Raw genomic sequence first — 57,671 nt, 5'->3', positions numbered from 1 at the left:
TTATTCGGTGCGGCCATTATGATTGTTAGTAATGTTTTAGTCAATGATAGCCCATCTAATAAAGAACTCCCCGTTTTCAACGAGAATAACGGAAATCAAGGAGATGAAGAGGTTCCGGCTTTTGGGCAAAAGAATTCGAAACAAAATGATATTATCACACAATATGAACAAGCTTATGAAAATCAGCTGAAGGAAGCATTGGAAGGGATTCAAGGTGTTGGTGATGTGACGGTAGTGGTGAATGTGGATGCGACTGAGAAACAGGTTTTAGAGAAAAACTCCAAATCACAAACACAGACTACTGATGAAACCGACCGCGAAGGCGGGAAAAGAAAGGTTGAGGATTCACAAACCGAAAATCAACTCGTTATTATCCGTGATGGAGAAAAAGAGGTTCCAATTGTTGTTGAAACGAAGAAACCTGAAATACGCGGTGTACTGGTAGTAGCAAAAGGCGCTGATAATATTCAAGTGAAAAAATGGATTATAGAAGCAGTAACTCGAGCTTTAGATGTTCCAAGTCATCGGGTTGCTGTCATGCCTAAAAAAGGTTAAGGGGGATTGTTAAGATGTTATTGAAAAAGCAAACGGTTTGGCTTCTAACCATGTTGAGTTTAGTAGTAGTGTTATCGGTTTACTATATCACTTCACCCGAACAAAAAGTAACGAATATGGCAAATGTTGAGGAGCAATCAAAAGGAATCGATAAAAAGGCAACAGGCACAACGGCGAAATCTGATGATGGCAAAACTGTTGTATCGGGAGTGGCAAGTGACGAAGTATTTGAAGCGCTACGTCTGGAATTAGAAGACCAGCGAAATGCGATGAAGGAACAATTAAATGAGATCATTGCCTCAACCGATCTTCCAGCTGAAAAGCGAAGTGAAGCCTATGATCAAATGAAACAGCTCGACGATTTGGCAACGAAGGAAAATGTATTAGAAACGTTAATTAAAACAATGGGATATGAAGATGCACTTGTTCGGGCCGATGGTGAGAAGGTAAGGATTACTGTAAAATCGAAGGATCATTCCCCTTCGGCAGCAAATGACATCATTCAACTAGTTCGGACAGAAATCGGGGAATTGGAGAATGTTGCCGTAAAATTTCAGCCAACTAAGTAGATTAAAAAATTTTTTAACACATATATAACATTTTTATTAGCTTGAATAAGGAAAATATAGTGGTTAATACTATTTGAGAGAGGGAAAGCCAGAGTCGGCTTTCCCTTTCTTATGGGGTTTTGAGAAAAAAATAAAAGATTTTTATAAATTTGAAATAAAATAAATTCACTTTCTTTTCAGAAAAGTTTATTATATTATTGTAATTTGATTAGCGACGAAAATTCAGAAGGTATTCCAATATTGAACTTTCATGTGGTATTATCGTATGATGTTAGTAGCTAGTCATAATAAAAATAATATAATTAGTGGGACAAGGAGTGTCAAAAAATGTTGAAAGTACAAGAAATTCGCGAGTTAATCAAGTTGGTAGACCAGTCAAGCATCAATGAGTTTGTTTACGAGCATGATGACTACAAAATCAAAATGAAAAAGAATGCTGAGAAAATCGTTGTTGCAGAACAAGTTGCACCAGTAGCTGCGGTTGCACCGGTAGCTGCACCAGCTGCTCCTGTTGCTGCAGTAGCGCCTGTACAACCAAAGCCTGTTGAAACTGCTGCTGTTCAAGAAGAAGTAAAAGCTCCAGTGGTAACTGCTGATGTAGAAAATCTACATAAGATTACTTCACCAATGGTTGGAACATTCTACCAAGCTCCATCACCAGATGCAGATGTGTATGTAAAAGTTGGACAAAAGGTTTCTAAAGACTCTATCGTTTGTATCGTTGAAGCTATGAAACTATTCAACGAAATCGAAGCAGAAGTGAACGGAGAAATCGTTGAAATATTAGTAAAAGACGGACAACTTGTTGAATATGGCCAACCTTTATTCTTGGTTAAGCCTGAATAAGGAGAGGTACTAACATGATAAAAAAATTATTAATCGCAAACCGTGGGGAAATTGCTGTGCGTGTCATTCGAGCTTGTCGTGAGCTTGGAATTGAATCAGTAGCAGTTTATTCTGAAGCGGATAAAGATGCCCTTCACGTGCAAATTGCTGATGAAGCATATTGCATCGGGCCTACCGCTTCAAAGGATAGTTATTTGAATGTTACCAATATTATTAGTGTAGCAAAGAAAGCTGGTTGTGACGCCATCCACCCTGGTTATGGTTTCTTAGCCGAGAATGCAAACTTTGCTGAGTTATGCCGTGACGTAAACATCATTTGGGTTGGTCCTTCTCCGGAAGCAATCAATAAAATGGGAACAAAAGACGTTGCGCGTCAAACGATGGAGCAAGCTGGAGTCCCAATCGTTCCTGGTTCAAAAGGCATTATTAAAGATGTCGAGGAAGCGCTTGAATTAGCTAATGAAATGGGATATCCGGTAATCATTAAAGCAACAGCTGGCGGAGGCGGTAAAGGTATCCGTGTCGCTCGCGATAAAGAGGAATTAGTGAAGGGTATTAATATGACCCAACAAGAAGCTGCTGCAGCTTTCGGTAATCCAGGTGTATATATTGAAAAGTATATTGAAGATTTCCGTCACGTTGAAATTCAAGTACTTGGAGATCAACACGGTAAAGTTCTTCACCTTGGAGAGCGCGATTGTACAATCCAAAGAAGATTACAAAAGCTTCTTGAGGAGTCTCCATCACCAGCTCTTGATGGTGAACTTCGTAAAGAAATGGGTGAAGCAGCAGTAAAAGCTGCGAAAGCAGTTGATTATACTGGTGCAGGCACGATAGAATTTATATATGATTATCGCAATCGTAAATTCTATTTCATGGAAATGAATACTCGGATTCAAGTTGAGCATCCTGTTACTGAAATGGTAACTGGAATTGACCTTATTAAAGAACAAATCAAAGTTGCCAATGGAGAGCCTCTCCAATACGAGCAAGAAGATATTACCTTTAATGGCTGGTCAATTGAGTGCCGAATCAACGCAGAGAACCCTGCGAAAAACTTTATGCCATCACCTGGTAAAATCAATATGTATTTAGCACCAGGCGGCTACGGAGTACGAATGGATTCAGCGGCTTATCCTGGATATTCAATTCCGCCATTTTATGATTCCATGATTGCGAAAGTCATCGTACACGGAAATACTCGTGAAGAAGCGATTGCAAAAATGAAGCGTGCATTAAGTGAATTCGTTATTGAAGGGATTCACACCACGATTCCGTTCCATTTAAAGCTTCTTAACAACGAAACATTTGTGGAAGGGCAATTCAATACAAAGTTTTTAGAATTGCATGATGTGATGAAGGAAGATTAATTTGGAGGTGCTTTATTGATGAGTGAAAATATCTTGGAGATGAATCAAGAAAACAATGGGCATGGGAAGGTTGAAATTGCTCCTGAAGTGATTGAAGTAATTGCTGGGATCGCTGCAAGCGAAGTGGAAGGCGTATCACAAATGCGCGGCAATTTTGCCACCGGCGTAGTGGAACGATTAGGTAAGAAAAATCATGGCAAAGGAGTAAAGGTCGAACTTTCGGATGAAGGCATCAAAGTAGATGTTTATTGCATTCTTAAATTTGGCATTTCGATTCCGACTGTTGCCCAAAAAATCCAAGACAATATTCGCCAAGCACTTCTTAATATGACGGCTCTTGAACCAGTAGAAGTCAACATTCATATTGTCGGAATTCAATTTGAAAACCAAAAGCATGAAAACGATTTCGAACAAGAGATTTAATAAAGAAACCAAAGGCACAATAAAGTGTCTTTGGTTTTTTTCTCTTTTTCCTTTCATTGTGCTATTATCTTAATAGGAAAATGGATAATTAAGCCGTAAAGGAGTATTTTTTTATGAAAAGAAGAACAGCGAGAGAAAAGGCTTTGCAGGCATTATTTCAGATTGACATAAGTCAATCCGAACCAAATGATGCAATTGAACATGTTTTAGAAGACCTTCCACATGACGATTACTTAACGAGTTTAGTAACTGGCGTTGTCTTACATAAACAAGAAATTGACGAATTGATTAAAAAACACTTGGAAAAGTGGACAATCGAGCGATTAGCACCGGTTGACCGCAACCTGTTAAGAATGTCCATCTTTGAATTGTTGTATTGTAAAGATAGTGTACCAGCCAATGTTGTCCTTGATGAAGCAATTGAAATTGCTAAATTGTACGGAGATGATCAATCTAGTCGTTTTATCAATGGTGTATTATCAAAGGTTAAAGAACAAACGTTATAGTAAGGCTATCATGGCTGAACAAAGGGGGAATTGGAATGAGCGCAAAACTCATTAGTGGAAAAGAAATTGCCTTGAAAAAAAAGAATGAGATTGCTAAAGAAGTTGAAGCATTAAAACAAGCCGGCGTGACTCCCGGACTTGCTGTAATTTTAGTTGGAAATAATCCTGCGTCAAGATCGTATGTCACCAGTAAAGAAAAGACTTGCAAAGAACTTGGAATGCATTCCTTATTAATCGAGCTTCCTGAAACGATTACAGAGCAGGAATTGTTAAATAAAATTGATGAATTAAATCATGATGATAAGATTCACGGTATCCTTGTTCAGCTGCCAGTGCCAGACCATATAAACGAAACAAGTATTATCGAAGCGATTTATCCTGACAAGGATGTCGATGGATTCCATCCGATTAACGTGGGTCGAATGATGACAGGGCAGGATGCATTTTTACCTTGTACGCCATACGGTGTAATGATCATGCTTAAAGAAACGGGCATTGAAATTGAAGGAAAGCATGTTGTTGTTGTGGGCAGAAGCAATATTGTTGGAAAACCACAAGGACAGTTGTTCCTAAATGAAAATGCTACCGTAACCTATTGTCATTCAAGAACGGTAGATATTAAATCGATTACGAAGCAAGCGGACATCCTAGTTGCCGCAGTAGGTAAGCCATATTTTATTACAGAAGATTTCGTCAAGCCGGGTGCCGTAGTAATTGACGTCGGAATTAATCGCAATAGCGAAGGAAAGCTTTGTGGAGATGTTGATTTCGAGAATGTTAAAGAGAAAGCGGGTTACATTACTCCAGTTCCTGGAGGAGTAGGACCAATGACGATTACGATGCTGATGTTTAATACATTAAAGTCAGCGAAAAAAGTTCTTCAAAAGCTGCAAAGCACTGGTCAAATTCGCTAAAGATAAAAAGCCTGTTCCATCCTTATAAATTGGAAAGTAGATTAATTCGCCCTATTCAGGTGACGGATTGGATTTCTAAATTTATAATAAATGGGATAGGTTTTTGTTTTTTACAGTTCCCTTAAAAAAGGAGTTCAAAATGAATGAACAACGTTATTTAACGGTGATTGCATTAACAAGATACATAAAAAGAAAATTTGATGCGGACCCCCATTTGCAAGATTGTTATGTAAAGGGGGAAATCTCCAACTTTAAACAACATTCAAGCGGTCATATGTATTTTACGCTTAAGGATGATAAAGCAAGAGTTTTAGCGGTTATGTTTGCAAGAGAGAATCGCTCCATGAAATTTCAGCCTGAAAATGGGATGCAGGTACTAATACGCGGTGACCTCACGGTTTATGAGAGTAGTGGCCAATATCAAATCTATATTAAAGAAATGAAACCAGATGGAATTGGGGAATTGTTTCTTGCTTATGAACAGTTAAAAGAAAAATTAACTAAAGAAGGTCTATTTTCTAAACAATACAAGAAAACTCTTCCTAAATACCCAAAAACAGTCGGGGTCATCACATCCCCAACAGGAGCGGCGATTCGTGATATCGTTTCCACAATCAAAAGGCGTTATCCGATTGCGAACATCTTATTACTTCCAGCACTTGTTCAGGGGGATCAAGCTGCGCCATCGATTGCAAAGGCTATTTCAACTGCAAATACGATTGGAAATATTGATGTATTGATTGTTGGACGAGGAGGTGGCTCCATTGAGGAACTGTGGGCCTTTAACGAAGAGATCGTTGTTCGTGCAATCTTTGCATCGGAAATTCCGATTATTTCAGCTGTAGGTCATGAAACTGATTTTACGATTGCTGATTTTGTTGCAGATTTAAGAGCGCCAACTCCCACTGCTGCAGCTGAACTTGCCGTGCCCCATATTGATGACTTGATTGAACGAATTCTTATTCGGAAAACTCGAATGCTTCGCGCCATGAAGGAAAAAATCAACTCACAAACGGTTCGGCTAAACAGGTTATCGAAATCTTATGCATTCCGCTATCCACAAAAGCTCTATGAACAAAAGCTTGAGCAACTCGATAAGAAAACGGAACAGCTTGTTCGAAATTCTAAAAAAGTGCTGGAGTCAAAGACAATCGAACACCAAAATCTGCATAATCGGTTAAAACGAAATGCACCTGATAAAAAAATTCTTGAAGCGAGTGTGAACCAGCAGCGCTTAACGAAAGCATTAACTCGTTCAATGCAAATTATTTTAGCCAATAAACAAACGGACTTTGCTCATCAAATAGCCAAACTTGAAGCGTTAAGTCCATTAAAAGTTATGGAACGGGGCTACAGCCTTGTTTTTTCTGAGGAACAAAAATTGATCAGTAAAATCTCTCAGGTAAAGAGGGAAGAAGATTTAACGATAAGACTTACAGATGGTAGCATTCAATGTAGAGTAACCGATATTAAAGGAGAGTAAATGATGACGAAACAACAATCTCAATCATTCGAAGATGCAATGGAAAAATTGGAGTATCTTGTTGAGAAACTTGAAGAAGGAGATGTTCCACTTGAGGAAGCCATTTCGATCTATAAAGAAGGAATGGAGCTTTCAAAGTTTTGTCATGATAAGCTTAAATTAGTTGAAGAGCAGCTTACACAGATTTTAACGGACGATGGTCAAATGGCAAGCTTTGCGGTTCAGGAGGAGGAATAATGGTGTCCAATCAATCCTTGGCCTCTTTTTCAAAAGAACATAATAATCTGCTTGAGAGCCAATTAGAGGTCTTTATTCAACAATTACAGGCTCCGAACAACCTAAAAGAATCGATGCTGTACTCATTAAAGGCAGGCGGGAAGAGAATTCGTCCTTTACTGTTATTTGCCACTCTAAGGGCCTTCGGGATCGATACAAAAGTAGGGGCGTATCCCGCAGCCGCGATTGAAATGATCCATACTTATTCATTAATTCATGATGATCTTCCGAGTATGGATGATGATGATTTGCGACGTGGTAAGCCAACCAATCACAAAGTATTTGGTGAGGCAATGGCTATATTAGCTGGCGATGGACTATTAACTTATAGCTTTGAAGTATTATCGCAAATGCCAGATCATGACGCTGATAGTCGGATGAAAATTGCTTTAATTAACCTCCTGGCAAAGTCAGCAGGTGCTGAAGGTATGGTTGGAGGACAAGTAGCCGATATTGAAGGTGAAGGAAAACAGCTGAACCTTGAGGATTTGGAGTACATCCATTTACATAAAACTGGGAAGTTGTTGGTTTGCAGCGTGATGTCAGGTGCAATACTGGCTAAGGCGAATGAAGACCAAGCCAAAAATCTTGAAGCGTTTGCTAGGCACTTAGGAATGGCTTTTCAAATTCGTGATGATATCCTTGATGTAGAAGGAAATCAGGAATTAATCGGAAAGCCGCTTGGGAGCGATACAGAAAATCTAAAAAGCACATATCCAGCCCTTTTGACAATGGAAGGGGCGAAAGCTGCCATGAATCAGCACTATGAGGCTGCAAAACAGCATCTGCGGTTAGCGGATTTAGATTCAGCACTATTAGGGGAAATTGCCGATCTAGTAGTCGCAAGAGAATATTAATATTTCGTGAATTTCGAAGAACGTTTGAGCGGTTATTCTATTTATGATATAATACAGCCGGAGTATATATAGTTAATTGTGTTAATACGAACAAATATACTGTTGGCGATAGTAAAAAAAAAGTCACGTTTTTTTTAGTAAGTGGACAATACCGATGCCGTTATCACATCTGTGTTAGCGGCTCTTTTTACAATTGCAAAAAAGTTTATCCCATTTTGTATTTTTAAATAGAGTCCCTTTCGTAAAATTTCTTAAATCTATCGTCAGAACTTCGAAACGAAAGTGAGTGATCCGTTAAATGGATCTATTATCGATTAAAAACCCTTCATTTCTTAAACAGCTTTCCAATCAAGAATTGGAAGGTCTCAGTCAAGATATCCGTAAATTTTTGATCGAAAAACTATCAAAAACAGGCGGTCATATTGGACCAAACCTTGGTGTAGTGGAATTAACGATTGCGTTACATAAATGCTTTGATAGCCCAAAAGATAAAATCATCTGGGATGTTGGTCATCAAGCATATGTGCACAAGATTCTTACCGGACGTGCTGCAGAATTTGACACATTGCGTCAATTCCATGGATTAAGCGGTTTTCCAAAGATGATGGAAAGTGAGCACGATGTGTGGGAAACAGGTCATAGCTCAACTTCACTATCTGCTGCAATGGGAATGGCGATTGCTAGGGATCTTAAAGGAGAGAGCTCCTATATTCTTCCTGTCATCGGTGATGGTGCGCTTACAGGTGGCATGGCTCTTGAGGCTCTTAACCACATTGGTCATGAAAAGAAAAATATGATTGTTATTTTAAATGACAATGAAATGTCGATCGCTCCAAATGTTGGGGCACTGCATAATGTCCTTGGCAGAATTCGGACTGCCGGCAAGTATAATCGCGTTAAAGATGAATTGGAATTGCTTCTCAATAAAATTCCAGCAGTGGGTGGAAAGCTTGCCGCAACAGCTGAAAGGGTTAAAGATAGTCTTAAGTATTTATTTGTATCAGGTGTGTTTTTTGAAGAGCTAGGTTTTACCTACTTTGGTCCGGTCGATGGCCATAATTTTGATGATTTATTTGAAAACTTTACCTACGCTAAAAAAGCGGAAGGCCCAGTTCTCTTACACGTTATAACGAAAAAAGGAAAAGGCTATCAACCTGCTGAGACGGATAAAACAGGAACATGGCATGGGACAGGGCCTTATAAAATCGAAACTGGAGATTTTGTAAAGCCGGAGAATGCTCCTCCTGCATGGAGCTCACTTGTAAGTGAGACCGTTAGAAAATTAGCGAGGACGGATTCTCGTATTGTGGCAATCACTCCGGCTATGCCTGTCGGATCTAAGCTCGAAGGCTTTGCTAGCGAGTTTCCCGACCGCATGTATGATGTTGGAATTGCCGAGCAGCATGCAGCCACCGTTGCTGCAGGACTTGCGACTCAGGATATGAAACCATTTTTAGCGATATACTCTACTTTCTTACAAAGAGCGTATGACCAAGTCGTTCATGATATTTGTCGCCAGAATTTAAATGTGTTTATTGGTATTGACCGGGCAGGATTAGTTGGAGCAGATGGTGAAACCCATCAAGGTGTATTTGACATTGCTTTCTTACGCCATGTTCCAAATCTTGTTTTGATGATGCCAAAGGACGAAAATGAAGGGCAGCACATGGTTTATACGGCGATCCAATATAATGATGGACCAATAGCATTACGTTATCCTCGTGGAAATGGCCTTGGTGTTCCGATGGATAAAGAATTAAAACCAATCGAAATTGGAACGTGGGAAGTTCTGCAAGAGGGGAAAGACGCTGCTATCTTGACTTTCGGCACGACCATTCCAATGGCATTCGAGGCAGCTTCTATTTTAGAAAAGATGGGTTATTCTGTTAAAGTGGTCAATGCGAGATTCATTAAACCGCTTGATGAAAAAATGTTAACCGAGTTATTAACAGACAATATTCCAATTTTAACAATTGAAGAAGCAATGCTGCAGGGAGGATTCGGTAGTTCTGTATTGGAATTTGCTCATGATATTGGGGCAAGCCAAGCCATCATTGACCGTTTAGGGATTCCTGACAAATTTATTGAGCATGGAGATGTTGATAAATTATTACAGGAAATCGAGTTGACCGCAGAAAGTGCTGCGAAAAGGCTGCAAATCCTCCTTGAAAAAAAGCAACAAAGGGTACTTGTTGATGAAAATTAAGAAGGAACGAATCGATGTTTTATTAGTTGAAAGAGGGCTTTTTGAAACGAGGGAAAAAGCAAAACGGGCCATTATGGCCGGTCTTGTCTATAGTAATGAAATGAGATTGGATAAACCGGGTGAAAAGGTTAGCGAGGATATTCAGTTGTCTGTTAAAGGAAATGTTCTTCCTTATGTAAGTAGAGGCGGTTTAAAGCTTGAAAAGGCCTTGAAAGAGTTCAAAATAGATGTCAAGGATAAGATTCTTCTTGATATTGGTTCTTCTACAGGAGGCTTTACAGACTGTGCTTTACAAAATGGGGCGAAAATGTCTTATGCCGTGGATGTCGGTTATAATCAATTGGCATGGAAGCTTAGACAGGATGAACGTGTCATTGTAAAGGAAAGAACGAATTTTCGTTATATGACACCAGCAGATCTTGAAAAAGGAATGCCAAATGTTGCTTCAATTGATGTTTCGTTTATTTCCTTAAAGCTAATTTTGCCAGTGCTGAAAACACTTCTCGTCCCGGAAAGTGACGTTGTTGCATTAGTTAAGCCGCAATTTGAAGCAGGGCGAGAACAAGTTGGTAAAAAAGGAATTGTCCGTGACCCAGCGGTTCACAGAAATGTCCTGGAAACCATCATAGATTTTTCGACGGAAATCGGCTTTAACGTTGTCGATCTATCCTTTTCTCCGATCACTGGAGGAGACGGAAATATTGAGTTTTTACTCCATTTACGGTGGGAAGGCGAACAGGAGAAGCCTAGCGGTGAAGTGTTATTATCACAATCCCCGGCACAAACTGTTGAAGAGGCTCATCGGGAGTTAAAAAGTAAAAAAATCAGTGAGGAATAAGCCAATGCTTATTCCTTTCTTTTTAAGAAAGGTGTGTTAAAGAGCAATGTTGATTTTGAACACTCTGTTGATTGGAGCGGAAGATGCGAGACTCCTGCGGGAGAAGGTGTCACGGGAGACCCCACAGGCGCAATGGCGCCGAGGAGAAGGAAAAGCGGAAGCGGCTTGCCCAGGGGCGACAGGCATAAGACGAGCCGGCATGAAGGTCGTTCTTTGACCTTCTTGACGGATTGGCTTATGACCCCGAGCCCCTAGCCGCTGCAGCTAGACAGGCTCCCGGACTCCCCCGCGGAAAGGGAGCACCTCTCGCTGCAATCAACAGACAAATTTAACAGAGCCTTTAAGAAAGGTGTACATAGTAAGAAAAATCGGCTACCATATTAATATAAAATATTACAAAAAACGCGTTATTTTTTAGAAAGAGACTTTTTCGGGGTGATAAATGAATGAACAAAGGCCAACGACATATTAAAATACGCGATATTATTGCCAACAATGATATCGAAACACAGGATGAACTTGTTGACCGTTTAAAAAGTGCAGGTTATAACGTAACACAAGCAACTGTATCAAGAGATATAAAAGAGCTTCATTTAGTAAAGGTTCCATTATTGGACGGTCGTTATAAATATAGCTTGCCTGCAGATCAGCGCTTTAATCCATTACAAAAATTAAAAAGGGCATTATTAGATGCATTTGTTAAGATCGATTCAGCCAGTCATTTAATCGTAATGAAAACTTTACCAGGGAACGCAATGGCAATTGGAGCATTAATCGATAACCTAGATTGGGATGAAATTATGGGGACCATTTGCGGGGATGATACGATTTTAATTATTTGCAGATCACCGGAAAACACAGAAATTATATCGAAACGATTTCTAGAAATGCTTTAAGTCGAGGTGAAAGTCATTTGCTAAATGAGTTATCAATTCGAAACTTCGCCATAATCGAGTCACTGTCGATTTCTTTTGAAAAGGGGCTGACAGTATTAACAGGTGAAACAGGGGCCGGGAAATCCATTATTATTGATGCGATCCATATGCTGGTCGGTGGAAGAGGGTCCTCCGAGTTTATTCGCCACGGGGCAGATAAAGCCGAAATTGAGGGCTTATTTCTCGTGGATGATACTCACCAGCGCCTATATGAAAAAGCAAAAGAGTATGGAATTGAAATTGAAGAGGGTATGGTCGTTTTACGCAGAGATATGACGAGAAGTGGAAAAAGTGTTTGTCGTGTCAATGGGAAACTCGTCACGATTGCGGTTTTACGGGAATTTGGCGGAACATTGATGGATATCCATGGGCAGCATGAGCACCAAGAACTAATGAATGAGACAAAGCATTTGTCATTATTAGACCAATTTGGTGGGGACAATCTGGTAACTGCTCTTGGCGACTACCAGGGCGTGTACAAGCGTTACGATGAAACATTAACTCGCTTAAAGTCATTAAGTGAAAATGAGCAGAAAATGGCGCACCGTCTTGATTTAATTCAATTTCAGCTTGAGGAAATTCATAATGCGAAATTAAAAATAAATGAGGATGAGGACCTATTTCTCGAAAAGAGTAAATTAGCGAATTACGAAAGAATATTTGCTTCTCTCAATGCTGCCTATTCCGCTCTTTCTGGTGAACAATCAGGCTTAGATTGGGTTGGAATGGCGATGGGGCATCTTGAAAATGCCGCCGAGCTCGATCAGGAAAACAAAGAAATTTTTGAACTTGTTTCCAATAGCTTTTATCAATTAGAGGATACAGTCAGTACCTTACGGAATAAACTTGAAGAAATGGAATATGATCCGCAACGCCTTAATGAAATTGAAGAAAGATTAACTGAAATACACCAATTAAAGCGTAAATACGGTAAATCAATTCCAGATATTCTCGAGTATGCTGCAAAAATAGAAGAAGAAATTGAAACAATCCAAAATAAAGAAACTCATATTCACCAATTGGAACAAGAGCTGTCCTCTTTAACCAAGGATTTAAGTCTGGAGGCAAAACAGCTTAGTGATTTGCGAAAGAAATCCGCGAAGCTCCTGACAAAGCTAATCCAACGTGAACTGAAAGAACTTTATATGGAAAAGACCGTTTTTGAAGTAAACTTTAAGGAATATAATCATTTTAATAAAAATGGAACCGATTCAGTAGAATTTTTTATTTCAACCAATCCCGGCGAACCGTTAAAACCATTAGCAAAAATTGCTTCCGGGGGAGAAATGTCCCGTATAATGCTTGCTTTAAAAAGTATTTTCTCGATTCATCAAGGTGTTACATCCATCATTTTTGATGAAGTGGATACGGGCGTAAGTGGAAGAGTGGCTCAAGCCATTGGTGAAAAAATCTATAAAATCTCCAACAATTCCCAAGTTTTATGTATTTCTCATTTGCCTCAGGTAGCGGCAATGGCAGACCATCATCTCTTTATTGCCAAGAAAATAAAGGATGGCAGAACGACCACTTCTGTTACGGCGTTATCGGAAAAAGAAAAGGTAAAAGAAATTGGCAGAATGATTTCAGGAGCAGAAATTACCGACTTAACTACACAACATGCAGAGGAATTATTGCAGCTTGCTGGGAAAATTAAGCCAGTAACTTGAAAAGCTATCCAATCCGGGTAGCTTTTTTATATTGTTGGCAGTTATAAATGGTTCTATTGCAGGCAAAATTAAAGATGTAGCCAATTAATGTGTGTGGACTAGAAGCGAGGAGAGTGGATGTTTTGAATTTTGAACAACTTAGAAAGATAATTGGTGGAATTCTCCTTGTTTCATTAATTGCTCTAGGGTTTTATAAACCCTTTCAACAATATATTACGATCCCCAATAAGATCACTCTTTTTGAGGGACAACATTATAAACTTCCAAAAGCTGTTTCAGTATCGGCATCCTTAACCGGGAATGACGAGGCAATCAACTTGAATCAAGATCAACAAACGGTAACCCTTCGTGCAAATGAACAGGGAAATGAAGAAATGGTTTTACATCTGGCTGGTATCCCAATTAAAAAAGTTGATGTAGATGTATTAAAAAATTTCAGAGTGATTCCAGGTGGTCAATCAATTGGCGTAAAACTTAATACCATTGGCGTTCTAGTCGTAGGACATCATCAAGTGCTAGCCCAGGCAGGAAAGGTGTCGCCTGGAGAATTAGCAGGAATTAAAGTTGGCGATATTATTACCGAAATTAACGGTAAGCGCATTGAAAAAATGACGGATGTTGCCCCATTTGTGCAAGACTCGGGAAAATCTGGAGTACCTTTAAACATTGTCGTTAATCGAGAAAATGAAAAAATTAACACTAAGCTAAGCCCGATGATGGATAAAGATGAGCAAACGTATAAATTGGGTTTATATATACGCGATTCGGCCGCTGGTATAGGTACGATGACTTTTTTCCATCCTGCAACCAATAAGTATGGTGCATTAGGCCATGTGATTTCTGACATGGATACAAAAAAACCAATTGTTGTTGAGGATGGTCAAATTGTAAGATCTACTGTAACCTCAATAGAAAAAGGGAGTAATGGCGACCCCGGGGAGAAATTAGCTCGATTTTCCTCTGATCGAGAGGTCATTGGCAACATACAGCGAAATAGTCCGTTTGGAATATTTGGCGAATTAAATAAGGACATTAAAAATGGTGTGATGGACAAACCGCTTCCGATTGCTTTATCCCATCAAGTAAAAGAAGGTCCGGCACAAATCCTAACGGTGGTAGATGATGATAAGGTTGATCTGTTTAATATAGAAATTGTGAGTACAATCCCGCAAAAGTTCCCAGCGACAAAAGGGATGGTAATCAAAATTACCGATCCAAAACTGCTGGAAAAAACGGGTGGTATCGTTCAAGGGATGAGTGGAAGTCCAATTATCCAGGATGGAAAAGTAGTTGGCGCGGTCACCCATGTCTTTGTTAATGATCCTACCTCAGGATATGGAGTTCATATTGAATGGATGTTAAATGAGGCAGGAATTGATATATACCAAAAGGTAAAAGAAAAAGCATCATAAAAAACCTTTCATAAAATAGGCGAAGCTTTCGCCTATTTTTAATGCCATAATTGTGCTACCATATAGGTATATATTTTTCGACAAACGCTTATTTTTATGATTTGTCAACTGCCGAAAACAGTCGAAACAATAAGAATAAAAGAGAAAATCTTGGAGATGGCAGATTTTTTTGAAAATTTTAAAAAAATCAAAAGGATTTTTAGTTGCATTGTCGAATTTCTCCATTAGAATATAAATAGGTGGGAAATGAAACAAAGGGACTGAGGAGGAAACTATTAGTGAACAAAATTAAAGTGTGCGTTGTTGATGACAATAGAGAATTAGTCGGACTGTTAGAGGAGTACATATCTTCTCAGGATGATATGGAAGTTGTTGGGGTGGCACATAATGGTCAAGAATGTCTAGATATTTTAGAGGAAACAACTCCTGACGTTCTTGTTTTGGATATAATTATGCCGCATCTTGATGGTCTAGCTGTGCTTGAGAAGCTTCGCGATTCAAAAAGAAGTTCAGTGCCAAATGTCATTATGCTTACGGCCTTTGGGCAAGAAGATGTTACAAAGAAAGCTGTTGATCTTGGGGCATCCTACTTTATTTTGAAGCCTTTTGATATGGAGAATTTAGCAAACCATATTCGTCAGGTAAGTGGTAAAACGAGCTCGGTTCTTAGAAAGTCTTCAACATCAAGCTATCGTCCATCTCAGCAAGAGCAAAAACCCAAAAATTTAGATGCCAGCATCACAAGTATCATTCATGAAATCGGCGTTCCTGCACATATAAAGGGGTATATGTATTTACGGGAAGCTATTTCGATGGTTTATAATGACATTGAACTTCTTGGTTCGATTACAAAGGTTCTTTATCCAGATATTGCAAAAAAATACAACACTACCGCTAGCCGGGTTGAACGGGCAATTCGCCATGCGATCGAGGTGGCTTGGAGCCGGGGCAATATCGATTCCATTTCTTCATTGTTCGGCTACACTGTCAGCATGACAAAAGCAAAACCAACAAATTCGGAATTTATTGCTATGGTCGCTGATAAACTAAGATTAGAACATAAAGCATCGTAATAATTTAAGGGGTCCAACTCCGTGCACATCAATATAGATACCATAACTTGTTTTTGGTTTCAAATATTGTGGTTCGGAGGGTGGGCCCTTTACTTGTTAACTTCTAATAAAGGAGCGGTGAGTTAATGACATTAATTTTTGCACACCGTGGTTATTCTGTGTTAAACCCAGAAAATACGATGAGAGCCTTTATGGAAGCGGAAAGGGCAGGAGCAGATGGGTTAGAATTAGACGTCCAAATGACCAAGGACGGACAACTAGTGGTTATTCATGATGAAAAAATAAACCGGACCACAGATGGGATAGGATTTGTTAAGGATCATACATACAAGGATTTGAAAAAATATAATGCTGGCTACAAATTCAAAAAATGGTTCCAAAAAACCCCTATTCCATCCCTGGAAGAAGTATTTGAATGGATGAATTCTAATCGGCTAATCTGCAATATTGAATTAAAGAATGGAATTATTCCGTATGCTGGAATGGAAGAAAAGGTGATTTCGTTAATTAGAAGATATAAGCTAGAAAAACGGATCATTATCTCCTCGTTTAACCATTACAGCATTGTTTACTCTTACCGTATTGCACCAGAGATTGAAACAGCACCATTACTGTCTGAATCGTTATACATGCCTTGGATTTATGCAAAGTCAATCCATGCTCGGGGGATTCATCCGAAATATTATCGCGGACTTGAGGACGTTTTTAAACTATCGATTGAAAACGGAGTGGCCGTTAGGCCCTATACAGTAAACAAGGACGCCTCCCTGAAACGCCTTTATGAAATGGGCTGCACGGCAGTGATTACCGATGACCCGTTCAAGGCCATTGCCATTCGAAATTTATATGCTTAGTGATGATGTAAAGTGTTCTGTTTCCTATCGCAGCGCAGGGTGAATTTGCATAAAAAATGTCAACTAGGTAATTGAACGGACATAGAGGCCCTTATTTTGATAAAATCACCTTTTTTTGGACTTATGAGGACACAGGATCCCTTATTTACATAAAAACCACTGAAAAAAGCCAATTTATGATCAAATAGCGAACCTGATGTCCGCGTAGCCTATCAAAACACCCTTTTTTGTGAAAATAACGGATCTGATGTCCGCCACCAAAATTGATTGGATACCTGCGAATTAATGGATCGGTTTCATGCACTAATTAAGGCATAAATTGACTCAACCCATTGCAATATCAATAAAAAATGACTAACAAATTACCAGCTCAATTTGTTAGTCATTTTTTATTGGCATTTTTATCGTTGCGTTTAGGCAACAAAACCCGTTAAACTTATGGCCTTTCTTTTTTTTGAAATCTTACTTGAACTTTGTTGCGTTTGCGATCTCGATGAAGGATGAAGCCAGCAATAAAACCTAACCCGAGTAAAAAAGCCAAAAATCCAATTAAAAATTGTAACCATAATGATGGAATGGGCTCCATTAATTTTCCAAATACCATATCCCGCATAAGCTTAACTCCAAATGCAGAAATGACCCCGGGAATTACCATAATGATAAGTGCAACAATTCGATCCATAACCTGTATCCCTTCACAAGTTTTACCTTCACCCAAATCATAATTCAAATTGTTTATTTGTCAAGGCATCTGCATCCTTTATAATGAAATATATACCATGAAAAAAACTGCGCGATTCGATCGTATAACCATGAAAAACATTTCTATGAAGAATAGGAGGAGGAATAATGCAATCTGAATTAGAGACGATGCTGGAAGCAATCATTCAATGTAGTGAAGAAGCTATTTCAGTTGTTGATGAATATGGTCGTGGATTAATGATTAATCCTGCCTATACGAGAATTACCGGATTATCGGAAGATCAAGTAATTGGTCAGCCTGCAACTGCCGATATTTCTGAAGGTGACAGTATGCATATGCAAGTTTTGAAAACAAGAAGACCTGTTCGAGGAGTAAGGATGCGTGTTGGACCGAAAAAAAGAGAAGTTATTGTCAATGTAGCACCAATTATTGTTAACGGGATCCTTAAGGGGAGTGTTGGTGTTATCCATGACGTATCCGAAATTCAAAATTTAACCCAAGAGCTTCATCGGGCCCGTCAAATCATCAGAACGTTAGAAGCAAAATATTCCTTTGTTGATATTATTGGGCATTCCGATGAAATGAGAATTGCGATTGAGCAAGCAAAACTAGCTGCTAAAACTCCGGTAACGGTTTTATTACGAGGCGAATCCGGGACTGGGAAAGAACTTTTTGCCCATGCCATTCATAATGCAAGTGACCGTAAATACAACAAATTCCTCCGTGTAAACTGTGCTGCTTTGACAGAATCCTTATTAGAAAGTGAACTGTTCGGCTATGATGAAGGAGCGTTCTCGGGAGCAAAGCGTGGAGGGAAAAGGGGTTTATTTGAAGAAGCCAATAATGGAAGCATCTTTCTTGATGAAATAGGGGAATTATCGGCCAATACTCAGGCAAAGCTTTTAAGAGTATTACAAGAGCGTGAAATCGTTAGAGTAGGAGGCACTAAGCCAATTACAATCAATGTCCGAATCATTGCAGCGACTAATGTTAATTTGGAAAAAGGCATTGCTCACGGAACTTTTAGGGAAGACTTATACTACCGGCTCAACCGAATGCCGATTCAAATTCCTCCTTTGCGGAAAAGGAAAGAGGATATTCCAGGGCTATGTAATTTTTTGATTCAAAAAATTAATCAAGAGTACGGTCGTAATATAGAAGGAGTCTCAAATCTTGCTTTAAAACGGTTACTGAATTATGAATGGCCCGGAAACGTTAGGGAACTCGAAAACATCCTTGAACGGGCGATTATTTTTATGAAGAATAATGAAACCCTTATTGATCTGAATCATTTGCCAGAATTGAAAAGCCCAACTGATTCTCAAATAGCAACTAGGGAAATGAATATTTCCCATGAAATAAAGCCGTTGGCAACGATGATTGATCAGTTTGAAGAAAGTATTATTAAACACACACTGGAAAAATTCAGTGGAAACAAAACCCAAACAGCTAAGGCGTTAGCCTTGTCGGTTAGGAATTTGTATTATAAGTTAAAAAAATATCAGATTGAATAATTTTGCAGGCAATATTTTGCGCGTTTTGCAATAATTTGCAGGTGAAAGGCTTGAAATCGTTTTATTTATTAATGTTTTATTTGGCACATTTCTTGCAACGTATTATATAAAGTTTAGCTTTTATTTGAAGGGATTGTGATCTAAGTGATGTTGCAGTCATATATAGAGCAAGCTGCTGAGGATGGCAACAGGACTGTAGCTGTTGCAGCGGCTGAGGATGTTGAAGTAATTGAAGCTGTTGTTGAAGCAATCAAGCTAAATTTTGCGAAGTTTCTTCTTTTTGGAAACAGAGAAGAGATATTAACGATTATCAATGAACGACATCCAGAGATGGTTCGGCACGAAAATTTAAAGATTATTCATGCTTATACAAAGGAATTGGCAGCGGATCATGCTGTGAAAGCTGTTAAGTTTTTTGAAGCTGATGTTCTAATGAAGGGAAACCTCCCTACAGCAACGTTGTTAAAGGCTGTTTTAAGCAAAGAAAATGGTCTTAGAACAGGGAATGTATTGTCCCATATTTCAATATTTGAGATTCCTGAGTTTGACCGCCTGTTGATTATTACCGATGCTGCAATGAATATCGCACCTGATCTTGATCAAAAAGCGCAAATCGTAAGAAATGCTGTTGCCGTTGCAAAAAAAATCGGAATGGTTTTTCCAAGAGTTGCAGCACTATCTGCAGTCGAAATGGTTAATTCAAATATGCAAGCCACAATTGATGCTGCTGCATTAACCTTAATGAGTAAACGGGGACAAATTGAAGGCTGTGTCATTGATGGTCCACTTGGACTTGATAATGCTATTTCAGCATTTGCAGCCAACCATAAACGAATAGATGGCGAAGTTGCCGGTAATGCAGATATACTGCTCGTCCCGAACATCGAAGCTGGTAATATCCTCTATAAATCACTCGTTTATTTTGCACAGGCCAAAGTTGGAGCTATTATTGCGGGTGCTAAAGCACCGATCGTTTTAACTTCAAGAGCAGATAGTGCCGAAAGTAAACTTTATTCACTAGCCCTTGCCCTATGCTGCGTCCAAGACAGTAAGTTGAAGCAAACTAGTTATTAATTAAGTAAGTCCTATTTTTACAAACAACTTATTAAATTTAGTTAAGATGCCCCACTAATATTAGAAATCAAACGGAGATTTTTTTGTTTACAGGAGGTACCTATGATTCATGACCAAGAATATCGAATTCTTGTCATCAACCCAGGCTCAACATCAACCAAAATAGGTGTTTTCGATAATGATATTCCCTTATTTGAAAAATCGATTCATCATGAATCAGAATTAATTCAAACATTTTCAACCGTTTTTGAACAATATGAATTTCGAAAGCAGACGATATTGGAGACATTGGACTATGAAGGGATCAATATTTCTAAGCTTGCTGCTGTTTGCGGTCGGGGTGGTTTATTACGGCCCATTAAAGGTGGAACGTACAAGGTTTGTTCAGCTATGCTTGAAGACCTTAAAAAAGGTTATGCCGGACAGCATGCATCTAATTTAGGGGGAATCCTTGCTTATGAAATTGCAACAGGATTAAATATTCCAGCCTTTATCGTTGACCCGGTTGTCGTAGATGAACTCGAACCGCTTGCCCGTATTTCCGGTAATCCACTATTTGAAAGAAAAAGTATATTTCATGCTTTAAATCAAAAGGCAGTAGCCAGAAGAATTGCAAAAAAACTAAACAAAAAATATGAAGAATTAAATCTTATCGTTACCCATATGGGCGGTGGGATTACCGTCGGGGCTCATAAGGAAGGCAGAGTGATCGATGTTAATAATGGACTTCATGGGGATGGACCGTTTAGTCCTGAGCGTGCAGGTACCCTGCCGTTTGGAGACTTAGTTGCTCTTTGTTACTCCGGAAAACTGACCCAAGCTGAATTAATGAAGGAACTTGTTGGTCAAAGTGGATTAGTAGGATATTTAGGGACAAATGATGCATTAAAAGTAGAAAAAATGATTATGAATGGTAATGAAAAAGCAAAATTAATTTATTCAGCTATGGCTTACCAAATAGCAAAGGAAATCGGTGCAGCAAGCACTGTATTAGCCGGAAGGGTAGATGGGATTATTCTAACCGGCGGACTAGCTTATGGAAAGAGCTTTGTTGCCGATATTACAAAACGGGTCAACTGGATTGCTAATGTGTATATTGAGCCAGGTGAAGACGAATTAAAGTCCTTAGCTGAGGGCGGTTTACGTGTTTTGCGAGGCGAAGAAGAAGCCCAAGTATATCCCGGGGAGCTTGAAACAAGTATACAGTACCGTTAGAGGAGGAAGAAAATTGGCTCAAGAATATGATTTAGTCATACTAGGCGGTGGAACAGGTGGTTATGTTGCGGCTATTCGAGCCTCGCAGCTTGGTTTAAAAACAGCGATTGTTGAAAAAGCAAAGCTTGGAGGCACATGCCTTCATTCCGGCTGTATTCCAAGTAAAGCACTGCTAAGGAGCGCTGAGGTCTTTTCCACAATGAAACGAAGTGAAGAGTTTGGTGTGCTTGCCAATGACATTACATTAGATTTTACCAAGGTTCAACAGCGGAAAACATCAATTATTAACCAGCTTCATAAAGGTGTTCAACATCTGATGAAACAAGGGGAAATTGATGTATATGAGGGAACAGGCCGGATTTTAGGACCTTCTATTTTTTCCCCAATGCCGGGTACAATTTCTGTTGAAATGAATAACGGCCAAGAAAATGAAATGCTGATTCCAAAAAATGTATTGATTGCAACAGGCTCTCGCCCCCGCTCACTCCCAGGACTTGATATCGATGGAACATTTGTCTTATCCTCCGATGAAGCTTTAGAACTTAAGTCATTGCCGAAATCGATCCTCATTGTTGGCGGCGGAGTGATTGGTATTGAATGGGCCTCAATGCTTTCGGATTTCGGAGTGGAGGTTACCGTTCTTGAATTTGCGGAACGGATTATTCCAACCGAAGACCATGAAGTCTCTAAAGAAATGCAGCGGTTAATGAAGAAAAAGAGGATCAAAGTGGTGACGAAAGCAAAGGTTCTTCCCGATACCTTGCAAAAGGATGAGGGTGTGGCTATAAGTGCAGAAATTAATGGCGAGATCAAAGTTTTTTCAGCAGAAAAGCTACTCGTTTCAGTAGGGCGTCAGGCAAATATTGAAGGGTTTGGCCTCGATAACACAGACATCCAAATTGAAAAAGGAGTTATTAAAACGAACTCAGTTTATCAAACGAAGGAATCGCATATATATGCGATTGGGGATGTGATCGGCGGCCTGCAGTTGGCTCATGTGGCAGCACATGAAGGAATGATCGCGGTGGAGCATATGGCTGAGCTTAAGCCAAACTCGCTCGATTACAATAAGGTTTCCCGATGTATATATGGTAAGCCAGAGGTTGCTAGTGTTGGCTTTACTGAAGCAGAAGCAGTAAATCAAGGATATCAAGTTAAGAGCGGTAAATTTTCGTTCCGTGCTATTGGCAAAGCGCTCGTATTTGGAGAAGCAGATGGTTTTGTTAAAATCGTCGCAGACAAGACAACAAATGATATTTTAGGAGTCCATATGATTGGGCCGCATGTAACCAATTTAATATCTGAGGCTGGACTAGCAATGGTGCTAGATGCTACTCCTTGGGAAGTGGCTAAGACGATTCATCCTCATCCAACCTTGTCAGAGGCAATGGCTGAGGCAGCATTAGCGGTAGATGGAAAGACGATTCATTCCTAAACTCTACTGTGAAAGTTATCTTATCATTAATATGTAATTTTTTATGGGAGGCGGTTTTTAAGCCTCTCAAATGATTCCGTTATAGGAGGTATGTATATGGGTGAAAATCGCCATCAAGCCTTAGGATTAAGTGATGACCAAGTTTTGGAAATGTATAAAACGATGCTGTTGGCCCGCCGAATTGATGAACGGATGTGGCTTTTAAATAGAGCTGGCAAAATACCATTTGTTATATCCTGCCAAGGTCAGGAAGCAGCGCAAGTAGGGGCTGCCTTTGCCCTTGATAAAGACAAAGATTATATTTTACCTTATTATCGCGACCTAGGTGTGGTCTTAACTTTTGGAATGACCACAACAGAGATTATGCTGTCCGGTTTTGCGAAAGCGGAAGATCCGAATTCTGGCGGTCGACAAATGCCAGGGCATTTTGGACAAAAGAAAAACCGAATTGTAACAGGTTCTTCTCCGGTTACGACTCAAGTTCCGCATGCCGTTGGGGTTGCCTTAGCGGGAAAAATGGAGAAAAAGGATCTTGTAACCTTTGTAACCTTTGGTGAAGGTTCCTCAAACCAGGGAGACTTTCATGAGGGAGCAAACTTTGCTGGGGTTCACAAACTTCCTGTTATATTTATGTGCGAAAATAATAAATATGCGATTTCCGTCCCCCTTTCCAAGCAATTGGCGTGTGAAAAAGTGTCTGATCGGGCCATTGGTTATGGAATGCCTGGTTTTACGGTAGACGGTAATGACCCGCTTGAAGTATATCGTGTCGTGAAGATGGCGGCAGAACGGGGACGTAGCGGTCTGGGCCCGACGTTAATTGAAACCATATCCTATCGTTTAACACCCCATTCCTCCGATGATGATGATCGAAGCTATCGGGCACAGGATGAAGTGGCAGAAGCTAAATCGAAGGATCCCATTTTAACTTTTGGTGCTTATTTGAAGGAAAATGGAATTATCGATGATCAACTAGAAAAAGAGATTAATGATCGAATTATGAAAACTGTAAATGAAGCGACAGATTATGCGGAAAATGCTCCCTATGCTGAGCCGGAGCATGCAATGAAATATGTATATGCCGAAGAGTAAGGGGGAACGATGATGGCGATCATTTCTTATATTGATGCAGTAACAATGGCTATTCGAGAAGAGATGGAACGAGATTCAAAGGTTTTTGTTCTTGGTGAAGATGTAGGAAAAAAAGGTGGGGTCTTTAAAGCAACCCAAGGGCTTTATGAATTGTTTGGTGAAGAACGAGTAATCGACACCCCTTTATCCGAATCAGCGATTGCAGGGGTTGGGATAGGCGCAGCGATGTATGGCATGCGCCCAATTGCGGAAATGCAATTTGCTGATTTTATTATGCCTGCGGTGAATCAAATTATTTCGGAAGCGGCGCGCATCCGATATCGTTCCAATAATGATTGGAACTGTCCAATGGTTATTCGGGCACCGTATGGCGGCGGAATACACGGCGCTCTTTATCATTCCCAATCGGTAGAAGCGGTATTTGCCAATCAGCCCGGCTTGAAAATAGTCATGCCTTCAACTCCCTATGATGTAAAAGGACTTCTCAAAGCAGCAATCCGCGATGATGACCCTGTCCTTTTCTTTGAACATAAAAGAGCCTACCGGTTAATTAAAGGCGAAGTTCCAAATGAAGACTATACATTGCCAATCGGGAAGGCTGATGTAAAACGAGAAGGTGATGATATTACGGTCATTACTTATGGCTTATGCGTCCACTTTGCTTTGCAAGCTGCGGAACGATTGGCCAATGATGGAATTTCCACCCACATTTTAGATTTGCGCACCGTCTATCCTCTTGATCAGGAAGCGATTATCGAAGCGGCATCGAAAACGGGAAAAGTGTTACTTATTACCGAGGATAATAAAGAGGGAAGTATAATCAGTGAGGTGGCAGCCATCATCGCCGAGCATTGCCTGTTTGACTTGGATGCCCCAATCAAGCGCCTTGCAGGGCCTGATGTTCCAGCCATGCCGTATGCACCAACAATGGAAAAGTATTTTATGATCAATCCGGATAAAGTAGAAAAAGCAATGCGCGAACTTGCCGAATATTAGAATTTTATTGTAAAGGAGGGCTACCATTGTCTTTAGAAAAAATAAAAATGCCACAGCTTGGGGAAAGTGTAACGGAAGGCACCATTAGCAAGTGGCTCGTATCTGTGGGCGATAGTGTTAATAAATACGACCCGCTTGCAGAGGTTATGACCGATAAAGTTAATGCCGAAATCCCGTCTTCCTTTGCTGGAGTTATTAAAGAATTGATTGCAGCTGAAGGGGATACTTTATCCGTCGGTGAAATCATTTGTACAATAGAGGCAAAAGATGAAAACGAAATTTCTGGCTCAACTCCTCCAGAGTCAGAAAGGGGAAGCGAATCACCAACTGTACCTTCTCTACCTGCAAGCACGATTGCTGCAAGATTAGCAGCTACGAAGTCGGAGCCAGATTCTCCTGTTTTAGGGGAAGGTTCTAAAGCCACACTTCAAACGAAACCTTTCTCAGCCAACATCAACGGGAATAAGGTTCGGTATTCTCCTGCAGTATTGAAGCTTTCTCAAGAACACGACATTGATTTGACTCAAGTTCAAGGAACAGGTGCTGATGGTCGAATCACACGTAAAGATTTGTTAAAGCTGATTGAAGCAGGAACCATACCGAGTGTTGGTGAGCCATCAAAAGAACCGGAGATTCAAGCTCCACTCAAGGTTGATGAAAAACATGATAGACAACCGGTTTCTGTCACACCTACACCAGCTGTTCCAGAAGTCAGCCCGACGAGTGGTGATATCGAAATTCCTGTATCAGGAGTTCGTAAAGCGATTGCCGCCAATATGTTGCGCAGTAAGCATGAAGCACCCCACGCCTGGATGATGGTCGAGGTGGATGTAACCAATTTGGTGGATTATCGAAATGCAATAAAAGATGAGTTTAAGCAAAAAGAAGGCTTTAATCTTACCTACTTTGCATTTTTTGTAAAAGCAGTTGCTCAAGCGCTTAAGGCTTTTCCTGAGCTGAACTCGATGTGGGCGGGGGATAAAATCATTCAAAAGAAAGATATCAATATTTCCATTGCCGTTGCCACCGAAACAGCCCTGTTTGTCCCGGTCATTAAACATGCGGACGAAAAATCAATCAAGGGAATCGCAAGGGACATTTCGGAATATGCAAGTAAAGTTCGTTCCGGTAAATTGAGTTCTGACGATATGAGTGGTGGAACCTTTACAGTCAATAACACAGGTTCATTCGGTTCTGTACAATCTATGGGAATTATCAATTATCCTCAAGCGGCGATATTACAGGTTGAGTCTATTGTTAAACGACCGGTCGTGGTGAATAATAATATGATTGCAATTCGAGATATGGTCAATTTATGTTTATCGTTGGACCACCGTGTCCTCGACGGCCTGATTTGCGGCCGCTTCTTAGCCCATGTTAAAGAAATCCTAGAAAACACAACAAAAAAAAATACACCAATTTACTGATTATCATGATTAAGCCATTGCTTTAGAGTAGCAATGGCTTTTTTCGTGCCCAATCCTTTAGCATTGGAAAAAAAGATCACTAACCTGGACTTTAGTGCCCTAATTTAGAGATGCCACGAAAAAACAGGTCACTAACGGCAACTTTAGTGCCCCCATTATGTGCCGCTTTCGAAAAACAGGTCACTAACCGCCGCTTTAGTGCCCCAATTCAGCGAAGCTATCGAAAAATAGGTAACTAACCAAACCAAACCAAACCAGCTTTGCACTAACCGAGAGACCCATTTGCGACAACCCCAATAATAAAGAAAGAGGCTGACACGGCTCGAGTGCGTGCCAACCTCCATTAATACATTCCGTTTCTTTACTATGGCATCCTTACCAATGGTGGGCTTTGGCATTGCTTCTCAAAATGATGTTGGTTTGAGATCTTTTTGTTTGCCCATTAATGAGATACTTCGTATGCCTCGGCCGAGTGAAAGTGTGGTGAAAAAGTTTAGAGTGCTGGTCCAATTGCTCTCGATAACTCATACTATCACCTCTTAGGTAGGATACTTGAAACGATTCGATATTCAAAAAGAATATCAGCTTTAGATTTTGTAAAATGGCGCAAAAGTATTCGCGATTACAATTATAAAAACGAATTTTTCTATAAATAATTTTCGATTAAATATCCCATTATTTTACAAGATTAAATAAATTTAGACGTTTCTGAGTTTCTCACATTGCCAGTTTAGTCAGGATATACTAAAATAATATAGGATGCCCGAATAATTAGAATTTTAATACTATTTAGTCTCGGAAAATATTTGGAGGGAGGGGAGGTTGTCCTTGAGACAGCCGGCTTATGAGTATGAATGAAATGTTAAACGTAGTTTTTCCACCGGCAACAGTTGATGAGTGGAAACAAAAAGCCGAGGAAACGTTAAAAGGAAAGCCTGTTGAAACACTATCTAAGAGTACATACGAAGAAATCAGGTTAAAGCCGCTTTATACAAAAGAAGATCTAGAAAACAAAATAGTATCCGAGTTTCCAGGATATGAGGACTACCGCCGTGGAATTAATCCACTTGGATATGCAACAAATGATTGGAAGGTAGCACAAACGATTCCTGCAGGAAATGTTGATGAAATGAAAGAAGTGTTAGTCACTTCATTTCAAAAAGGGCAAACAGCCATTTCGTTTGAGTTGTCAAAGGATGTTTTGCGTGAAATTCCCGCAATCCTAAATGGAATTTTGGCTGCTTATCCGTTTAGTATCAACGCTAAACAATATCAAGCTGACCTTTTATCCTTGATTCAAGGTTTAGCAGAAGAAAATGGCGAGTCTGCGGAAGTTTCCGGTTATATTGGGTTGGATCCAATTTCACTTGTTGCAACTTCAGGGTCTCTTGAAGAGCTTGCCTATGATCAATGGGCACAAACAATTAGTGAAGCAGCTGAAAAGCTTCCAAATCTAAAGACCATTTTAGTTGATACCACACCTTATCATAATGGTGGAGCCAATGCAGTCCAAGAGTTGGCTATTGCTTTAGCAACAGGTGTTGAACATGTTCAACGATTGACTGAGCAGGGACTTAGTGTTGAAACCGTCTTAGAAAAATTGGTTTGTAAATTTGCAATCGGTTCCAACTTCTTTATGGAAGTAGCAAAATTGCGTGCGGCAAGATTGCTTTGGAGCAAGTTGACAGAAGCTTACGGAGTTGCGCCTGAGTTGCGAAAATTGGAGATTTCTGGTGAAACTTCTCGCTTTACTAAAACTAAGTATGATCCGTACGTCAATTTATTAAGAGCAGGAAATGAAGCGTTCGCAGCCATTCTTGGTGGAATCCAGTACCTGCATGTCAGCACATTTAACGAGCCGGAAGAATATGCAACTGCATTTTCTGATCGGATTGCCCGGAATACTCAATTAATTTTAAAAGAGGAAGCACATTTGAAAAATGTGGTCGATCCTGCCGGCGGCTCATGGTATATCGAATCATTAACGAATGAGCTAGCTGAAAAAGCATGGGCGCTCTTTTTAGAAATAGATGAAAAAGGCGGAATCGTTTCTACTCTGCAATCAAATTGGCTTCAACAGCAAATTGCAGCTGTTAAGGAAAAACGTCAAAACGATATCTTTACGCGAAAGCAAAGTATTATTGGAACAAATATTTATGCTAATCTTCAGGATCAACCATTACAAACTGTTGCACAGGCTTCTGATGCGAAAGGTGAAGGAGCCATTCAACCGATTTCTCAAGAAAGATTGGCGCAGCCATATGAATCGCTTCGCAATCGTGCCGAACAATTAAAAGTTGAACCAGCCGTTGGTCTGATCTGTCTGGGTGCATTAAAACAGCATAAACCTCGCGCTGACTTTATTACAGGATTTGTAGCTCCAGCAGGCGTTAAAACAGTGAAAAGTGAAGAGATTAATTCCTTTGAAGAGGCTGTTGCATTTGTTGAGGGCACACCTGTCAGCCATTACTGTATTTGTGGAAGCAATGATCAATATAATGAAATCGGCGCTCAATTTGTTGCCAAATTAAAGGCTCAGTACCCATCTGTAAATCTTTTCTTAGCGGGAAGTCCTGAAAATGAAGCACAATGGGCAGAAGCTGGAATCAAAGAATTTATTACAGTGAAAAGTAACTGCTATAAAACTCTTGCACAGCTACTTGCTGAAATGGAGGTGGAATCATAATGAATAAACCAGATTTTAAGAATATCGAAATATTGAAAGATCAAGAGGTAACAAAACAACAATGGCAGGCTGAAGCGGAGGAACAGGTTTCGAAATCGATCGATGATCTTTTATTCGAAACGAACGAGTACATTAAAGTGAAGCCGCTTTATTCTAAAGAAGATCTTGAAGGAATGACACATCTTGATGATAAGCCTGGTATTGCCCCATTCACACGTGGACCATACTCTACGATGTATGTAAATCGTCCATGGACTGTACGTCAATATGCTGGTTTCTCAACGGCTGAAGAAAGTAATGCATTCTACCGCCGAAACCTTGCAATGGGTCAAAAAGGACTATCTGTAGCGTTTGACTTAGCAACCCACCGTGGCTACGATTCCGACCATCCACGCGTTGTTGGGGATGTTGGAAAAGCGGGTGTTGCCATCGACTCAATCCTGGATATGAAAACATTATTTGACGGAATTCCGCTCGATCAAATGTCTGTTTCGATGACGATGAATGGTGCGGTTTTACCAGTAATGGCGTTTTATATCGTGACTGCAGAAGAGCAGGGTGTAAGCCAGGAAAAACTGTCTGGAACGATCCAAAATGATATTTTAAAGGAATACATGGTTCGTAATACGTATATTTATCCACCTGAAATGTCCATGAAAATCATTGCGGATATATTTGAATATACATCCAAATATATGCCTAAGTTTAATAGCATTAGTATCTCTGGTTACCACATGCAGGAAGCAGGAGCACCAGCTGATATTGAGCTGGCTTATACGTTAGCAGATGGACTTGAATACGTTAGAACCGGCTTAAAGGCAGGTATTCCAATTGATAAATTTGCGCCGCGACTTTCGTTCTTCTGGGCGATTGGCATGAACTATTTCATGGAAGTGGCTAAAATGCGCGCTGCTCGGACAATCTGGGCAAAGATGATTAAAACTTTCTTACCGGAAAGCGATAAATCACTTGCATTGCGTACGCATTCGCAAACATCTGGATGGAGTTTAACAGAGCAGGATCCATTTAATAACGTTACACGTACGCTTATCGAAGCTCATGCAGCTACAATGGGACATACACAATCCCTTCATACGAATGCGTTGGATGAAGCAATTGCACTTCCAACTGATTTCTCGGCGCGGATTGCCCGTAATACTCAGCTCTTCTTACAAGAAGAAGCAGGGGTAACGAATGTTATCGATCCTTGGGGCGGTTCTTACTATGTTGAGACGCTTACGAATCAATTAGTTGAACGTGCATGGAAGCATATCGAAGAAATCGAAAATCTTGGCGGTATGGCAAAAGCGATCGAAACAGGTCTGCCAAAAATGAGAATCGAGGAAGCAGCTGCACGCAGACAAGCGAAAATTGATTCTGGTGTAGAAACCATTATTGGTGTGAACAAATATCGTCTTGAAAAAGAAGAAGAAATCGATATTTTAGAAGTTGATAATACAGCAGTTCGTAAAGCTCAAATTGAAAGATTAGAGCATTTAAGAGCAACGCGTGATGAAAATGCAGTTCAAGAAGCACTTGCTGCCATTACACGTGCGGCAGAAACTGGTGAAGGCAATCTATTAGACCTTGCTGTTAAAGCAGCTCGCGCTCGTGCATCACTTGGCGAAATTTCTGATGCGATCGAAGTGGCATCAGGACGTCATAAAGCTGTTATCCGTTCTATCAGTGGTGTATACAGCACCGCCTTCTCGAACGAGGAAGAAATTGCAACAGTTAAGCAAATGTGTGAAGAATTCCTTGAAAATGAAGGAAGAAGACCACGTATCCTCGTCGCTAAGCTAGGTCAGGACGGACATGACCGTGGGGCTAAAGTTATTTCCACAGCCTTTGCGGATTTAGGATATGATGTTGATATCGGTCCTTTATTCCAAACACCAGAAGAAACTGCTCGCCAAGCGGTTGAAAACGACGTTCACGTTGTTGGCTTCAGTTCACTTGCTGCAGGTCATAAAACTCTGTTACCAGCACTAGTTGAGGAATTGAAGAAGCTTGGCCGTGAAGATATTCTAGTCGTAATTGGCGGGGTTATTCCAGCTCAAGACTATGAGTATTTATATGAGCACGGTGCCGCTGCAATCTTTGGTCCTGGAACAGTCATTCCTGTTGCAGCTCAAAAGGTGATCGAAAAGATCTACCAACGTTTGGGCTACGAGGAAGTGGTAAAATAATGGAAGAAAACAAAAATCCGGATAGAAATGAACTTGGTTTTTCGGATGGGTTACCTTACGGTGACCCATCTCCGAAAAAACGGTTTAAGAAACGGTCAGGTGCCAATGAGCTGAGTATTGAAGATTTGGCAAAAGGCGTTCGTACTGGTGATCGTGGCTTGCTTGCACGGGCCATTACCTTGATTGAAAGCAATGCAGAGCATCATTTTCAAAAGGGGCAGCAGCTTTTGCAAAAGCTCCTTCCAGACTCCGGGAAGTCTATCCGCATCGGTATTACCGGTGTTCCCGGCGCTGGGAAAAGTACTTTTATTGAAGCGTTTGGAACGTATTTATGTGAACAAGGATATCGCGTAGCAGTATTGGCCGTTGATCCAAGTTCAAGCATTAGCGGAGGAAGTATATTAGGTGATAAAACGCGAATGGGTGAATTAGCCAATAACCCCCGTGCCTTTATCCGTCCTTCTCCATCTGAAGGAAAGCTTGGTGGGGTCCATCGAAAAACGCGGGAGACAATGCTAGTTTGTGAAGCAGCAGGTTTTGATGTGATCTTAATCGAAACGGTTGGGGTGGGTCAAAGTGAAGTGGTTGTCCGCAATATGGTTGACTTTTTCATGCTTGTTGTTCTAACCGGTGCTGGTGACGAACTTCAAGGAATGAAAAAGGGAATTATGGAGCTTGCTGATGCGATTGTCGTGAATAAGGCAGATGGTAATAACAAACCATTAGCTGAAAAAACACGGGAAGAGTATAAGCGAATTGTTCATTTTCTTCAGCCATATACAAAAGGCTGGCCTACTCAGGTGACCACTTGTTCTGCTCTTTATTACGAAGGAATCGATGGTGTTTGGAAGATCATTAATGATTTTGAAAAACAAACGAAGCAATCTGGTGTTTTTGATGCAAGACGTCGTATCCAAACTAAGGAATGGATGTATTCAATGATTGTCGATCAACTCCAGGCAAGCTTTTTCCATCATCCTAATGTTAAATTATTATTACCAAAGCTTGAAAATGAGGTTATTACAGGTGATCGCACCGTCACTTCAGCGGTGGAGAGCTTGTTTAAAGCATATCTTGGCTAAAAAATGGGTGATTCCACGTGGGATCGCCCTTAATGTGTTTGTCTTGTCAAACCTGTTTATTTGAAACCATTCATTCGTATTGGTATCATATAAATATAGTTGATAACTTACTAACTACAAATTCAAGGAGCGATACGATGAATATCGATTTTAACCTTTTCATGAACGATGTTGTCCGTCAGGCACGTCAAGAAATTGTTGCAGCGGGCTATCAGGAGCTAACAACTTCTGCTGAAGTTGAAGAAGCATTGGCTAAAAGTGGCACAACGCTAGTGATGATTAATTCTGTTTGCGGTTGTGCTGGCGGTGTTGCGCGTCCTGCAGCAGCGCATGCCCTTCATTATGATAAACGTCCGGATCATTTGGTCACCGTTTTTGCCGGCCAGGATAAGGAAGCAACGGAAAAAGCGCGTTCGTATTTTACAGGTTATCCACCATCATCACCTTCCTTTGCTTTATTAAAGGACGGGAAAATTTGCACGATGATCGAGCGCCACGATATTGAAGGCTTTGGACCAATGGAGGTTGTCCAAAAACTACAAAATGTATTTGAACAATATTGTAAAGAAGTATAAAAAGATGGGGCCTGCCCATCTTTTTCTTTTTTTAAAAGCCTTGTTAAACTTGACTGTTGATTTACGCTTCAGGCGCTTGCTTTCCGCGGGGCTGGCGTTGAGCCTCCTCGGAGCTAAGGCTCCTGTGGGGTCTCAACTGTCCCGCTGCTCCCGCAGGAGTCAAGCGCCTTCCGCTCCAATCAACATTGTGTAAAAAATCAACACTGGGCTTTAACATAGCCTTTTTAAAAGGTTTATCCTCTCCCTATTTTTAAGACTTAACAGAATCCTAGCCGCAAATTGCTTTTGTCTATTATTGGGATTTGATAAAATAGGGGAAAGATAAATGATTCACTATCTATTAAACTAGGAAATTTGGAGTAAATTTTATGGAATTTAAAATTGGCTATCGGACAATCAAAACTGCAGTCGGAACGGCACTTTCGATTATTCTTGCCCAAGCATTTGGTTTAGAAAATTATGTGTCTGCAGGGATACTAACCATTTTGTGCATTCAAGTAACAAGAAGAAAGTCGTTGCGAGCTTCTTGGGATCGTTTTTTAGCATGTCTTCTCGCCATGCTGTTTGCTTTTATCTTTTTCGAGGGTATAACCTATCATCCCCTTGTAATCGGCATGCTGCTCTTATTTTTTATTCCTACAGTGGTCATGTTTAAGGCTCAAGACGGTATTGTCACGAGTTCAGTCATTCTCCTCCATATTTATGCCGCTGGTAATGTTACTGCTGCTATTCTTACCAATGAATTTGGAATTATCATAATTGGAATTGGTGTGGCGCTCGTTATGAACTTATATATGCCGAGTGTGGAGCCAAAATTGGATGTGTACCAGCAGCAAATTGAGGATAAGTTTAAAAAGATTTTTTTAGAAATTGCCCGTTATTTGAGAACAAATGAGCTGGATTGGGACGGGAAGGAAATTACTGAAGTTGCAAAAATGATCGAATATGCAAAAATTTTAGCATTTAAAGGTGTCGAAAATCAGCTGTTGAAACAGGAAAATATTTACTACCACTATTTCAGAATAAGAGAAAAGCAATTTGAAATTATCGAGCGGGTTCTGCCAATCGTAACGACCATTCAACCAATGGTTATTCAACGTGAAATGATTGCTGATTTTATTGAGGAACTGGCTCACGGAATTAACCCAGGAAATAGCTCTTATATTTATTTAGATAAATTAATGTGTATGAAACAAGAATTTGAGAATATGGAAATGCCAAAGTCAAGGGAAGAATTTGAGGCAAGATCGGCATTATTACATTTTACAAATGAAATGGAACGATATTTAATTATTAAAAGTACGTTTAAAGGTTTAAATAACAGTAAGCGGATGAATCGAAAGGCGAAGGATGAAACAAACTAGATAAAAGACTTTAAGCAGGTGATTCGATGGTTTCGTATATTTCTGCTTTTATTTTGGCACTTTCGCTTTCTCCGCTTTGGCCGCTTGGTCCTAATCCGATTCCTGGAGATCCCTTTATTATCGTCAATAAACAAACCAATCAAGTGGCTTTTATTGATGAGAATCGTGTTCAAACCATCATAGGGGCTGCTACAGGCTATACAAGTGAATTAACACCAGAAGGGCTGTTTACGGTAACTGTTAAGGCCGTTAATCCCTATTATCGAAAAAAAAATATTGTCGGCGGGGATCCAAACAATCCCCTCGGAACAAGGTGGATTGGCTTTGATGCCAATGATACGGATGGAAGGATTTATGGGATTCATGGAACAAACCAGCCGGAGTCGATTGGAAAATATGTTTCCAATGGCTGTATCCGTCTGCAAAATCAAGCGATCGAAGCCTTATACGATTTTATTCCCTTAGGTACCAAAATTTTAATTTTAACCACTCCAAAAAATTTTGAGCAATTAGCAAAAGAATACGGAGCAATTCATTAAAAAGAGGCTGGCTCATATGAGTCAGCCTCTTATTTTTAATGATTATAGGAATCTTGAAAGCCCTAATAGGAGGGTAGAAGCAATCATTGAAAAGAGCATTAGCATCACAATTATCTTTCTAGCCTTTTTATTTCTCATTTTTTAACTCCTCCTCAACAGTGACTATGCTGCTCTTTTATTTTAATAAAAAAAACAATTTTCAACAACTGAATAAATTATGAAGGATTTTTGACAAATTAGTAGAATATTTTATATTATTATATTATTCTGAAGAAGGTATGGTGGGAGATAATGGTGAAAAAAGTCGATCACATAGGGATCGCTGTCAAATCTTTAGAGGATCACGTGTCATTTTATACGGAAACTCTTGGTTTGCATCTAGAAGGAATCGAGGAAGTTCCAAGCCAAAGAGTAAAAGTAGCCTTTATACATGTAGGGGAGACAAAATTAGAGCTGCTTGAACCGACATCTGACGACAGTCCAATTGCAAAATTTATCGAAAAACGGGGGGAAGGAATCCATCATATCGCTCTTGGGGTAGAGTCTATCGAAGCGCGTATAGCGGATATGAATGAAAAAGGAATCAAAATGATAGACAATGCGCCAAGACCAGGTGCACATGGAACAAAGGTTGCATTTATGCATCCAAAATCTACAGGAGGGGTATTATATGAGTTCTGTGAAAAATAAAGAAGTAGCTCACACACCAGATATGTTTGAAAAAATTTATGAGCTTTATGATTTAAAGCGTGAAATTGAATTAGGCGGTGGGGACGCCCGCATCGCGAAGCAACACGAAAAAGGAAAGCTTACAGCTAGAGAAAGAATCGAATTATTAGTGGACCCAGGAACATTTGTTGAACTAAATGCATTTATCGAGCACCGCAGCAATGATTTCGGTCTTGAAAATGTAAAAGGACCTGGTGATGGGGTAGTAACTGGTTATGGTAAAGTAAATGGACGCCCTATTTACTTATTCTCACAAGATTTTACCGTTTTCGGCGGTGCATTAGGCGAAATGCATGCAATGAAGATTGCTAATGTTATGGACCTTGCTGCGAAAAACGGAGCACCATTTGTTGGCTTAAACGATTCTGGTGGTGCGAGAATTCAAGAGGGTGTTGTTTCTCTAGATGGTTACGGCCAAATTTTCTACCGTAACTCAATTTACTCTGGGGTTATTCCGCAAGTTTCCGTTATTTTAGGACCTTGCGCAGGTGGAGCAGTTTATTCACCAGCGATTACTGATTTTGTATTTATGGTTGATAAAACAAGCCAAATGTTTATTACTGGACCGAAGGTAATTGAAACCGTTACCGCAGAAAAAATCAGTGCTGAAGATCTTGGTGGAGCGAAAGTACATAGTACGATTAGCGGTAACTGCCATTATCATGCTGAAACAGAACAAGAGGTTATTCAAGCTGTTCGCGATGTATTAAGCTATCTTCCTAGCAACTGTAATGAAATGCCACCTCGCTTAGAGCCAACTGAAGAAGATGATTATCGTCCAGATTTAGCGGAGGTTGTTCCTATCAATGCGACGAAGCCTTATGACGTACGTGTTGTTATAGAACAGGTTGTAGATTCCGGATCTTTTATGGAAATACACAAAGAATTCGCTAAAAACATCGTAGTTGGTTTTGCAAGAATTAAAGGGGAACCAGTTGGGTTAGTATGTAATCAGCCTAAGTTTATGGCCGGCGGACTTGATATCGACTCATCCGATAAAGCAGCACGCTTTATCCGTTTGTGTGATTCGTTCAATGTTCCAATCATCACTTTCGAGGATGTAACAGGCTTCTTCCCAGGCGTTAAACAAGAACACGGTGGAATTATTCGTCACGGTGCGAAGATCCTTTATGCTTATTCTGAAGCAACTGTTCCAAAATTAACGGTTATCACAAGAAAAGCATACGGCGGTGCATACGTTGCATTAAATAGTAAATCGATTGGTGCGGATTTAGTATTTGCATGGCCAAATGCGGAAATTGCGGTTATGGGACCTCAAGGTGCTGCTAATATCATCTTTGCTCGTGAGATTGCTAACAGTCCAGACCCTGAAGCAACTCGTGCTGCAAAAATCGAAGAGTACCGTGAGAAATTTGCGAACCCATACGTTGCTGCAAGCCGCGGTATGGTTGATGATGTAATCGACCCTCGTGAAACAAGAATCAAATTGATTCAAGCTCTTGACATGCTTCGTAATAAAGAAGAAAAGAGACCAAAGAAAAAACACGGAAATATTCCTCTTTAATAGGGAAAATCCAAAAAGCACAAATGAAGCGCTGGCTTCGTTTGTGCTTTTTTTAATAAAAGGAACTTTCCCTCACGGATTTGTAATTATTTGCTTGATTAATTCGCTTAACGGTATACTTAAGAGTAATTACTACAGTATGGGGGTAGCAAAATGGCTATTAATCAAGAGCGCTTACTTAATGAATTTTTAGAACTTGTGCAAATTGACTCTGAAACAAGATTCGAGGCGGAAATCGCCAAGGTGTTAAAAGAAAAATTCACCCAATTAGGAGTCGACGTGTTTGAAGACGATACAACCTCGATTACCGGTCATGGCGCAGGTAACCTTATCTGTACACTTCAGGGAACAAAAGAAGGAGTAGACACAATTTACTTCACATCCCACATGGATACCGTTGTACCTGGTAAAGGGGTAAAGCCTAGCATCCAAGACGGGTATGTCGTGACGGACGGAACAACCATATTAGGTGCTGACGATAAAGCCGGTTTGGCAGTTATGCTTGAGACAGTTCGTGTTTTAAAAGAACAAAACATCCCACACGGAAAAATAGAATTTATCATTACCGTTGGTGAAGAATCAGGTTTACATGGCGCCAAGGCCTTAGATCCAAAACTTATTACTGCAAAATACGGTTATGCGTTGGACAGTGATGGGAAGGTTGGAAATATAATTGTTGCAGCGCCTACGCAAGCAAAAATAACCGCCATTATTCATGGGAAAACGGCTCATGCAGGTGTAGCTCCTGAAAAAGGCATTTCTGCGATTACGATTGCAGCAAAAGCTGTATCAAGAATGTCACTTGGGAGAATTGACGAAGAAACAACCGCGAACATTGGTCGATTTGAAGGCGGGAAGCAAACCAATATTGTTGCTGATCGCGTTGATATTTTAGCAGAAGCCCGCTCGCTTATTCCGGAAAAAATGGAAAAGCAAGCCAACAGTATGAAAGAGGCATTTGAAGGTGCTGCAGCAGAAATGGGCGGAACTGCTGAGGTTGAAATTGATGTCATGTATCCAGGCTTTAAATTCGGTGCAGGGGATCATGTGGTTGAAGTTGCCAGGAAGGCAGCTGCAAAGATTGGCCGAAGCTGTGAGTTGCTGCACAGTGGCGGTGGCAGTGATGCTAACGTGATTGCCGGGTTTGGAATCCCAACGGTTAATCTCGCTGTTGGTTATGAGGAAATACATACAACGAACGAGCGGATGTCTATTGAAGAACTAAATAAATTGGCTGAAATGACAGTTGCCATTATTGAAGAAGTGGCAGGAAATTAAATTGGACTAAGGAGAGCGAGGTTTCGCTCTCTTTTTGTTATACTTAACAATAGAAACGAGCAAAGCAGAGGTGGCTTTTGTGAAGGAAATGTACCCGAAAAATGGCAGAGTAATCCTACATGTTGATATGAACAGCTTCTATGCTTCTGTTGAAATGGCACATGATCCGTCCCTAAAAGGAAAACCACTGGCCATCGCTGGAAATGTTGAAGAAAGACGGGGAATTATTGTCACATGCAGCTATGAAGCTAGAAGATTTGGTGTAAAGACCACTATGCCATTATGGGAAGCCAAAAAGCTCTGCCCACAGCTGATTGTTAAGAAGCCTAATTTTGACCGCTATCGTGAGGCCTCCATCAAGATGTTTGAGGTTCTGCGCAGCTATACCTCATTAGTAGAGCCTGTTTCGATTGATGAAGGCTATATGGATATTACCGATTGTTATGAACTCGGAGCTCCTCTTGATCTTGCTCAATCCATTCAAAAGACGCTGCTCCAAGACTATCAGCTTCCTTGCAGTATTGGGATTGCCCCTAATAAATTTCTTGCCAAAATGGCTTCCGATATGAAAAAGCCTTTAGGAATTACCATTTTAAGAAAGCGGGATATTCCGTTTGTTCTGTGGCCAATGCCAGTAGCAGAAATGCATGGGGTCGGCAAAAAAACAGCGGAGAAATTAGCTCCATTAGGAATCAACACGATCGGCAATTTAGCTGAAGCAAATGAGATTCAATTAAAGGCATTATTGGGAATTAACGGTTTAAGATTGAAGAATCGAGCTAATGGTATCGATAACCGGCCCGTTAATCCGGATTCTGTTTATGATTTTAAAAGTATTGGAAATTCAACTACTTTAGCTAAGGATATTTCGAATCAACATCAGCTATTACAAGTTATTGAAAGTCTGGTAGAGAAAGTCGCTCACCGACTAAAGCGGAAGAAGGTATTTGCACAAACGATTAGTATAACGATCCGCTATAAAGATAGAAAGACGTTTACTCGAAGCAAAAAACTGGTCAATCCTGTGCGAACTCCGGAGGAGATCAATCAAGTGGCTAAACAGCTTTTTTTAAAGCATTGGAATGGTGAAGCGATAAGACTGCTCGGGGTAACCGGTACGGACCTGGCTGAACAAGATGAAGCTGTTAAACAGCTTGATTTGTTTTCCTATGAAAAAGAGGCGAAAAACGAACCGTTGTATCAAACGTTGGAAAAGCTTCGAGAGAAATTCGGCAAACATGTTATTGAAAAAGCAGGGGATTTGGAAGCAGACCGTAACGGGAAGCCATTAATCGGGACTGATACCAGTTTTAATCGTGACTTTCTACAACAGGAAAAAAGCGATAAAAAAGAGTAGTTCGTCCCCTTTTCTTAAGCCTTACTAAAAAAGATAGGAATGCAAATAGTTGAATCTATTGTCGAATCTTGCTAAAGTATTAAAGATACATTTTTTATCGGATATTGTGCTAGAAGGGACGTTAGATCATGAATAAACAACAAATTGGCGTGATTGGTTTAGCTGTGATGGGAAAAAACCTCGCAATGAACATTGAAAGTAGAGGATTTACGGTTTCAGTATATAATCGTTCTCGTGAAAAAACAGATGAGATGTTAGCTGAAACGGTTGGGAAAAATATTGTTGCTACATATACAATTGAGGAATTTGTTGATTCATTAGAAAAGCCTCGAAAAATTTTGCTAATGGTTAAAGCAGGTGCGGCTACAGATGCTACGATTGAGCTGTTAAAGCCGTTGCTTGATAAAGGTGATATCGTCATTGACGGTGGAAATACTTTCTTTGTGGATACTCAGCGCCGTAATCAGGAATTAAGTGCTCTTGGTATCCATTTCATCGGTACTGGGGTATCCGGCGGGGAAGAGGGAGCGTTACGCGGACCTTCGATTATGCCTGGCGGTCAAAAGGAAGCACATGAACTCGTTGCACCGATCTTTGAAGCGATCTCAGCAAAAGTTGATGGTGAAGCTTGTACAACCTATATCGGTCCAGATGGAGCGGGTCATTATGTTAAAATGGTTCACAATGGCATTGAATATGGGGATATGCAATTAATCTCTGAAGCATACTTCTTGCTAAAGCATGTATTAGGCCTAAGTGCAGCTGAGTTTCATTCTGTTTTTTCAGAGTGGAATAAAGGAGAGCTTGACAGTTATTTAATTGAAATTACGGCTGATATTTTCACAAAGATGGATGAGGAAACTGGAAAGCCACTTGTTGATTTGATCCTTGATACAGCTGGTCAAAAGGGAACAGGAAAATGGACAAGTCAAAGTGCTTTAGATTTAGGAGTTCCGCTTCCAATCATTACGGAATCTGTCTTTGCCCGGTTTATTTCTGCGATGAAGGATGAACGAGTGCAGGCAAGCAAATTGTTAACTGGTCCTGAGACAAAACCGTTTACGGGCGATAAGCAGGCTTTTATTGAAGCAGTCCGCAAGGCATTGTATATGAGTAAAATCTGCTCCTATGCTCAAGGTTTTGCTCAAATGCGCGCAGCATCGGATGAATATAATTGGGATCTACAGTACGGTGATATTGCGATGATCTTCCGAGGTGGATGTATTATTCGTGCTCAATTCCTGCAAAAAATTAAGGATGCATATGATCGCGATCCAGGCCTAAAGAACTTATTGCTGGATCCTTATTTCAAAGAAATTATTGAAGGTTACCAAAGTGCGCTTCGTGAGATCATTGGTTTGGCAGTTCAAAACGGAATTCCAGTACCATGTTTCTCTGCGGCATTGTCCTATTATGACAGCTACAGAATGGCCACTTTACCTGCGAATCTTCTTCAGGCTCAACGTGATTATTTTGGTGCTCATACGTACCAACGCATTGATAAAGAAGGAATTTTCCACACCGAGTGGATGGAAAAATAAATAAGTTAGGGAAGAGCATTTGTCCTTGAGCCTCGCTCAAGGACATTTTTATGTGTGCTGGAAGAAGTTTTGTCCTTGAAAGCCGGGCTCAAGGACATTTTTATGTGTGCCGGAGTAAGATTTGTCCTTGAGAGCCGGGCTCAAGGACATTTTTGATGAGTGTCGGAGGAAGTTTTGTCCTTGAGAGCCGCGCTTAAGGACATTTTCATGGGTGTCGGAGTAAGTTTTGTCCTTGAGAGCCCGTCTCAAGGACATTTTCATGGGTTCCGAGAGAACTTTTGTCCTTGAGAGCCCGTCTCAAGGATATTTTTATGAGTGCCGGAAGAAGTTTTGTCCTTGAAAGCCGGGCTCAAGGACATTTTTATGAGTGCCGGAGTAAGTTTTGTCCTTGAGAGCCCGTCTCAAGGACATTTTCATGAGTGTCGGAGGAAGTTTTGTCCTTGAGAGCCCGTCTCAAGGACATTTTCATGTGTGTCGGAGGAAGTTTTGTCCTTGAGAGCCGCGCTTAAGGACATTTTCATGTGTGTCGGAGGAAGTTTTGTCCTTGAGAGCCGGGCTCAAGGACATTTTTATGAGTGCCGGAGGCTCTTTTGTCCTTGAGAGGCTTGCTCAAGGACATTTTCATGAGTGTCGGAGGAAGTTTTGTCCTTGAGAGCCACGCTCAAGGACATTTTCATGAGTGTCGGAGGAAGTTTTGTCCTTGAGAGCCGCGCTTAAGGACATTTTCATGAGTGTCGGAGGAAGTTTTGTCCTTGAGAGCCGGGCTCAAGGACATTTTCATGAGTGTCGGAGGAAGTTTTGTCCTTGAGAGCCGCGCTTAAGGACATTTTCATGAGTGTCGGAGGAAGTTTTGTCCTTGAGAGCCGCGCTTAAGGACATTTTCATGTGTGTCGGAGGAAGTTTTGTCCTTGAGAGCCACGCTCAAGGACATTTTTATGTGTGCTGGAGGAAGTTTTGTCCTTGAGAGCCGGGCTCAAGGACATTTTCATGAGTGTTGGAAGACTTTTTGTCCTTGAGAGCCCGTCTCAAGGACATTTTTATGTGTGCCGGAGTAAGTTTTGTCCTTGAGAGTCACGCTCAAGGACATTTCTATAAGTAAAGGAAGCCCTTTTGTCCTTGAAATCCCTGCTTAAGGACATTTTCTTGATTGTGAGGTCATCCTTTTTCTAAATAAAAGACCCGCATCACATTGATGCGGGTCTTAAAACTATTAATTACATGTCTCAACGTCTAAGGTTGTCACAGGCCACCAGTGGAAGCCATCTTTTTCTAGCAATTCATGAGCTGCTTGCGGGCCCATTTTCCCGGATTCATAATTTGGAAAGCTTGTTTCCTTCATGTTTCTCCAAGCATTGGAGATGTTATCAACAAAGCTCCAAGAGAGGGCTACTTCATCCCAGTGTGTAAAGTTGGTAGCATCACCGCGCATGCAATCAAAAAGGAGCAGTTCATAGGCTTCTGGAGTATTCATTCCATTAATTCCTTTATTGGCAAAGCTCATCTTTACCGGAGTGGCATCAAGGCTTTGTCCAAATTTCTTTGCATTTAAGTGGAGGGTGATTCCCTCTTCAGGTTGAATATGAATAACAAGCAGGTTTGGAGCCAATGTTTGTTCTGTTTGGTAATACAAATTCATCGGAATATCTTTAAATTGAATAACAATCTTCGTTTGCTTCGTTAACATTCGTTTACCCGTGCGGATGTAAAATGGAACTCCAGCCCAACGGAAATTATCAATCATTAATTTTCCAGCCACAAATGTTTCAGTAGTCGATTCAGGATCAACCATGTCTTCATTCCGGTAAGCAGGAAGCTGCTCTCCATTTACAACACCTTCGCCATACTGACCGCGCACAAAATATTTACCAACATCTTCACCCGTTACTTGTCTTAACGACCTTAGAACACGAACCTTTTCTGAGCGAATTTCGTCCGTGGTAAGGCGGATAGGGGGTTCCATTGCTAGCAGAGCAACCATTTGCAACATATGATTTTGAACCATATCGCGGAGTGCTCCGCTTTTTTCATAATAACGTCCTCGTTCCTCTACCCCTAATACTTCACTGGAAGTAATTTGAATATTGGATATGTATCGATTATTCCACAGCGGTTCGAACATTGCGTTTGCAAAACGGATGACCTCAATATTTTGGACCATTTCTTTACCCAGATAGTGGTCAATCCGATAGATTTCATTTTCTGAAAAAGCTGTGCGAATTTGTTTATTTAATTTTTTAGCAGATTCAAGGTCATGACCGAACGGCTTTTCAATAACTAAACGTTTAAAGCCTTTAACATTTGTTAATCCGTCTTTTTTCAAATGCTCAGCAATTGTTCCAAAGAACTCAGGAGCCATCGCTAAATAAAAGATTCGGTTGCCGTTAAGCTTGAAACGATTGTCTAACTCCTCAGCCAGCTGATTAAGTGCAGTATAAGAACTTGAATCGGTCACATCATGGGAGTGATAAGAAAAGTGTGAAATAAATTCATCAATATTTTCACTGCTATTTTCTGCAGATAAAACAGAATCTTTCACATTCTGTTTAAATTGTTCATCAGTAAGGGAGCGACGGGCAACTCCAATCACAGCAAAACGATCTAAATTTCCTTTTTGATAGAGCTGATAGAGGGAAGGAAATAGCTTGCGATTTGCTAGATCGCCTGTTGCTCCAAAAATCATAATCAATGCGGTTGGTTTTTCAGTTTGGTTCACAATGCTGTACCTCTCTTTATTTAAATTCAATAATATGCAGATAATTGATAATGACCTATACAGATATAAAATTTTATCGTTTTGTTTATCAATAAGCAAATATAAAGTGACATATATCGATAGTTTTCTTCTTTTTTCGCCTTAATATCCTAATCCTCTGCATCTGGTATAGGTGAGACTAAACTCATTACTTTATTGTATGTTATAGTATTGCTAGCATATAATGAAATTTGCTCCCGAGAGCTTGATTTGTAATGGGAAGGAGTTAATGTAAGTGGAAGTGTTCTTTTTAGGTACCGGTGCGGGAATACCGGCTAAGCTTCGCAACGTCACTTCGATTGCTTTAAAGCTATTGGAGGAACGGGGAAGTGTTTGGCTTTTTGATTGTGGGGAGGCGACCCAACATCAAATTTTACATACAGCCATTAAACCACGTAGAATTGAAAAAATCTTTATTACACACCTTCACGGCGATCATCTATACGGATTGCCGGGTTTACTCTCGAGCCGTTCATTTCAGGGAGGAGAAACCGAAGTTACCGTATACGGTCCAAAAGGTTTGAATGAATATATTAATGTAAGTTTAACGGTCAGTCAGACCTATTTAAAATATCCTTTAAAGGTGATTGAGATCGAGGAGGGCACTATTTTTGAAGATGACCAATTTCTCGTAGAGGCGCTGTCTTTAGACCATGGGATCCGGTCTTACGGATTTCGCATTGTTGAAAAAGATCGTCCCGGAACATTGCGTGCAGACGAGTTATCTAAAGCTGGAATTAAGCCGGGCCCGATTTATAAAAAAATCAAGAATGGTGAAAATGTAACGCTAGAAGATGGTACAGTGATTGAGGCTGTTAAATTTTTAGGACCTAAACAGAAGGGGAGAATTGTAACCATTCTTGGTGATACGAGAAAGTGTGAAAATGCAGAAGAATTGGCTTTTGAAGCGGATTTGCTCGTGCATGAGGCAACTTTTTCAAAAGGGGAGGAAGATCTAGCCCGTGACTACTTCCATTCTACTACTCACCAAGCAGCCGAAATAGCCAAACGAGCAGGTGTAAAAAAGCTTTGCTTGACCCATATAAGCTCACGTTATGACAGAGATGCCTGGAAAGAGCTTGTTGCTGAAGCAAAAGAAATTTTTCATGATACCGAAATAGCTGAGGATTTCAAAGAAATTGACATTCCATTACAAAAAAATAGTTGAGTCGTAAAAATAAAATCCCCACGAAGGGGCTGCCAACCATATTGAAATTAGTTTGGCACTTATTTTGTACGATAAAAGAAGAAAAAGTATATTACCATTTTCTTCTTTTATTTTGTTTTGGAAAACCAAATAGGTTTGGTTTATTTTCAATATACATATTTTTTCCGTTTCTTTTCTTATCCCGGTCTATTAATGAATCTAGTTTTTGAACTGCTTTTTCCAGCTCGGATTCCGTTATTTCTCCCTTTGCATATAAACTGCATAATAGTCCATAAGCGAGTGCTTTCGTATCAATTTCTATATTCACATTTAGATCAACTTCAGAGTTCCCACTATTCTCAATCACAGTTTTAAGTTTATTTTCAATAGATTCCTGCATATTTACCCCTTCCTAGTTTTTGTTAAACGAAAGGGATACTGTTTAAGTATCCCTTTCATCGTTAGTCTTGCTCCTGTTCTTGTTCCTGCTCCTGATCTGAATCTGCCTCGGATCTTGAACGGACTCTTGCGCGTGAATCACTATCAACATTAATATCGACATCTATATTAGAGTTACCGCTATTAAAAACTCTGGCATTAGCTACATTTGTGTTTTTGTCTTTTAGGTTAATATCATTATCATTATCTAGGTCGTTATCAATTCTAGAATTTACATCTGCCTCCACATCTACATCGTTACGAACGTCATTGTTATTAGAACGGCGATTTCTTCCGAAGAAATCAGGGTTTCTCCATACTCTGCTCACTACTCTTCCCTCCTTTAAGTTTCCTTAATAGTTTATTAAAAAAAGAGCAAGTCGTTTGGACAAAGGTCTAACAAAATGATAGACAATTGCACATTTTTACATAAAATCTTTTTGAAAATAAAAAAAGACGCAAGTTATCCTCACGTCTTTCTTGAATCTGTGGTATTATTCTTTGGTTTTATCATTTTCGTCCATATTAAACCAAAGTGGATCGGTATCATCAATGTCTCCATTATAATTGATTAGAATTTCTTCCCCTGCCTTAATATCTTTGTAAGCAAAGAAGTCAAAGGTATGGTTCGGAAAGTTAATTTCATATGTGGCATTTGGCTGATATGAATGGTTAAACAGCATGCCATACCCTAATAGAATGGCAGAATGGTTTTTACCATATTCAAATGCATAATCGGCGAGAAGCGTTTTCTCGATGTGAATATGCTCATCATTTGGATAGGGTAGAACAGGTGCTTCATGGATTAACTCACCTTTGGCGATATCCCGTGTCGCGAAAACACCTCTATTAAGCTCGCCGTCGCTAAGTTTGGAAGTCTTTATTTCAATCATGTTTTTCTCCTTCAAGTTATTTACTATTCTTAAAGCTAACAGTTGTTGGAACTGAAAGCAACTGTTTTGTTAAACCTTTCTGGCAAATATAACCACAAAATTAAAATATTTATAGATACAATCTACATCATGAAAACCAATTTCCTTAAGCCAGTTTAACTGCATATCTAAAGTTGCCATTTTATCTAATTTGGTTCGTTCGTGTGCAGCCTTTAGCTCTTCTTGTGTTAAGCCGCTATGTTCAATTTTATTTTTCCAGTCGTTTTTATAAAGTGACTCAATAAAGGGTGTTTGGCCAAGAACCTGGTCAGCATTTATAAATACTCCGTCGGTTTTTAACACTCCGTAAATATGGTCATACAATCTTCTTTTTTCAGGGTCTGTTAAATGGTGAATCGATAAGGAAGATACAATCATATCAAATTTTTTATTAAAATGATATTTCGTATAATCCTCAACAATATATGTGATATTATCGTAATTCTTAAATCTTTGTCTTGCTTTTTCGATCATTTTTTCAGATAGATCAATTAAGGTAACCTTCGCTTTTGGGAACTTTTTTAAAATAAAAGAAGTTAATAAACCAGTGCCTGCGCCGATATCTAGGACGGCTGGTTCCTCCTTGCTTGTTTCTAAAACGGAAACGGGGATAGAATAAAAATCCTTAAAGCACGGAATCAATTTTTCCCTTTGTTGATCATATTGGCTTGCATTTTCATTGAACTTTTCCTTTACTTCATCTCTTGTTACCATTATCGTTCCCCCTTTGATTGATTGTTACTTGAATTATATGGTAATTTATTTATAATGAAAATTAACATAAATTTGTATTTTTAATAACGGTTTGTTATTAGAGTAGGGGATAAGCATGGATATTAAGTGGTTAAAAACCTTTATTACTGCAGCTAAATATGAAAATTTTCGGCAAGCCTCAGAAGAGCTTTTTCTTACCCAGCCTGCGATAACGAAGCACATCAAACGGCTTGAGAGTCAGTTAAATATTGAATTATTTACCCGAGCAGGAAAAACTGTAACCCTGACAGCAGCTGGGCTTAAATTTCTCCCCTATGCCATTGAGATTATTGAGAAATATGAACAAAGATTGGAAGACTTCAATTTGTGGAAGCAGGGCTATAATCGGAAGTTAATTATTGCTAGTGCGCCGCAAATAGCTTCAGCGATTCTCCCATCCCTTTTGCGGAAATTTATGAATGAGAATCCAGATATAGAGGTTATTATAAACATTGTTCAATCTTTTGACATTGGTGAGGAAATCAGCTCAGGTAGAGCGGACTTAGGACTATCAAGGATACAACCAGTACAAACAAATATAAATTCAGTCATCGTCCACGAAGAGCCAGTCATCTTAGTTGGATCTAGTGAAAACGGAGTGCATCTTGACGAAAAAACAGCTCTAAATAAATTTAGGTTAATCACACATAATCATCCCGAATATTGGGATGAACTTTTACCGATTATTAAAAGCCACTATCCTGCTATCCAGTCGATGGCAGTTAATCAAGTAGAAATTACAAAACGTTTTATTGAGGAGGGGCTAGGTGTATCTTATTTGCCGATGATGATGGTAAAAGAAGAAATTAAAGTGGGGAAATTAGTAGAAATTCACTCAGATAAAATAACTTTGCCTGTCTCGGCAACCTATGTAGTTACGAAAGTAGAAACCGCTGAAATGAAAACTTTTTTAAGATTTTTAAAGGCTGAATTGTCCTCTAATGCAGACGTTACTTAGTCTGCAAAGAAGGACTAAAATTATATTTCACAGGTCGCGATCATTGGATAAAAGAAAAGCTGAACCTATATTTGTTCAGCTTTTCTTTTACTTATATCTATTGATTAATAATTCCAGCCCCGCTCATACTGCTTTGGACCTTCTATGTTTACCCCAAGCTGTTTAGCTGCCGTTCTTGGCCAGTACGGGTCGCGCAGCAGTTCTCTTGCAAGGAATATGAGATCAGCCCGTTCATTTTGCAGAATTTCTTCAGCATGCAGTGGGGAGGTGATCAGTCCGACTGCACCAGTGGGAATGTCGGCCTGCTGCTTAATCGTTTCAGAGAGCTTTACCTGATAGCCAGGATAGATTGAAATAGCAGCGTGAACAAGTCCGCCCGAACTTACATCAACAAGATCAACTCCTTGTTCCTTCAGCCATTGCCCGATTGTAATAAAGTCCTCAGCCTTTAAACCTTGTTCATGATAATCACTTGCAGATACTCTTACTAGCAATGGGCCGTTCCAAACCGTTTTCACCGCTTCAATCACTTCTTTTAAAATACGATAGCGATTTTCAGCGGTACCCCCGTATTCGTCATGGCGTTGATTGCTTAGCGGTGACAAAAACTCGTGGATAAGGTAGCCGTGTGCCGCATGAATTTCAATGACATCAAAGCCAGCGCGTTTTGCCCGTTCTGCTCCTTGTTTGAATGCTTCAATTGTCTCGCTGATTTCCTCTTTTGTCATTTCTTTTGGTGTTTTTGAGTTTTGATCAAATGGAATCACCGAAGGAGCAAGAATCTCTCCCTCTACTCCAGCTTTTCTTCCGGCATGAGCAAGTTGAATACCGATCTTTGTGCCATGTTCCTTTACGAGTTGGGTCAGCTTTTTGAAGCCTTCCACATGCTCATCGTTCCATATTCCTAAATCTCGGTTCGAAATCCGGCCCTGTGCGGTGACAGCAGTTGCTTCAATGATGATTAGCCCAACTTGGCCAACAGCTCTGCTCACATAATGAGTGATGTGCCAGTTACTCATCGTTCCATCTTCTTTTTCAGAAGAATACATACACATCGGTGCCATTACCACACGATTTTTTAAGGTGAGCCCTTTTATGGTATAGGGATAAAATAACTTTGCAGTCAAAATAAAAAGCCTCCTTTTATTTCGTGAATCTAAAGATATCACAAGTATAGCAGAGGCTTAATGATTAAGGAATTTTTTCCAACTTTTTATTTACTTTACCGGATACAGTTCGTCACTAAGGGCGATGCCGAGACGTTTCGATTGAGCAGTAGCTTCTTTAATGCATTGAATAAAGGCCTTTTGTACCTCAAACGACTCTAACACGCGAATTCCTGCTTCAGTCGTTCCGCCTGGGCTCGTTACCTCGGACCGTAATTGATAAGATGGCTTAGTTGATTTAGCGACCATCTCAGCAGCTCCTTGCAAGGTTTGCACAATCAGGTCCTTGGCTACATCTTTATCAAGTCCGATTTCATCTGCTCCTTTTTCCATCGCTTCGATCAAATAATAAATATAGGCCGGGCCGCTTCCAGAAAGGCCAGTTATCGCATCAATCTGATTTTCTTCAACAAAAGTGGTTAAGCCAACTGTTTCGAAAATGGCTTGCACAATTTCCTTTTGACGGTCAGAGACATATGAATTAATAGCTAGACCAGTTGCTGATTTGCCAACAGTTGCTGATGTATTTGGCATCGCTCTAACAACAGGTAATTTTTTTTCAGCAAGCAGTTCAATGCTCTCGATTGACACACCTGCTAACACACTGATGAGCATTGTGTTTTCGGTTAAATAAGCGCGAATTTGCGAAATCCCAGTGGCAGCTTCTTTCGGCTTCATTGCTAAAATAACGGCATCCGCATTTTCCAATAGCTCGCTTAAATCATAAGTGCCATTTACACCATATTTTTGATGAAGGCGATCCAACTTTTCTTGATTGCTTCGGTTTGTTACCCAAATTTGTTCCCCTTTAAGGAAGTTGTTTTCGACAATGCCTGAAATCATTGCTTCAGCCATTGAACCGGCCCCAATAAATGCAAGTTTTTTCATGAATCTTTGTTCCCCTTTATTTTAATAATTTTGTAGTGTGGTTCTATTTGTTGTCATTAGCATGAGCTTCAAGTACTTGATTAACAAAAGGCCTGTTGATTTCCGCTCCAGGTGCTCGCTTTCCGCGGGGGAGTCCGGGAGCCTCCTCGGCGCCATAGCGCCTGTGGGGTCTCCCGTGACACCTTCTCCCGCAGGACGTGAATAATCATCCTTGAATGAACAGCGCACGATAAAATGCCTAAGCATTTTAGAGGAGTCTCGCACCTTCCGCTCCAATCAACAGAGTGTTTAAAAATAACATTGTTCTTTAACACAGTTAAACAAAAAAGACCCGTCGTCCGTAAAAAGGACGAAAGGTCTTAGCTTCCGTGGTACCACCTTTATTCACCTTTTCTCATAGTGCAAAAAAGGTGCAGCTTTGGCTCCGTTAACGCAGGATTCACGTTTAGGTTTCCCTAACAGCTCATATGGCAGGTTCGATGGTCAGAGGACGGTGAAGCTTTTCAGCCGTGAGCTTCACTCTCTTGCGTCATTTCCCATTTACTAATCCATACTCATCGCTTATTTTTCCGTTAGTAAATTTTATAGTGATTATGCAAGAAGGAATGCTTGTCTGTCAAGTAATTATGAATAGAAATTTTATTATTTTTTTGTAGTTATGTGAATATAATGACAATTTAGCGAATTTTAGGTTATACTTATCTTTATACTTTTACTTATTGAAATTATTTATTCTTTTTATTGGATTTCTGTTAATTGATTTTTATCTAAATATAATTTTTTAGGAGTTGGTTGAATGACAGAATGGAGAAACGGTATTGCCAAAATCACGCTGCCGACTCCCTTTCCAGTTGGTGACGTAAATGTGTTTCTTGTTAAGGGAGAGCGATTAACCCTCGTTGATGCCGGAACAAATACCGAAGAATCATGGAATTCCTTTGTAAGACAGCTCAATGACTTACACCTGACCCCAAATGATATTGAGCAAATTATTATTACCCACCATCACCCCGATCATGTCGGTTTGCTTGCTTATTTTCCTGAAACGTTAGAAGTCTATGGTCATCCCTATAATCAGCGTTGGTTAACAATTACTGAGCAGTTTATAGAGGAGAATGAAGCCTTTTTTGTTCGAACTTTAAAGGAATTTGGTGTAGCCGATCAGTTTTTAGCGTTGAAAGGCGTGTTTCGGAAAACAACAAAGTTTTCCTGTAACCGTACTTTGACCGGCCATCTTATTGAAGGAGATACACCTCCTGGGCTAAGCGACTGGAAGGTGATTGAAACACCCGGTCACGCTTCAAGCCACATCGGGCTGTTTCGTGAGAGTGATGGGGCTTATATTGGCGGTGATCAATTACTGCCTCATATTTCACCAAACCCTCTCCTTGAGCCACCGCTTCCAGGGGAACAGGATCGCCCACAGCCGCAGCTGCAGTTAAATGCTTCCTTGAAAAATTTGGCACAGTTTCCGATTCAAATTGTTTATCCAGGTCATGGCGATGACATTACTGATGCAGGGGCTTTAATCGAAAAACGGCTTAGCCGTCAGCATGAACGGGCTATGCAGGTGAAAGAGTGGCTTAAAAGTGAGGAAATGACGGTTTATGAGGTTTGCCAGCGCTTATTTCCACACCTTTATGAACGGGAGCTGGTGCTGACTTTATCGCAAACTGTGGCGCAAATTGACTATTTGCTTTCATTGCAGGAAATTACTATGATAAATAAGGAGTTTCCGTATCGATATAAAGCAAATTGAGGTGTCGATTTTATGGCTAATGAACGACTTATCGGAAAAAATGTGGTGATTACAGGTGCATCAGGTGGAATTGGAGCTGAAATGGCTCGCCTTTGTGCGGAGGCCGGTGCACGGCTTGTCCTGATGGCTAGAAGTGTGGATAAATTAGAAATCCTTAAAGAAGAGTTACAGACTCGTTTCGGGGTGGAAGTGCTCGTTTATCAGCTTGATGTTTCGGACACGAACGCCATTAAAGTTGTGTTCGCCGACGTGCTGCAGTCTCTAGGACATATTGATGTGTTAGTCAATAATGCCGGATTCGGAATATTTCGCGAGGCTCATGAAGCATCAATTGAAGAAATTAAGAGCATGTTTGAAGTGAATGTAGTGGGATTATTGGCTTGCACAAGCATGGTTCTTCCGGTTATGCGGGAACGCCGCTTTGGTCACATCATCAATATAGCGTCACAGGCCGGAAAAATGGCTACACCGAAATCAAGTGTATATTCAGCGACAAAGCATGCCGTTCTCGGCTATTCAAACAGCCTCCGAATGGAGCTTGCCGACCTGGGCATCTATGTTACCACAGTTAATCCCGGGCCGATTGCCACTAATTTTTTCAATATTGCCGATGAAAAGGGCACGTATTTAAAAAATATTTCTCGGTGGGTTTTGCAGCCGGAATACGTTGCGCGCCAGGTCGTTGGGCGCATGCTCACGAAAACGCGGGAAATCAATTTGCCGCGTTGGATGAATGCAGCCAGCATCTTTTATACGCTGTTTCCTCGGGTCGTTGAGCGGGTAGGAAAGCGGGCATTTAATAAAAAATAGCCATGTAACTTTTGCCGCTCTTATCCGTCAATTATGGTAAGAGGTGGTTAAAGATGCGCAATTTTACTTTGGTTAGTGTATTGATTCTGTTTTTGATGCTCGCGCTAGCGGGGTGCAGCAGCTTCGGTCAGGCTGACTTAACAAAAGCAAAAACAGGTTATATTACGGATATTGATGACCAGCGCATCCTTGTGAACGATACATACTTTACAGCAAGTAGCAATGTTAAAGTTGTCTCTGACACTGGTAAGAGAATGAACTTTAGCGATCTTGATATTGGGGTACAGGTAGAGCCTTGGTTTGACGGGGCGATTCGAGAATCGTTTCCGGCCCAGGCAGATGTGAAAAAAATAGTGGTCATCGTAGATAAGGACGATAAGCAAGTGCAGGATGCTGTAAAAGCAATTGTTGAATATTCAGAAGCAAACTACGGGAAGCCGGTCGTGTTTCAAGCGAGCAAGCGGACTGAGGAGCTGTTTGAAGCAACGATAGCGGGGCTGACATTGGAGAATCCGAATCCCGTTACGATTCGGTATGATTTTGCGACACAACAAATTGAAGTGGAATAAGACTGTGTTATTCACTTTCGATTTCTTTTTTTAAAACGGTTGGAGGAGCTATTCAGGTAGCTCCTCTTTATTTTGGGCTAAAAATCCTCCATAAAATTTCCATTGAAACCGAACGCATATTCGCTTAAGATAAAGAGTATAATAAGATAAGAACTAATGTTCGCATCTTGAGTGGAGAAGGGATTGCTATGGTGGATTACAGCAAGATGCCAAAACAGCATGTATTATGCGTCGACATGAAGAGCTTCTATGCAAGCTGCTCCGCCGTAATGCTTGGCCTCGATCCGCTTGAATGTTATTTAGCGGTGGTCGGAAATCAGGAGCGGCAGGGAAGTGTCGTGCTCGCTGCCTCGCCTCGTTTGAAAAAAGATTTTGGCATTAAAACGGGCTCGCGCATGTTCGAGATTCCAAACGATCCGCGCATTCACATTGTCGAGCCGAAAATGGCAACCTATTTGCGTATTTCCACGGAAATTACGCGCTTGTTTCACCGGTTTGTACCAAAGGAAGCCATTCATGTTTACAGTGTCGATGAGAGCTTTTTAAAGGTCGATGGTGCATCGAATCTTTGGGGAGATGCCCGTACCATTGCTGAAAAAATAAAAAAGGATATCGAGAGAGAATTTCAGCTTACTTGTACAATCGGGATTGGCCCGAATATGCTCATGTCAAAGCTTTGTCTCGATTTGGAGGCGAAAAAATTAGGAATTGCGGAGTGGACGTATGATGATGTCCAAACGAAGCTGTGGCGCGTTTCACCGTTAAGAGAAATGTGGGGGATTGGCAGACAAGTCGAAAAAACATTAAATAGCATGGGAATTTTTTCTGTCGGTCAGCTTGCTCGTTACGATTTGGAGAAGCTTGAAAAGAAATTCGGCATTATGGGCAATCAGTTGTATTATCACGCCTGGGGTGTTGATTTTTCCGAAATCGGCGCACCGATTATCGAAGGGCAAATCAGCTTTGGAAAAAGTCAGATTTTACTGCGCGATTATAAAGAGGAGCATGAAATTAAAAGCGTGATCCTTGAGATGTGTGAGGAAGTGGCGCGGCGAGCTCGTAACCGCCGTAAAGCAGGACGGACGATTAGTCTCAGTATCACTTACAGCAAGGATGAATTTGGCGGCGGCTTCCATCGGTCGAGAACCATTGCCGACCCGACTAATATTACGATGGATCTTTATCGCGTTTGCTTAGAGCTGTTTCACGAGAACTATCAAGGAAAAACGGTCCGGCAAATTGCGATTTCATTAGGGAATATTGTCGATGACCACCAAATGCAATTAAGCCTGTTTGAAATGAACAGATGGAGAAAGCATGAGCTTGGCTACACGGTCGATCGAATTCGCAATCGATTTGGCTCGGGCGCCTTGTTGCGCGCCGTTTCGTACACCGAAGCGGGGACGTCCAGACATAGAGCCAATCTTGTGGGCGGGCATAAGAGATAGGTTTTTGCTGCCGGTGCAAAGAAAGGTTTTATTTTTTGAAAAAGAGGTGAGCCGGGATGATTCGTGATCGCGGTAGAATTAAATGGACATCGATGATGTTGCCCGAGCATGTAAAGATGCTGAGGGATTGGGTCAAGGAGGATACGTATGAATACAAAAAGCAGTTGGATGAACAGCAGCTTGAGCAGATGAATGAAACGATTTCTGGTGCGATGGAATTTGACCAACTCGTAACAATCAGTCATTACCATAGTCATAATTATGAAATCGTCGTAGGGAAAATTCATTATTGGGATGCACTAGGGGGCAAGCTGCATATTGTCGACCGCTTTGAGGAAGTACATCAAATTAAGCTGACGGATATTTATGATGTTCGGTTGGCGGATTAAATTTTGGTGAGTGCGGAGATGAGAATATATTTATAGTTGCACAAAGAGAAACCCAAAAACAAATATGCTACAATAGGAGGCGTTCAAAGGGAAAGGGGATATAAAACATGCAGATTATCATCACGGAAGAAGCAGGAAAGAAGTTAACCGAAAAAACAGCAGGAAAAGATGGTTATCTGAAGCTGGTTTACGATATAGAGGACTGTGGCTGTGCGGTTAATGGTGTACCAGTCCTGTGGTTTGTAAAGGAACTCTCCGGAGACGAAGTAGAAGTGAAAACAAACAAGTGCACCATATATATGGAAAAGGATAAGCTGGTGTTTTTTGATGAAACGATGAGTCTTGATTTTTCCGTGACCGCGAATTGCTTTCAGCTGAAAAGTCCAAGTCAATATTTGAATCCGAGAATGAGCTTAGTTGATAAAACAAAATAAGCTAGATGTAAGAAGGGCTGCCCCCGTTGAATGAATTTAGCAGCCCTTTTTTTAGAAAAGATTCCGTTTTTTATTTAATAGAACTAACTTGTTCCGTTAGAATTCCTAAACCCGCACTCTTCCAAGAACTCGTCAACCGCCTGTTCATACTCCGTACGGTTTTCATTAAGAGATTGGGCGTGACCTCCAATGGCAGCCAAAAACAGCTTCTTCGGTCCGGGTTTGCGTTCATATAATGCCTCGGTCATCGAAGGCAAAATGTATTTGTCATTTTGGCTATGAATAAACAAAATCGGATTTTTGATATTTTCAATGACAGAAATAGGTGATACCTCTTTTACCGAATATTTATCGCGGAGCCGTAAAAACAAATCACCGAGTGGAAGCACCAAACGTGGCGGAAGCTTCACATCTTTTTTTATTTGGTATTCTAACAGCTCCTTAAAGTCGGAGAAAGGACAATCAGCTATATAAAAATCGGCACCATCCTCAATCATTCCGGCGTAAAGCAGCGTTGTGGCAGCACCCATCGACTCGCCATGAATTCCTAGCAGCAAATCTGGTCCTTTATCGTTTTTAAGCCAATCGACCACGGCTTTTAAATCTAATTTTTCATAATGGCCAAAGCTCGTCGTTTTACCGCCGGATTCGCCGTGACGGCGATGATCGTAAATGACCGCATTAAAGCCCCGCTCAAGAAACAGGTTCATATATTTAACGGAATTCATTTTATTTTCGGTAACGCCGTGACAAATCACAATATAGCGATTTGTCTTATGTGGTTCAACCAAAATGGTTTTTAACTTATAACCGAGCGGAGAATCGATTAAAACCTCACGTTTTGGCAAGCTCTCGAACTGAATCGGGTCAAATCGGCCTGCAGCGGCTTCCCGCATTAAAACCAATTTTTCATCTTTCTTTTTCATATACATAAGGCGATTTGAAAAATAAACGCCAATCGATGATGCTGCTAAAAGGATGGAGCCCAATAGTCCGGCAGCTTTTTTCTTTTTCAAACTTAAAGCCTCCCCTCCAAACAGAACTTTTCAAAGGTGGGTATAAACATGCGTTAGCCAATGAAATCACTTTATTTTACCACTTTATTTATGCATAGAACAAAAAAGAGGTGCCTCCTAATCAATGGAGTCACCTGAAAAGATTACTGCTTTGCATTTTGCCGTTTTGTTGGGTGTATGGCTTTTTCCATATCCTCTGCGGCCATTACTGGTCTTGTTGTATCACTCGACGTTTTTCCTTTTTGACTATATCCTTTTTCACGCTTTTGGCTCATCGTAACATCCCCTTTCTTTAATAAGATGGATGAAAGGTCGCGGCGTTATTCATGCCCAATTTTCTCACAGATGATATAATAATGAAGAAATATTGCAGTGGAGGTCCGTTCGCATGAAAAAACAACATTCAAAAAAACAAAATCAAAAACCCAAAAAAGATGAAGCCGCTGTGACGCTGGGCGATATGCTTAACGGTGATTTAGTAAATAAACTGAAAAACAAACAACAGGAACTGAAGGCAGAGGAAGAACGGAAGAAGGAAGCAGAGGAGCTGCGCCTAAAAGAGGAAAGACGATTAAAAGAGAAAAACAAATCATTCGAAGAGATGCTAAATGAAAGCTCAATGAGCTGGAAGGATTTTAAATAAACGGTTTGAAACAGAGATAACCCAAGGTGCATACGACCTTGGGTTATCTTTTTTTGATTATGCTTATGAAATTTTGATTGTGTATTTGAGAAGTCGCTTGGTTCCAATATACAGCTAACTGAGGAGTTTTTTATTAAAAAACAACTTATTTTTTGAAAATGGCCCGGATTTTTTAAAAAAAGGTTATTTTTTTGAGGAAAACCTGTAATTTCTTCAAAAAAACGTGTTTTTTTCGGATTTTCCGCATTTTTTTTAAAATATTTGCTCGCGGGAAAGAGTTTATGCTCGTTTAAATGTGAATATGGGACAAGTTAAAAAATATATCGGGTCAACCCCCTAAGTTTGGACATATACTCATGTTTACTCACGATTCCTTTGTTTTTAAAAAAACTTTTTTATCTATACAGCGATTGGTTTTTTATGATTTATTAGTCCTGCTTCAAACTGTTTTAAGAACTCTTTAG

55 protein-coding genes and 1 pseudogene (1 of these 56 running past the window's edge) are annotated in these 57,671 nt (G+C 40.3%); 44 read left to right on the top strand and 12 right to left on the bottom strand.

Annotation, left to right across the window (positions count from 1 at the left end):
- The 17 genes from spoIIIAG to ACI48O_RS12135 all read left to right on the top strand — a co-directional run.
- On the top strand, positions 1–555 hold the 3' portion of the coding sequence (gene spoIIIAG, locus ACI48O_RS12215; RefSeq protein WP_435562095.1) for a stage III sporulation protein AG. The gene continues 102 nt to the left of window position 1, outside the view; the window shows 555 of its 657 coding nt (coding positions 103–657); its start codon lies off the left edge, out of view; it ends in the stop codon at positions 553–555.
- Between the two features lie 14 nt (positions 556–569).
- Positions 570–1,124 (top strand): SpoIIIAH-like family protein, encoded by a 555-nt coding sequence (locus ACI48O_RS12210; RefSeq protein WP_435562094.1) that lies wholly within the window; start codon positions 570–572, stop codon positions 1,122–1,124.
- A gap of 327 nt (positions 1,125–1,451) precedes the next feature.
- Positions 1,452–1,970, top strand: a complete 519-nt coding sequence (accB, locus tag ACI48O_RS12205; protein WP_435562093.1) for an acetyl-CoA carboxylase biotin carboxyl carrier protein — start codon at positions 1,452–1,454, stop codon at positions 1,968–1,970.
- A 14-nt stretch (positions 1,971–1,984) separates the two neighbouring features.
- A complete protein-coding gene (gene accC, locus ACI48O_RS12200) occupies positions 1,985–3,340 on the top strand; it encodes an acetyl-CoA carboxylase biotin carboxylase subunit (protein WP_435562092.1) in 1,356 nt (451 codons plus the stop codon).
- A gap of 18 nt (positions 3,341–3,358) precedes the next feature.
- Positions 3,359–3,763 (top strand): Asp23/Gls24 family envelope stress response protein, encoded by a 405-nt coding sequence (locus ACI48O_RS12195; RefSeq protein WP_435562091.1) that lies wholly within the window; start codon positions 3,359–3,361, stop codon positions 3,761–3,763.
- Between the two features lie 113 nt (positions 3,764–3,876).
- Positions 3,877–4,269: a transcription antitermination factor NusB gene (gene nusB / locus ACI48O_RS12190; RefSeq protein WP_435562090.1), complete on the top strand. Its 393-nt coding sequence runs from the start codon at positions 3,877–3,879 to the stop codon at positions 4,267–4,269.
- A 35-nt stretch (positions 4,270–4,304) separates the two neighbouring features.
- On the top strand, positions 4,305–5,183 hold the full coding sequence (folD, locus tag ACI48O_RS12185; RefSeq protein ID WP_435562089.1) for a bifunctional methylenetetrahydrofolate dehydrogenase/methenyltetrahydrofolate cyclohydrolase FolD: 879 nt from the start codon (positions 4,305–4,307) through the stop codon (positions 5,181–5,183).
- A 139-nt stretch (positions 5,184–5,322) separates the two neighbouring features.
- Positions 5,323–6,666 (top strand): exodeoxyribonuclease VII large subunit, encoded by a 1,344-nt coding sequence (gene xseA, locus ACI48O_RS12180; RefSeq protein ID WP_435562088.1) that lies wholly within the window; start codon positions 5,323–5,325, stop codon positions 6,664–6,666.
- 3 nt (positions 6,667–6,669) lie between these two features.
- The gene (gene xseB / locus ACI48O_RS12175; protein WP_435562087.1) at positions 6,670–6,903 is read left to right on the top strand and encodes an exodeoxyribonuclease VII small subunit; all 234 of its coding nucleotides are present in this window, start codon (positions 6,670–6,672) and stop codon (positions 6,901–6,903) included.
- A complete protein-coding gene (locus tag ACI48O_RS12170) occupies positions 6,903–7,799 on the top strand; it encodes a polyprenyl synthetase family protein (protein ID WP_435562086.1) in 897 nt (298 codons plus the stop codon). Before xseB ends, ACI48O_RS12170 begins: the two co-directional genes overlap by 1 nt.
- 298 nt (positions 7,800–8,097) lie before the next feature.
- Positions 8,098–10,005, top strand: a complete 1,908-nt coding sequence (gene dxs / locus ACI48O_RS12165; protein WP_435562085.1) for a 1-deoxy-D-xylulose-5-phosphate synthase — start codon at positions 8,098–8,100, stop codon at positions 10,003–10,005.
- Positions 9,995–10,843, top strand: coding sequence for a TlyA family RNA methyltransferase (locus tag ACI48O_RS12160; RefSeq protein ID WP_435562084.1), 849 nt, complete (start codon positions 9,995–9,997; stop codon positions 10,841–10,843). Before dxs ends, ACI48O_RS12160 begins: the two co-directional genes overlap by 11 nt.
- Positions 10,844–11,289: 446 nt before the next feature.
- Complete coding sequence (gene ahrC, locus ACI48O_RS12155) at positions 11,290–11,739, top strand: transcriptional regulator AhrC/ArgR (RefSeq protein WP_435562083.1); 450 nt, start codon at positions 11,290–11,292, stop codon at positions 11,737–11,739.
- Positions 11,740–11,756: 17 nt separating this feature from the next.
- Entirely contained in the window at positions 11,757–13,445 is a 1,689-nt protein-coding gene (recN, locus tag ACI48O_RS12150; RefSeq protein WP_435562082.1) for a DNA repair protein RecN, read from the top strand.
- A gap of 122 nt (positions 13,446–13,567) precedes the next feature.
- A complete protein-coding gene (gene spoIVB, locus ACI48O_RS12145; protein WP_435562081.1) occupies positions 13,568–14,857 on the top strand; it encodes a SpoIVB peptidase in 1,290 nt (429 codons plus the stop codon).
- A 278-nt stretch (positions 14,858–15,135) separates the two neighbouring features.
- A complete protein-coding gene (gene spo0A, locus ACI48O_RS12140) occupies positions 15,136–15,930 on the top strand; it encodes a sporulation transcription factor Spo0A (protein WP_435562080.1) in 795 nt (264 codons plus the stop codon).
- Between the two features lie 125 nt (positions 15,931–16,055).
- Complete coding sequence (locus ACI48O_RS12135) at positions 16,056–16,784, top strand: glycerophosphodiester phosphodiesterase (RefSeq protein WP_435562079.1); 729 nt, start codon at positions 16,056–16,058, stop codon at positions 16,782–16,784.
- 436 nt (positions 16,785–17,220) lie between these two features.
- Here ACI48O_RS12135 and ACI48O_RS12130 read toward each other — a convergent pair whose 3' ends face one another.
- Entirely contained in the window at positions 17,221–17,466 is a 246-nt protein-coding gene (locus tag ACI48O_RS12130) for a DUF2627 domain-containing protein (protein WP_435562078.1), read from the bottom strand.
- Between the two features lie 176 nt (positions 17,467–17,642).
- On the opposite strand from ACI48O_RS12130, the pseudogene ACI48O_RS12125 reads away from it, so the two are divergent.
- The 7 genes and pseudogenes from ACI48O_RS12125 to ACI48O_RS12095 form a co-directional block, all read left to right on the top strand.
- Positions 17,643–19,001: pseudogene (locus ACI48O_RS12125) on the top strand (sigma-54 interaction domain-containing protein); the annotation flags it as partial.
- A gap of 144 nt (positions 19,002–19,145) precedes the next feature.
- Positions 19,146–20,075, top strand: coding sequence for a phosphate butyryltransferase (gene yqiS / locus ACI48O_RS12120; RefSeq protein WP_435562077.1), 930 nt, complete (start codon positions 19,146–19,148; stop codon positions 20,073–20,075).
- 102 nt (positions 20,076–20,177) lie between these two features.
- Positions 20,178–21,290, top strand: a complete 1,113-nt coding sequence (buk, locus tag ACI48O_RS12115) for a butyrate kinase (RefSeq protein WP_435562076.1) — start codon at positions 20,178–20,180, stop codon at positions 21,288–21,290.
- A gap of 13 nt (positions 21,291–21,303) precedes the next feature.
- On the top strand, positions 21,304–22,725 hold the full coding sequence (gene lpdA / locus ACI48O_RS12110; protein WP_435562075.1) for a dihydrolipoyl dehydrogenase: 1,422 nt from the start codon (positions 21,304–21,306) through the stop codon (positions 22,723–22,725).
- 96 nt (positions 22,726–22,821) lie between these two features.
- On the top strand, positions 22,822–23,817 hold the full coding sequence (locus ACI48O_RS12105; RefSeq protein WP_435562074.1) for a thiamine pyrophosphate-dependent dehydrogenase E1 component subunit alpha: 996 nt from the start codon (positions 22,822–22,824) through the stop codon (positions 23,815–23,817).
- Positions 23,818–23,829: 12 nt separating this feature from the next.
- The gene (locus ACI48O_RS12100) at positions 23,830–24,813 is read left to right on the top strand and encodes an alpha-ketoacid dehydrogenase subunit beta (RefSeq protein ID WP_435562242.1); all 984 of its coding nucleotides are present in this window, start codon (positions 23,830–23,832) and stop codon (positions 24,811–24,813) included.
- Between the two features lie 26 nt (positions 24,814–24,839).
- The gene (locus ACI48O_RS12095; protein WP_435562073.1) at positions 24,840–26,240 is read left to right on the top strand and encodes a dihydrolipoamide acetyltransferase family protein; all 1,401 of its coding nucleotides are present in this window, start codon (positions 24,840–24,842) and stop codon (positions 26,238–26,240) included.
- 375 nt (positions 26,241–26,615) lie between these two features.
- Here the strand turns inward: ACI48O_RS12095 and ACI48O_RS12090 are convergent, their stop codons facing one another.
- The gene (locus ACI48O_RS12090; RefSeq protein ID WP_435562072.1) at positions 26,616–26,768 is read right to left on the bottom strand and encodes a YpzG family protein; all 153 of its coding nucleotides are present in this window, start codon (positions 26,766–26,768) and stop codon (positions 26,616–26,618) included.
- 331 nt (positions 26,769–27,099) lie between these two features.
- Between ACI48O_RS12090 and ACI48O_RS12085 the strand changes: the two genes are divergently transcribed.
- The 6 genes from ACI48O_RS12085 to ACI48O_RS12060 all read left to right on the top strand — a co-directional run bounded on the left by ACI48O_RS12085 (position 27,100) and on the right by ACI48O_RS12060 (position 34,675).
- Positions 27,100–28,926 (top strand): methylmalonyl-CoA mutase family protein, encoded by a 1,827-nt coding sequence (locus ACI48O_RS12085; protein WP_435562071.1) that lies wholly within the window; start codon positions 27,100–27,102, stop codon positions 28,924–28,926.
- Positions 28,926–31,115 (top strand): methylmalonyl-CoA mutase, encoded by a 2,190-nt coding sequence (gene scpA / locus ACI48O_RS12080; RefSeq protein WP_435562070.1) that lies wholly within the window; start codon positions 28,926–28,928, stop codon positions 31,113–31,115. The genes ACI48O_RS12085 and scpA overlap by 1 nt, the downstream gene beginning before the upstream one ends.
- Positions 31,115–32,197, top strand: coding sequence for a methylmalonyl Co-A mutase-associated GTPase MeaB (gene meaB / locus ACI48O_RS12075; RefSeq protein ID WP_435562069.1), 1,083 nt, complete (start codon positions 31,115–31,117; stop codon positions 32,195–32,197). The genes scpA and meaB overlap by 1 nt, the downstream gene beginning before the upstream one ends.
- Positions 32,198–32,334: 137 nt before the next feature.
- Positions 32,335–32,772, top strand: a complete 438-nt coding sequence (locus ACI48O_RS12070) for a BrxA/BrxB family bacilliredoxin (RefSeq protein WP_435562068.1) — start codon at positions 32,335–32,337, stop codon at positions 32,770–32,772.
- A gap of 368 nt (positions 32,773–33,140) precedes the next feature.
- A complete protein-coding gene (locus tag ACI48O_RS12065) occupies positions 33,141–34,136 on the top strand; it encodes an aromatic acid exporter family protein (RefSeq protein ID WP_435562067.1) in 996 nt (331 codons plus the stop codon).
- Positions 34,137–34,162: 26 nt separating this feature from the next.
- Positions 34,163–34,675 carry a L,D-transpeptidase gene (locus tag ACI48O_RS12060; protein ID WP_435562066.1) on the top strand — a complete coding sequence of 171 codons (513 nt, stop codon included), beginning with the start codon at positions 34,163–34,165 and terminating at the stop codon, positions 34,673–34,675.
- A gap of 42 nt (positions 34,676–34,717) precedes the next feature.
- Here the strand turns inward: ACI48O_RS12060 and prli42 are convergent, their stop codons facing one another.
- Entirely contained in the window at positions 34,718–34,813 is a 96-nt protein-coding gene (prli42, locus tag ACI48O_RS12055; RefSeq protein WP_435562065.1) for a stressosome-associated protein Prli42, read from the bottom strand.
- Positions 34,814–34,966: 153 nt separating this feature from the next.
- On the opposite strand from prli42, the gene mce reads away from it, so the two are divergent.
- From mce to gndA, 5 genes are all read left to right on the top strand, one after another.
- Complete coding sequence (gene mce / locus ACI48O_RS12050; protein WP_435562064.1) at positions 34,967–35,365, top strand: methylmalonyl-CoA epimerase; 399 nt, start codon at positions 34,967–34,969, stop codon at positions 35,363–35,365.
- A complete protein-coding gene (locus ACI48O_RS12045; protein ID WP_435562063.1) occupies positions 35,346–36,929 on the top strand; it encodes an acyl-CoA carboxylase subunit beta in 1,584 nt (527 codons plus the stop codon). The genes mce and ACI48O_RS12045 overlap by 20 nt, the downstream gene beginning before the upstream one ends.
- A gap of 153 nt (positions 36,930–37,082) precedes the next feature.
- On the top strand, positions 37,083–38,207 hold the full coding sequence (locus ACI48O_RS12040) for a M20/M25/M40 family metallo-hydrolase (protein ID WP_435562062.1): 1,125 nt from the start codon (positions 37,083–37,085) through the stop codon (positions 38,205–38,207).
- A 79-nt stretch (positions 38,208–38,286) separates the two neighbouring features.
- Entirely contained in the window at positions 38,287–39,564 is a 1,278-nt protein-coding gene (locus ACI48O_RS12035; RefSeq protein ID WP_435562061.1) for a DNA polymerase IV, read from the top strand.
- 128 nt (positions 39,565–39,692) lie between these two features.
- Positions 39,693–41,105 carry an NADP-dependent phosphogluconate dehydrogenase gene (gene gndA / locus ACI48O_RS12030; protein WP_435562060.1) on the top strand — a complete coding sequence of 471 codons (1,413 nt, stop codon included), beginning with the start codon at positions 39,693–39,695 and terminating at the stop codon, positions 41,103–41,105.
- Between the two features lie 1,210 nt (positions 41,106–42,315).
- On the opposite strand, the gene zwf is transcribed toward gndA, so the two are convergent.
- Positions 42,316–43,818 (bottom strand): glucose-6-phosphate dehydrogenase, encoded by a 1,503-nt coding sequence (zwf, locus tag ACI48O_RS12025; RefSeq protein WP_435562059.1) that lies wholly within the window; start codon positions 43,816–43,818, stop codon positions 42,316–42,318.
- Between the two features lie 274 nt (positions 43,819–44,092).
- On the opposite strand from zwf, the gene rnz reads away from it, so the two are divergent.
- The gene (gene rnz / locus ACI48O_RS12020; protein WP_435562058.1) at positions 44,093–45,025 is read left to right on the top strand and encodes a ribonuclease Z; all 933 of its coding nucleotides are present in this window, start codon (positions 44,093–44,095) and stop codon (positions 45,023–45,025) included.
- A 91-nt stretch (positions 45,026–45,116) separates the two neighbouring features.
- Here rnz and ACI48O_RS12015 read toward each other — a convergent pair whose 3' ends face one another.
- The 4 genes from ACI48O_RS12015 to ACI48O_RS12000 all read right to left on the bottom strand — a co-directional run bounded on the left by ACI48O_RS12015 (position 45,117) and on the right by ACI48O_RS12000 (position 47,088).
- Positions 45,117–45,404 carry a hypothetical protein gene (locus ACI48O_RS12015; protein WP_435562057.1) on the bottom strand — a complete coding sequence of 96 codons (288 nt, stop codon included), beginning with the start codon at positions 45,402–45,404 and terminating at the stop codon, positions 45,117–45,119.
- A 61-nt stretch (positions 45,405–45,465) separates the two neighbouring features.
- Positions 45,466–45,771 carry a hypothetical protein gene (locus tag ACI48O_RS12010; RefSeq protein WP_435562056.1) on the bottom strand — a complete coding sequence of 102 codons (306 nt, stop codon included), beginning with the start codon at positions 45,769–45,771 and terminating at the stop codon, positions 45,466–45,468.
- Between the two features lie 165 nt (positions 45,772–45,936).
- Positions 45,937–46,335, bottom strand: coding sequence for an SET domain-containing protein (locus ACI48O_RS12005; RefSeq protein WP_435562055.1), 399 nt, complete (start codon positions 46,333–46,335; stop codon positions 45,937–45,939).
- Between the two features lie 69 nt (positions 46,336–46,404).
- The gene (locus tag ACI48O_RS12000; protein WP_435562054.1) at positions 46,405–47,088 is read right to left on the bottom strand and encodes a class I SAM-dependent methyltransferase; all 684 of its coding nucleotides are present in this window, start codon (positions 47,086–47,088) and stop codon (positions 46,405–46,407) included.
- 115 nt (positions 47,089–47,203) lie between these two features.
- Between ACI48O_RS12000 and ACI48O_RS11995 the strand changes: the two genes are divergently transcribed.
- On the top strand, positions 47,204–48,085 hold the full coding sequence (locus ACI48O_RS11995; protein WP_435562053.1) for a LysR family transcriptional regulator: 882 nt from the start codon (positions 47,204–47,206) through the stop codon (positions 48,083–48,085).
- Positions 48,086–48,189: 104 nt separating this feature from the next.
- Here the strand turns inward: ACI48O_RS11995 and namA are convergent, their stop codons facing one another.
- Both namA and proC read right to left on the bottom strand, forming a co-directional pair.
- Complete coding sequence (gene namA / locus ACI48O_RS11990; protein ID WP_435562052.1) at positions 48,190–49,212, bottom strand: NADPH dehydrogenase NamA; 1,023 nt, start codon at positions 49,210–49,212, stop codon at positions 48,190–48,192.
- Positions 49,213–49,302: 90 nt separating this feature from the next.
- Positions 49,303–50,139 carry a pyrroline-5-carboxylate reductase gene (proC, locus tag ACI48O_RS11985; RefSeq protein WP_435562051.1) on the bottom strand — a complete coding sequence of 279 codons (837 nt, stop codon included), beginning with the start codon at positions 50,137–50,139 and terminating at the stop codon, positions 49,303–49,305.
- Positions 50,140–50,935: 796 nt separating this feature from the next.
- On the opposite strand from proC, the gene ACI48O_RS11980 reads away from it, so the two are divergent.
- The 6 genes from ACI48O_RS11980 to ACI48O_RS11955 all read left to right on the top strand — a co-directional run bounded on the left by ACI48O_RS11980 (position 50,936) and on the right by ACI48O_RS11955 (position 55,548).
- Positions 50,936–51,898 carry an MBL fold metallo-hydrolase gene (locus ACI48O_RS11980; protein ID WP_435562050.1) on the top strand — a complete coding sequence of 321 codons (963 nt, stop codon included), beginning with the start codon at positions 50,936–50,938 and terminating at the stop codon, positions 51,896–51,898.
- A 12-nt stretch (positions 51,899–51,910) separates the two neighbouring features.
- Entirely contained in the window at positions 51,911–52,708 is a 798-nt protein-coding gene (locus tag ACI48O_RS11975) for an SDR family NAD(P)-dependent oxidoreductase (RefSeq protein ID WP_435562049.1), read from the top strand.
- Between the two features lie 53 nt (positions 52,709–52,761).
- Positions 52,762–53,277 (top strand): DUF3221 domain-containing protein, encoded by a 516-nt coding sequence (locus ACI48O_RS11970; RefSeq protein WP_435562048.1) that lies wholly within the window; start codon positions 52,762–52,764, stop codon positions 53,275–53,277.
- 188 nt (positions 53,278–53,465) lie between these two features.
- Positions 53,466–54,725, top strand: a complete 1,260-nt coding sequence (locus ACI48O_RS11965; protein WP_435562047.1) for a Y-family DNA polymerase — start codon at positions 53,466–53,468, stop codon at positions 54,723–54,725.
- 56 nt (positions 54,726–54,781) lie between these two features.
- A complete protein-coding gene (locus ACI48O_RS11960) occupies positions 54,782–55,114 on the top strand; it encodes a YolD-like family protein (RefSeq protein ID WP_435562046.1) in 333 nt (110 codons plus the stop codon).
- A gap of 107 nt (positions 55,115–55,221) precedes the next feature.
- Positions 55,222–55,548 (top strand): iron-sulfur cluster biosynthesis family protein, encoded by a 327-nt coding sequence (locus ACI48O_RS11955; RefSeq protein WP_435562045.1) that lies wholly within the window; start codon positions 55,222–55,224, stop codon positions 55,546–55,548.
- An 83-nt stretch (positions 55,549–55,631) separates the two neighbouring features.
- Here the strand turns inward: ACI48O_RS11955 and ACI48O_RS11950 are convergent, their stop codons facing one another.
- Positions 55,632–56,564, bottom strand: a complete 933-nt coding sequence (locus ACI48O_RS11950) for an alpha/beta hydrolase (protein WP_435562044.1) — start codon at positions 56,562–56,564, stop codon at positions 55,632–55,634.
- A gap of 143 nt (positions 56,565–56,707) precedes the next feature.
- Complete coding sequence (locus ACI48O_RS11945; RefSeq protein ID WP_435562043.1) at positions 56,708–56,839, bottom strand: hypothetical protein; 132 nt, start codon at positions 56,837–56,839, stop codon at positions 56,708–56,710.
- Between the two features lie 113 nt (positions 56,840–56,952).
- Between ACI48O_RS11945 and ACI48O_RS11940 the strand changes: the two genes are divergently transcribed.
- On the top strand, positions 56,953–57,207 hold the full coding sequence (locus ACI48O_RS11940) for a YqkE family protein (protein ID WP_435562042.1): 255 nt from the start codon (positions 56,953–56,955) through the stop codon (positions 57,205–57,207).
- Positions 57,208–57,671: the final 464 nt, after the last annotated feature.

This window comes from Neobacillus terrisolis, from assembly GCF_051233475.1.
Lineage (GTDB): Bacteria > Bacillota > Bacilli > Bacillales > Cytobacillaceae > Bacillus_BU.
The sequence above is the reverse complement of the archived record's forward strand: the minus strand, read 5'-3'. Positions and strand labels throughout refer to the sequence as shown.

Coding starts and splice junctions, on each gene's coding strand:
- accB (WP_435562093.1), top strand. CDS start 1,452: ATGTTGAAAGTACAAGAAATTCGCGAGTTAATCAAGTTGGTAGACCAG.
- ACI48O_RS12130 (WP_435562078.1), bottom strand. CDS start 17,466: ATGGATCGAATTGTTGCACTTATCATTATGGTAATTCCCGGGGTCATT.
- ACI48O_RS11960 (WP_435562046.1), top strand. CDS start 54,782: ATGATTCGTGATCGCGGTAGAATTAAATGGACATCGATGATGTTGCCC.
- xseA (WP_435562088.1), top strand. CDS start 5,323: ATGAATGAACAACGTTATTTAACGGTGATTGCATTAACAAGATACATA.
- ACI48O_RS11945 (WP_435562043.1), bottom strand. CDS start 56,839: ATGAGCCAAAAGCGTGAAAAAGGATATAGTCAAAAAGGAAAAACGTCG.
- ACI48O_RS12210 (WP_435562094.1), top strand. CDS start 570: ATGTTATTGAAAAAGCAAACGGTTTGGCTTCTAACCATGTTGAGTTTA.
- ACI48O_RS11995 (WP_435562053.1), top strand. CDS start 47,204: ATGGATATTAAGTGGTTAAAAACCTTTATTACTGCAGCTAAATATGAA.
- ahrC (WP_435562083.1), top strand. CDS start 11,290: ATGAACAAAGGCCAACGACATATTAAAATACGCGATATTATTGCCAAC.
- meaB (WP_435562069.1), top strand. CDS start 31,115: ATGGAAGAAAACAAAAATCCGGATAGAAATGAACTTGGTTTTTCGGAT.
- ACI48O_RS12060 (WP_435562066.1), top strand. CDS start 34,163: ATGGTTTCGTATATTTCTGCTTTTATTTTGGCACTTTCGCTTTCTCCG.
- ACI48O_RS11955 (WP_435562045.1), top strand. CDS start 55,222: ATGCAGATTATCATCACGGAAGAAGCAGGAAAGAAGTTAACCGAAAAA.
- ACI48O_RS11940 (WP_435562042.1), top strand. CDS start 56,953: ATGAAAAAACAACATTCAAAAAAACAAAATCAAAAACCCAAAAAAGAT.
- proC (WP_435562051.1), bottom strand. CDS start 50,139: ATGAAAAAACTTGCATTTATTGGGGCCGGTTCAATGGCTGAAGCAATG.
- ACI48O_RS12065 (WP_435562067.1), top strand. CDS start 33,141: ATGGAATTTAAAATTGGCTATCGGACAATCAAAACTGCAGTCGGAACG.
- ACI48O_RS12135 (WP_435562079.1), top strand. CDS start 16,056: ATGACATTAATTTTTGCACACCGTGGTTATTCTGTGTTAAACCCAGAA.
- ACI48O_RS12090 (WP_435562072.1), bottom strand. CDS start 26,768: ATGAGTTATCGAGAGCAATTGGACCAGCACTCTAAACTTTTTCACCAC.
- accC (WP_435562092.1), top strand. CDS start 1,985: ATGATAAAAAAATTATTAATCGCAAACCGTGGGGAAATTGCTGTGCGT.
- xseB (WP_435562087.1), top strand. CDS start 6,670: ATGACGAAACAACAATCTCAATCATTCGAAGATGCAATGGAAAAATTG.
- prli42 (WP_435562065.1), bottom strand. CDS start 34,813: ATGAGAAATAAAAAGGCTAGAAAGATAATTGTGATGCTAATGCTCTTT.
- ACI48O_RS12015 (WP_435562057.1), bottom strand. CDS start 45,404: ATGCAGGAATCTATTGAAAATAAACTTAAAACTGTGATTGAGAATAGT.
- ACI48O_RS11970 (WP_435562048.1), top strand. CDS start 52,762: ATGCGCAATTTTACTTTGGTTAGTGTATTGATTCTGTTTTTGATGCTC.
- ACI48O_RS12040 (WP_435562062.1), top strand. CDS start 37,083: ATGGCTATTAATCAAGAGCGCTTACTTAATGAATTTTTAGAACTTGTG.
- nusB (WP_435562090.1), top strand. CDS start 3,877: ATGAAAAGAAGAACAGCGAGAGAAAAGGCTTTGCAGGCATTATTTCAG.
- ACI48O_RS11975 (WP_435562049.1), top strand. CDS start 51,911: ATGGCTAATGAACGACTTATCGGAAAAAATGTGGTGATTACAGGTGCA.
- ACI48O_RS12170 (WP_435562086.1), top strand. CDS start 6,903: ATGGTGTCCAATCAATCCTTGGCCTCTTTTTCAAAAGAACATAATAAT.
- folD (WP_435562089.1), top strand. CDS start 4,305: ATGAGCGCAAAACTCATTAGTGGAAAAGAAATTGCCTTGAAAAAAAAG.
- gndA (WP_435562060.1), top strand. CDS start 39,693: ATGAATAAACAACAAATTGGCGTGATTGGTTTAGCTGTGATGGGAAAA.
- ACI48O_RS11980 (WP_435562050.1), top strand. CDS start 50,936: ATGACAGAATGGAGAAACGGTATTGCCAAAATCACGCTGCCGACTCCC.
- ACI48O_RS12000 (WP_435562054.1), bottom strand. CDS start 47,088: ATGGTAACAAGAGATGAAGTAAAGGAAAAGTTCAATGAAAATGCAAGC.
- ACI48O_RS12160 (WP_435562084.1), top strand. CDS start 9,995: ATGAAAATTAAGAAGGAACGAATCGATGTTTTATTAGTTGAAAGAGGG.
- mce (WP_435562064.1), top strand. CDS start 34,967: ATGGTGAAAAAAGTCGATCACATAGGGATCGCTGTCAAATCTTTAGAG.
- scpA (WP_435562070.1), top strand. CDS start 28,926: ATGAATAAACCAGATTTTAAGAATATCGAAATATTGAAAGATCAAGAG.
- ACI48O_RS12100 (WP_435562242.1), top strand. CDS start 23,830: ATGGCGATCATTTCTTATATTGATGCAGTAACAATGGCTATTCGAGAA.
- ACI48O_RS12045 (WP_435562063.1), top strand. CDS start 35,346: ATGAGTTCTGTGAAAAATAAAGAAGTAGCTCACACACCAGATATGTTT.
- ACI48O_RS12070 (WP_435562068.1), top strand. CDS start 32,335: ATGAATATCGATTTTAACCTTTTCATGAACGATGTTGTCCGTCAGGCA.
- ACI48O_RS11965 (WP_435562047.1), top strand. CDS start 53,466: ATGGTGGATTACAGCAAGATGCCAAAACAGCATGTATTATGCGTCGAC.
- ACI48O_RS12105 (WP_435562074.1), top strand. CDS start 22,822: ATGGGTGAAAATCGCCATCAAGCCTTAGGATTAAGTGATGACCAAGTT.
- dxs (WP_435562085.1), top strand. CDS start 8,098: ATGGATCTATTATCGATTAAAAACCCTTCATTTCTTAAACAGCTTTCC.
- buk (WP_435562076.1), top strand. CDS start 20,178: ATGATTCATGACCAAGAATATCGAATTCTTGTCATCAACCCAGGCTCA.
- ACI48O_RS12085 (WP_435562071.1), top strand. CDS start 27,100: ATGTTAAACGTAGTTTTTCCACCGGCAACAGTTGATGAGTGGAAACAA.
- ACI48O_RS12005 (WP_435562055.1), bottom strand. CDS start 46,335: ATGATTGAAATAAAGACTTCCAAACTTAGCGACGGCGAGCTTAATAGA.
- ACI48O_RS12195 (WP_435562091.1), top strand. CDS start 3,359: ATGAGTGAAAATATCTTGGAGATGAATCAAGAAAACAATGGGCATGGG.